Annotated in this window: 44 protein-coding genes, 1 tRNA gene and 1 other RNA gene (2 of these 46 cut by a window edge); 28 read left to right on the forward strand and 18 right to left on the reverse strand. The window is 62.1% G+C overall.

Annotation, left to right across the window (positions count from 1 at the left end; genetic code table 11):
- Nucleotides 1–327 carry the final stretch of a hypothetical protein gene (locus L8V00_RS05445; protein WP_420840037.1) on the forward strand. The gene continues 471 nt to the left of window position 1, outside the view, so the window shows 327 of its 798 coding nt (coding positions 472–798); its start codon lies off the left edge, out of view; its stop codon occupies nt 325–327.
- Between the two features lie 145 nt (nt 328–472).
- Nucleotides 473–1,207 carry a neuraminidase gene (locus L8V00_RS05450; protein WP_269944439.1) on the forward strand — a complete coding sequence of 245 codons (735 nt, stop codon included), beginning with the start codon at nt 473–475 and terminating at the stop codon, nt 1,205–1,207.
- A 444-nt stretch (nt 1,208–1,651) separates the two neighbouring features.
- Here the strand turns inward: L8V00_RS05450 and L8V00_RS05455 are convergent, their stop codons facing one another.
- A complete protein-coding gene (locus L8V00_RS05455; protein ID WP_269944440.1) occupies nt 1,652–1,900 on the reverse strand; it encodes a hypothetical protein in 249 nt (82 codons plus the stop codon).
- A 378-nt stretch (nt 1,901–2,278) separates the two neighbouring features.
- Nucleotides 2,279–3,976, reverse strand: coding sequence for a glucose-6-phosphate isomerase (gene pgi, locus L8V00_RS05460; RefSeq protein ID WP_269944441.1), 1,698 nt, complete (start codon nt 3,974–3,976; stop codon nt 2,279–2,281).
- Between the two features lie 115 nt (nt 3,977–4,091).
- Here pgi and L8V00_RS05465 point away from each other — a divergent pair, with 115 nt between their 5' ends.
- Nucleotides 4,092–5,615, forward strand: coding sequence for an NAD-dependent succinate-semialdehyde dehydrogenase (locus L8V00_RS05465; RefSeq protein WP_269944442.1), 1,524 nt, complete (start codon nt 4,092–4,094; stop codon nt 5,613–5,615).
- 88 nt (nt 5,616–5,703) lie between these two features.
- Here the strand turns inward: L8V00_RS05465 and L8V00_RS05470 are convergent, their stop codons facing one another.
- Both L8V00_RS05470 and L8V00_RS05475 read right to left on the reverse strand, forming a co-directional pair.
- On the reverse strand, nt 5,704–6,597 hold the full coding sequence (locus L8V00_RS05470) for an inositol monophosphatase family protein (RefSeq protein WP_035005050.1): 894 nt from the start codon (nt 6,595–6,597) through the stop codon (nt 5,704–5,706).
- Between the two features lie 89 nt (nt 6,598–6,686).
- Nucleotides 6,687–7,556, reverse strand: coding sequence for an inositol monophosphatase family protein (locus tag L8V00_RS05475; RefSeq protein ID WP_239317885.1), 870 nt, complete (start codon nt 7,554–7,556; stop codon nt 6,687–6,689).
- 30 nt (nt 7,557–7,586) lie between these two features.
- Here L8V00_RS05475 and prfB point away from each other — a divergent pair, with 30 nt between their 5' ends.
- Entirely contained in the window at nt 7,587–8,720 is a 1,134-nt protein-coding gene (gene prfB, locus L8V00_RS05480) for a peptide chain release factor 2 (protein ID WP_035005044.1), read from the forward strand.
- Between the two features lie 91 nt (nt 8,721–8,811).
- Here prfB and L8V00_RS05485 read toward each other — a convergent pair whose 3' ends face one another.
- Complete coding sequence (locus L8V00_RS05485) at nt 8,812–12,288, reverse strand: bifunctional proline dehydrogenase/L-glutamate gamma-semialdehyde dehydrogenase (protein WP_035005041.1); 3,477 nt, start codon at nt 12,286–12,288, stop codon at nt 8,812–8,814.
- A 171-nt stretch (nt 12,289–12,459) separates the two neighbouring features.
- Nucleotides 12,460–14,082, reverse strand: coding sequence for an AbgT family transporter (locus L8V00_RS05490; protein WP_269944443.1), 1,623 nt, complete (start codon nt 14,080–14,082; stop codon nt 12,460–12,462).
- Nucleotides 14,083–14,259: 177 nt separating this feature from the next.
- Between L8V00_RS05490 and ftsE the strand changes: the two genes are divergently transcribed.
- The 5 genes from ftsE to ssrA all read left to right on the forward strand — a co-directional run bounded on the left by ftsE (nt 14,260) and on the right by ssrA (nt 18,018).
- A complete protein-coding gene (gene ftsE / locus L8V00_RS05495; RefSeq protein WP_034964874.1) occupies nt 14,260–14,949 on the forward strand; it encodes a cell division ATP-binding protein FtsE in 690 nt (229 codons plus the stop codon).
- 43 nt (nt 14,950–14,992) lie between these two features.
- Nucleotides 14,993–15,895, forward strand: a complete 903-nt coding sequence (gene ftsX / locus L8V00_RS05500) for a permease-like cell division protein FtsX (protein ID WP_269944444.1) — start codon at nt 14,993–14,995, stop codon at nt 15,893–15,895.
- 86 nt (nt 15,896–15,981) lie between these two features.
- A complete protein-coding gene (smpB, locus tag L8V00_RS05505; RefSeq protein ID WP_269944445.1) occupies nt 15,982–16,545 on the forward strand; it encodes an SsrA-binding protein SmpB in 564 nt (187 codons plus the stop codon).
- A 63-nt stretch (nt 16,546–16,608) separates the two neighbouring features.
- Entirely contained in the window at nt 16,609–17,568 is a 960-nt protein-coding gene (locus tag L8V00_RS05510; protein ID WP_269944446.1) for a hypothetical protein, read from the forward strand.
- A 67-nt stretch (nt 17,569–17,635) separates the two neighbouring features.
- Nucleotides 17,636–18,018, forward strand: a transfer-messenger RNA (tmRNA) gene (gene ssrA / locus L8V00_RS05515).
- A gap of 48 nt (nt 18,019–18,066) precedes the next feature.
- On the opposite strand, the gene L8V00_RS05520 is transcribed toward ssrA, so the two are convergent.
- Entirely contained in the window at nt 18,067–18,525 is a 459-nt protein-coding gene (locus L8V00_RS05520) for a hypothetical protein (RefSeq protein WP_269944447.1), read from the reverse strand.
- A gap of 856 nt (nt 18,526–19,381) precedes the next feature.
- Here L8V00_RS05520 and L8V00_RS05525 point away from each other — a divergent pair.
- Entirely contained in the window at nt 19,382–22,105 is a 2,724-nt protein-coding gene (locus L8V00_RS05525) for a DEAD/DEAH box helicase family protein (RefSeq protein ID WP_269944448.1), read from the forward strand.
- A 23-nt stretch (nt 22,106–22,128) separates the two neighbouring features.
- On the forward strand, nt 22,129–23,484 hold the full coding sequence (locus L8V00_RS05530) for a Na+/H+ antiporter family protein (protein ID WP_269944449.1): 1,356 nt from the start codon (nt 22,129–22,131) through the stop codon (nt 23,482–23,484).
- A gap of 61 nt (nt 23,485–23,545) precedes the next feature.
- Here the strand turns inward: L8V00_RS05530 and L8V00_RS05535 are convergent, their stop codons facing one another.
- On the reverse strand, nt 23,546–25,093 hold the full coding sequence (locus L8V00_RS05535) for a metallophosphoesterase (RefSeq protein WP_269944450.1): 1,548 nt from the start codon (nt 25,091–25,093) through the stop codon (nt 23,546–23,548).
- 99 nt (nt 25,094–25,192) lie between these two features.
- Nucleotides 25,193–26,866, reverse strand: coding sequence for an AMP-binding protein (locus tag L8V00_RS05540; protein ID WP_269944451.1), 1,674 nt, complete (start codon nt 26,864–26,866; stop codon nt 25,193–25,195).
- A gap of 165 nt (nt 26,867–27,031) precedes the next feature.
- On the opposite strand from L8V00_RS05540, the gene L8V00_RS05545 reads away from it, so the two are divergent.
- Nucleotides 27,032–27,586, forward strand: a complete 555-nt coding sequence (locus L8V00_RS05545) for a lipoprotein LpqH (RefSeq protein WP_269944452.1) — start codon at nt 27,032–27,034, stop codon at nt 27,584–27,586.
- Between the two features lie 50 nt (nt 27,587–27,636).
- Here L8V00_RS05545 and L8V00_RS05550 read toward each other — a convergent pair whose 3' ends face one another.
- Complete coding sequence (locus L8V00_RS05550) at nt 27,637–29,082, reverse strand: alanine/glycine:cation symporter family protein (RefSeq protein WP_070487179.1); 1,446 nt, start codon at nt 29,080–29,082, stop codon at nt 27,637–27,639.
- Between the two features lie 229 nt (nt 29,083–29,311).
- On the opposite strand from L8V00_RS05550, the gene pgm reads away from it, so the two are divergent.
- From pgm to L8V00_RS05570, 4 genes are all read left to right on the forward strand, one after another.
- Nucleotides 29,312–30,967, forward strand: coding sequence for a phosphoglucomutase (alpha-D-glucose-1,6-bisphosphate-dependent) (gene pgm, locus L8V00_RS05555; protein ID WP_070487177.1), 1,656 nt, complete (start codon nt 29,312–29,314; stop codon nt 30,965–30,967).
- A gap of 115 nt (nt 30,968–31,082) precedes the next feature.
- On the forward strand, nt 31,083–31,829 hold the full coding sequence (locus L8V00_RS05560; protein WP_269944453.1) for a DsbA family protein: 747 nt from the start codon (nt 31,083–31,085) through the stop codon (nt 31,827–31,829).
- A gap of 90 nt (nt 31,830–31,919) precedes the next feature.
- Nucleotides 31,920–31,992, forward strand: a tRNA-Ala gene (locus L8V00_RS05565).
- A gap of 199 nt (nt 31,993–32,191) precedes the next feature.
- Nucleotides 32,192–32,761 (forward strand): vitamin K epoxide reductase family protein, encoded by a 570-nt coding sequence (locus L8V00_RS05570; RefSeq protein WP_269944454.1) that lies wholly within the window; start codon nt 32,192–32,194, stop codon nt 32,759–32,761.
- Nucleotides 32,762–32,789: 28 nt separating this feature from the next.
- Here L8V00_RS05570 and nadE read toward each other — a convergent pair whose 3' ends face one another.
- Entirely contained in the window at nt 32,790–33,740 is a 951-nt protein-coding gene (gene nadE, locus L8V00_RS05575; RefSeq protein ID WP_080722703.1) for an ammonia-dependent NAD(+) synthetase, read from the reverse strand.
- A gap of 186 nt (nt 33,741–33,926) precedes the next feature.
- Here nadE and ykgO point away from each other — a divergent pair, with 186 nt between their 5' ends.
- From ykgO to nrdE, 4 genes are all read left to right on the forward strand, one after another.
- A complete protein-coding gene (ykgO, locus tag L8V00_RS05580) occupies nt 33,927–34,049 on the forward strand; it encodes a type B 50S ribosomal protein L36 (protein WP_005511141.1) in 123 nt (40 codons plus the stop codon).
- A gap of 388 nt (nt 34,050–34,437) precedes the next feature.
- Nucleotides 34,438–34,668 (forward strand): glutaredoxin-like protein NrdH, encoded by a 231-nt coding sequence (nrdH, locus tag L8V00_RS05585; RefSeq protein WP_011273153.1) that lies wholly within the window; start codon nt 34,438–34,440, stop codon nt 34,666–34,668.
- A 78-nt stretch (nt 34,669–34,746) separates the two neighbouring features.
- On the forward strand, nt 34,747–35,190 hold the full coding sequence (nrdI, locus tag L8V00_RS05590) for a class Ib ribonucleoside-diphosphate reductase assembly flavoprotein NrdI (RefSeq protein WP_035005017.1): 444 nt from the start codon (nt 34,747–34,749) through the stop codon (nt 35,188–35,190).
- Between the two features lie 98 nt (nt 35,191–35,288).
- The gene (gene nrdE, locus L8V00_RS05595; protein ID WP_269944455.1) at nt 35,289–37,451 is read left to right on the forward strand and encodes a class 1b ribonucleoside-diphosphate reductase subunit alpha; all 2,163 of its coding nucleotides are present in this window, start codon (nt 35,289–35,291) and stop codon (nt 37,449–37,451) included.
- A gap of 129 nt (nt 37,452–37,580) precedes the next feature.
- On the opposite strand, the gene L8V00_RS05600 is transcribed toward nrdE, so the two are convergent.
- Complete coding sequence (locus L8V00_RS05600; RefSeq protein ID WP_049049676.1) at nt 37,581–38,069, reverse strand: ferritin; 489 nt, start codon at nt 38,067–38,069, stop codon at nt 37,581–37,583.
- 342 nt (nt 38,070–38,411) lie between these two features.
- Here L8V00_RS05600 and nrdF point away from each other — a divergent pair, with 342 nt between their 5' ends.
- From nrdF to serB, 3 genes are all read left to right on the forward strand, one after another.
- Nucleotides 38,412–39,407: a class 1b ribonucleoside-diphosphate reductase subunit beta gene (gene nrdF, locus L8V00_RS05605; RefSeq protein WP_239318064.1), complete on the forward strand. Its 996-nt coding sequence runs from the start codon at nt 38,412–38,414 to the stop codon at nt 39,405–39,407.
- Between the two features lie 305 nt (nt 39,408–39,712).
- Nucleotides 39,713–41,410 (forward strand): aa3-type cytochrome oxidase subunit I, encoded by a 1,698-nt coding sequence (ctaD, locus tag L8V00_RS05610; RefSeq protein ID WP_035005012.1) that lies wholly within the window; start codon nt 39,713–39,715, stop codon nt 41,408–41,410.
- Between the two features lie 581 nt (nt 41,411–41,991).
- Nucleotides 41,992–43,344 carry a phosphoserine phosphatase SerB gene (gene serB / locus L8V00_RS05615; protein ID WP_269944456.1) on the forward strand — a complete coding sequence of 451 codons (1,353 nt, stop codon included), beginning with the start codon at nt 41,992–41,994 and terminating at the stop codon, nt 43,342–43,344.
- 42 nt (nt 43,345–43,386) lie between these two features.
- Here the strand turns inward: serB and L8V00_RS05620 are convergent, their stop codons facing one another.
- Entirely contained in the window at nt 43,387–44,958 is a 1,572-nt protein-coding gene (locus L8V00_RS05620) for an AMP-binding protein (RefSeq protein ID WP_269944457.1), read from the reverse strand.
- 312 nt (nt 44,959–45,270) lie between these two features.
- Between L8V00_RS05620 and L8V00_RS05625 the strand changes: the two genes are divergently transcribed.
- Complete coding sequence (locus L8V00_RS05625) at nt 45,271–45,831, forward strand: hypothetical protein (RefSeq protein WP_035005177.1); 561 nt, start codon at nt 45,271–45,273, stop codon at nt 45,829–45,831.
- A gap of 15 nt (nt 45,832–45,846) precedes the next feature.
- Entirely contained in the window at nt 45,847–46,422 is a 576-nt protein-coding gene (locus tag L8V00_RS05630) for an RNA polymerase sigma factor (RefSeq protein WP_269944458.1), read from the forward strand.
- Between the two features lie 112 nt (nt 46,423–46,534).
- On the opposite strand, the gene L8V00_RS05635 is transcribed toward L8V00_RS05630, so the two are convergent.
- From L8V00_RS05635 to L8V00_RS05645, 3 genes are all read right to left on the reverse strand, one after another.
- Nucleotides 46,535–48,658 (reverse strand): Hsp70 family protein, encoded by a 2,124-nt coding sequence (locus tag L8V00_RS05635; RefSeq protein WP_269944459.1) that lies wholly within the window; start codon nt 48,656–48,658, stop codon nt 46,535–46,537.
- A gap of 84 nt (nt 48,659–48,742) precedes the next feature.
- Entirely contained in the window at nt 48,743–50,215 is a 1,473-nt protein-coding gene (locus L8V00_RS05640) for a GTPase (RefSeq protein ID WP_070488100.1), read from the reverse strand.
- On the reverse strand, nt 50,216–51,997 hold the full coding sequence (locus tag L8V00_RS05645) for a dynamin family protein (protein ID WP_269944460.1): 1,782 nt from the start codon (nt 51,995–51,997) through the stop codon (nt 50,216–50,218).
- A gap of 403 nt (nt 51,998–52,400) precedes the next feature.
- Between L8V00_RS05645 and L8V00_RS05650 the strand changes: the two genes are divergently transcribed.
- Nucleotides 52,401–53,657, forward strand: a complete 1,257-nt coding sequence (locus tag L8V00_RS05650) for a hypothetical protein (protein ID WP_269944461.1) — start codon at nt 52,401–52,403, stop codon at nt 53,655–53,657.
- Nucleotides 53,658–53,697: 40 nt separating this feature from the next.
- On the opposite strand, the gene L8V00_RS05655 is transcribed toward L8V00_RS05650, so the two are convergent.
- Both L8V00_RS05655 and L8V00_RS05660 read right to left on the reverse strand, forming a co-directional pair.
- A complete protein-coding gene (locus tag L8V00_RS05655) occupies nt 53,698–55,740 on the reverse strand; it encodes an ATP-dependent DNA helicase (protein ID WP_269944462.1) in 2,043 nt (680 codons plus the stop codon).
- Nucleotides 55,741–55,748: 8 nt separating this feature from the next.
- A complete protein-coding gene (locus L8V00_RS05660; RefSeq protein WP_269944463.1) occupies nt 55,749–57,071 on the reverse strand; it encodes a nicotinate phosphoribosyltransferase in 1,323 nt (440 codons plus the stop codon).
- A gap of 63 nt (nt 57,072–57,134) precedes the next feature.
- Between L8V00_RS05660 and clpS the strand changes: the two genes are divergently transcribed.
- Together clpS and L8V00_RS05670 are read left to right on the forward strand one after the other, a co-directional pair.
- Nucleotides 57,135–57,440: an ATP-dependent Clp protease adapter ClpS gene (clpS, locus tag L8V00_RS05665; RefSeq protein WP_034975882.1), complete on the forward strand. Its 306-nt coding sequence runs from the start codon at nt 57,135–57,137 to the stop codon at nt 57,438–57,440.
- Nucleotides 57,441–57,467: 27 nt separating this feature from the next.
- A protein-coding gene (locus tag L8V00_RS05670) for a DUF2017 domain-containing protein (protein WP_049049686.1) crosses the window boundary here: on the forward strand, nt 57,468–57,671 show its beginning. 366 nt of this gene lie beyond the right edge of the window; 204 of the gene's 570 nt are visible here — the first part of the coding sequence; the start codon lies at nt 57,468–57,470; its stop codon lies off the right edge, out of view.

Consider the following 57,671-nt stretch of genomic DNA (forward strand, 5'->3'; position numbering starts at 1 on the left):
TACTCCCTGAGCTGGAACGTTGGCCAGACCGTCGGCCCGTACGACGTCCCGGCAGGCCACACCGGCGAGGCTACCTACGGCTTCCGTACCATCAACATGACCGGCACCCAGCAGTTCTGCAAGGCCAACGGCACCTGGTCCACCCCGACCCCGTGGTCCGCGCTGACCCCGATCAAGAACCAGGTCAACGTGAAGCTGTACGGCAACCCGGCTGACTCCGCTGTCCCGGCCAAGCCGGAGGACGCTAACAAGCCTGCCGAGAAGCCCGCCGAGAAGCCGGCTGACGGTGCAGACAAGCCTGCCGAGAAGCCCGCCGACGAGGCTTAAACCAACTTCGCTGATCCCCGCCCGCAGGCTCGAAGCTCCTCAAAACTCTCTCGCAATGCGTCTCGCAGCGCATCCCTCAACGAGTCTCGCGATGCTTGTCGCAATGCTTCGACCTGCACCTATACAAAGTAAGGAATCCCCTCACATGAAGAAGAACGCAGCTTCCCTGACCCTCGCTGCCGCTATCGGCGTGACCACCGCTTTCGCGGGCGCTGGCAACGCTTTCGCTGAAGATGCTGTCGACCCTGGCTTCAACCAGGACGTTGCCGTCGCTGAGAACGCGGACACCGCTGACGCTTCCGCTGCCGACGCTGACGAGGCTCCGGCTGACGAGGCTGAGAAGCCCGCCAAGGACGACGAGGCCGAGAAGCCCGCCAAGGACGAGGCTGAGCAGTCCGGCGAGAAGTACGACCTGAAGCCGGAGATCCGCGTCGCTGCTGGCAAGGCCGCTGGCTTCGCAGGCCTGGTCTCCATCTCTGCCAAGAACGTTGGCTCCGAGACCTACTACCAGGACTTCCCGGCTATCTCTTTCCGTATCGACGTGCACACCGAGAAGGGGCCGAAGGGCGTTGACCGCCTGATCACCCCGGGCTGGTTCAACGGTGCATACACCCGTGACCTGGGCTTCGACAAGGAAAAGTCTGTTCGTAGCTTCGAGGTCACCCTGTCCAACCCGGTCAACCCGGGTGATTCCCAGCTGCTGGCAAACCTGAACTTCGGCGACGGCAAGACCAAGCTGGGGCGCCTGGAGAACTACATCACCGTTACCCAGACCGGTCGCCTGGAGGAGGACAAGTCCACCTCTAACGACCAGAACGTCGACTCCCGCGAGGTCACCACCACCGACGTTATGCACAAGCCGACCAAGGGCCTGTTCTAGTCTGATCGCTGAACGGATCCCTGCTCTGAACGGCTAACTCCGTTTAAACGGACTAAGGCTCCCCGCATCAGCGGGGAGCCTTAGTTTCGTTATCTAGAACCCGCTGTGCACAGTGGGTTTTGCCCGATGGCTAGACTGCTAAAGTCTTGCGAATCTTCACGAGGAGTATTCCTGTCTGGAGGATGCGTTCAGCCAAAGACAAAATGTCGGAAATATTGCATTTCTTTTTTATCGATGCCACCTGTTCCACCTCTAAAGCCTCCTGACCAGCCCTTATGTGTAGGTGGAAATAGTTTGCAAGAACGTTTTGCAAGTTTTCCGACATTTGCCTTACGGAAGTGCAACGTTTCCGACATTCTAGGGCCGGACGAGCCGGGGCCGGGGCAGGCCGGACGAGCCGGGGCCGGGGCAGGCCGGACGAGCCGGGGATAGAGGCAGTCTGGCCTAACCGAGGCCGGGGTTCAGGCGAACCCAAATCCCGTACAGCGGAACGGCTGGAAGAACTATGGGAGAAGCTAGAAAGACGGGTGCCATCCTCAGGGAGCCTGTAATGGGGTTGTACGGTTCGGGATTGGCAGCCTGCGCCACCTGCGCAGTCTGCGGCGTGGTTGCCTCCGCCTGGGCCGGCGCAGCTACGCCTGCGGAGATCGATGCCGCTGCGATGCCTACTGCCAGGGGCTTGCGAATCTTCATGGGGAGTGTTCCTTTCTGGAGAATTCGTGCAGTCAAAAACCAGCTATGGGGGAAGCGGGTTTCGTAAGTGAAATCGATCACCGGGCCCCAGCGTTAGCCTTCGGGGCGGATTTAGGCGCGATTGGCGCTGGATCGACGCTGCGACAGACAGCTTTCGGTGAAAGTTCGGGCGCAAATGTCGTTAGAACGGGAATACGTCGGGCGGTTTTTAAATCGTAGGGCGCGCGAAACTCTCTGACCAGGCATTATGCATAGATGAAAATGTGTTTAAATAACGTATTCTCGTTCTAGCGACATTTGCTCAGAAACCGGCGCCCGCTCGCCTCGACAGCAGCTAGCCTCGGCGCCCTCCCCAGCGTTAGCTTTCGGCGTGAACCGCTAGCCCCGGTGCTGGCGGTAGTAGGCGATGAGGTCGTCGGTGGAGGAGTCGCCGGCGTCACTACGCTCGGCACCAGTAACCACAGGCAACAGCGCGTTTGCCTGCTTCTTGCCGAGCTCCACACCCCACTGGTCAAAGCTATTGATGCTCCAGATCACGCCTTGAACGAAGACAATGTGCTCGTACAGTGCGATTAGCGCACCTAGCGTCTTCGGGGTCAGCTTGTTGGCCAGGATGGTGGTGGTCGGGCGGTTACCGGGCATCACCTTGTGCGGGATCAGCTCGGGGGCCACGCCCTCCTCCTGCAGCTCCTCGGCGTTCTTGCCGAAGGCCAGCACGCGGGTCTGGGCGAAGAAGTTGGACATCAACATGTCGTGCATGCTGGTGGTCCCGTCGGCGGCAACGGCATCGTCGTGCGGGTTAACGAAGCCGATGAAGTCAGCCGGCACCAGGTGCGTGCCCTGGTGTAGTAGCTGGAAGAAGGCGTGCTGACCGTTGGTGCCAGGCTCGCCCCAGTAGATCTCGCCGGATGGAACTTCCACCGGGCTGCCGTCCAGCTGCACGGACTTGCCGTTGGATTCCATCGTCAGCTGCTGCAGGTAGGCGGGGAAGCGCGCCATATCCTCGGAGTACGGCAGCACCGCGTGCGACTGCGCACCCAGGAAGTCGGTATACCACACGCCCAGCATGCCCATCAGCACCGGAATGTTCATTTCCAGCGGTTCGGTGCGGAAGTGATCGTCTACCTCGTGGAAGCCCTCCAGGAAGCGCATGAAGTCCTGCGGCCCAATGGCGGCCATCAGCGACAGACCAATGGCGGAATCCACGGAGTAGCGGCCGCCCACCCAGTCCCAAAACTCGAACATGTTCTTCGTGTCGATGCCGAAGTCCTGCACCTTCTCTGCGGCGGTGGAGACGGCTACGAAGTGCTTGGCGGTGATGTCACGGATGGCGTCGTCCCCCTCGACGTCCACGCCCTCATCGGCGAGGTTGCGCAGCAGCCAGCGGCGCGCGGCGTGGGCGTTGGCCAGGGTCTCAGAGGTGGTGAAGGTCTTGGAGGCGATGACGAACAGCGTGGATTCAGCATCCAGCCCATCGAGGGTGCCGGCCACGTCCGCCGGGTCGATGTTGGAGATGAAGTGCGGCGTAATGCCGGCCGTCATGTAGGGGCGCAGTGCCTGTGCGGCCATTGCCGGCCCCAGGTCGGAGCCGCCGATGCCGATGTTCACGACGTGCTTGATGGTGTGCCCGGTCACGCCCTGCCAGGAGCCGGAGCGGAGCGCCTTGGCGAAGTCGCGCATGCGACCCAGCACTGCGTGCACGTCGGCGGCCACGTCCTGCGTCTCGTCGGCTCCGACTGGGATGCTGAACTCCCGATCGACCGGAATGCGCAGCGCGGTGTGCAGGACGGCACGGTCCTCGGTGGTGTTGATGTGCTCGCCGTCGAACATGGCGCTGCGGTAGTCCTCCAGGCCGCGGGCACGCGCCAGGTCCAGTAGCAGGCGCAGTCCGCGCTCGTCGATGAGGTTTTTCGACAGGTCTACGTGCAGCGGACCTACGTTGTAGGTCATGTCGCTGGAGCGTCCCGGCTGTTCGGTGAAGAGCTCTCGCAATTGAGTGCCGCGGGTTGCGTCGGCGTATTCGGTGAGCTTCTTCCATTCCCGTGTCTTATGTGCGGTTTCGCGTTGTTGTGGCATAGGCACAGCTGGGCTCCTTTCGTCGCTGCAATTATCACTTTCCACGGTAGTGGAAAAGGTGGAGGCGCGTGGCGGTCTGCAAGCCTGCCTCCGAAAGGCGCGTATATGTGGGTATATGACTTCACTCAACATTCCTTCTGAATTCAGCACCACTCTTCAGGCCGCGGGGCTTTCCTTCGAGGTGCCCACGGGGTTGTTCTTAGGTGGGGCCTGGCGCTCTGGGTCTGCAGGTGAAACTATTTCGGTTATTGACGCCGCCACGGGGAAGCCTTTCGCGGATGTCGCCGCGGCAACAGAGGATGATGCGCGGGAGGCCATGGATAAGGCCGTGGAGATTCAGGCGGACTGGGCCGAATCCACTCCGCGGGAGCGTTCCGAGCTTTTGCGTCGGCTGTTCGATCTGGTGCACGAGCACGCGGATCAGCTGGCGGCTCTGCAGTCCCTGGAGCTGGGGCGCGCGCTGCCGGATTCCAAGGGCGAGGTGACCTACGCCGCCGAGTATCTGCGCTGGTTCAGCGAGCGGGCGGCGGCGATCGCTGGCGAGTATCGCGTGGCTCCGGCTGGTAACGGGCGCATCGTGACTACGCACCGTCCGGTGGGGCCGGTGCTGGCGATCACCCCATGGAACTTCCCGCTGGCGATGGTGACCCGCAAGCTGGCTCCGGCGCTGGCGGCGGGCTGCACCGTGATTGCTAAGCCGGCGCAGCTGACCCCGCTGACGATGCTTTACTTCGCGGAGCTGGGGCGCATCGCCGGCATTCCGGATGGTGTGTTCCAGGTGCTGCCGACGTCCTCGGCGCGCCGCGTGTCCGCCCTGTTGGACGACGACCGTCTGCGTAAGCTGACTTTCACCGGTTCCACGGAGGTCGGCCAGGCGCTGGCCGCCACCGCGGCGCAGAAGACGATCCGCACGTCGCTGGAGCTCGGCGGTAACGCGCCTTTCGTTGTGTTGGAGCACGCGGATGTGGACAAGGCTGTGGAGCAGGCTATTGCGGCGAAGATGCGTGGCGCGGGTCAGGTTTGTGTGGCCGCTAACCGCTTCATCGTTCACGAGTCCCTGGCCGAGGAGTTCGAGGCTGGGCTGGCGCAGAAGATGAGTGAGTTCGTGATGGGGCCGGGCACCGACTCGAAGACCACTATGGGGCCGCTGGTTAGCCAGGAGCAGCGCGATGGAGTGCGTGACATGGTAGCCAAGGCCGTCGAGGAGGGGGCGCACGTTGCCCTCGGCGGTAATGAGGCCTTGGAGAAGCTGGGGGAGACGCACCCCGACCTGGATCCGAATGGTTTCTGGTATCCCGCCACGGTGCTTACGGGTGTGACGTCACAGTTTGAGCTTGCTAACCAGGAGATCTTCGGTCCCGTCGCGGCCGTGCAGCGCGTCTCCAGCGATGAGGAAGCCTTGAAGGTCGCCAACGATACCGTCTTCGGCCTGGCTGGCTATGTGATGGGCGAGGATATGAAGAAGACCCTGCGCTTCGCCGAGCGCATGGAGGCCGGAATGGTCGGCGTGAACCGTGGCGCGCTATCGGATGCGTCTGCTCCGTTCGGCGGAGTGAAGCAGTCCGGCCTGGGGCGCGAGGGTGGTTTCGAGGGCATCGAGGAGTACCTCGACACCGTGTATCTGGCGCTCGACGTATAAAGCTGGGTGCCGCCTTGGGAGGTGCTGGGACAGGATGCGCCTGTCTGGGCTAGTACCGGGTGGGCAGCAGTTCGGCGCTAGGTCGGCGCTAGTCGAGGGCGCTGAGCGTGGCCTCGTGCAGCAGGCCGTTGGTGGCGACGGCGGACCCGCCGTGTGGGCCGTCCTGGCCGTCCAGGGAGGTGAAGCGCCCGCCAGCCTCCGTGATGATCGGCGCCAGCGCTGCCAGATCCCAGAGGCTTACCTCCGGCTCGGCGGCAATATCCACCGCACCCTCGGCGACCAGCATGTAGGACCAGAAGTCGCCGTATCCGCGCAGGCGCCACGCGGAATCTGTCAGGCTAATGAGCTGCTCACGCTTGCCGCAGTCCGCCCAGCCGGAAAGGGAGGAAATTGCAATCGAGGAGTCCGCGACCTGCGCGACCTTCGAAACCTCCAGGCGGCGGGCGCCCACCGACGGCACCCCACCGTTTGCGTTGCCAGCACCGCTAGTGCCGCTGGTGTCGCCGGTACTGTCGGAGCCGCCAGTGCCACCGGTGGCAGCGCTGGCCGGGGTGTTAAACAATCGCCATGCGCCGGAGCCTTCGGCGGCCCACCAGCGGCGCCCCAGCGCGGGCGCGGAGACGACGCCCACCACTGGCTTGCCGTCCACCAGCAGGCTGATCAGTGTGGCCCACACGGGTACGCCGCGGACAAAGTTCTTGGTGCCGTCGATGGGGTCAATGACCCACTGTCGCCCGGCGAAGGTGACGTCGCCGCCGAATTCCTCTCCCAGTAGGGCGTCCTCCGGGTGGTGTGCGGCGATGAGTTCCCGCAGTTCCTTCTCCACGGCGGTGTCCGCGTCGCTCACCGGCGTGAGGTCGGGCTTCGATTCAACGCTCAGGTCGTTCGCCTCGAAGCGCGCCATGGTGATCGCGTCGGCCGCGTCGGCCAGCGACAGCGCCAGGGTCAGGTCATCTGCATATGGGGAAACCGAGTCCGTCATGACACACATGATAACCCCGTGGCACATATAAAGCCACGGGAAGAATGTGACTAATGTGACTAGTGTGGCAAGGGGGGGTAGCCTTCTCGCTAGGCTTCGCGCAGCGCCTTAACGGATTGCTCTACCGCGTCTGGCGCCCCGGCAATGAACCAGGTGGTGCCGTCTTTTTCTTCCTTCTTAGCGACGCCCCCAGCGCCCTCCACCAAAGCACGCCCAGGCAACCAGTCCCAGCTGGCTACGCTGTGCTGCATCCAGCAGCCGAGCTCGCCACCGGCCACGCACGCGAGGTCGATGGACGCAGACCCCAGCATGCGCAGCGTGGCAAACTGCGTGCTTACGGCCTTCCAGGTTTTCAGCCGGGTGGCGTCCGCAATGTCGGTGGGGTGTAGGTAGCCGCCCAGGCAGGTCAGGTCCGCGGTGGTGTTCGGCAGGCTGATCTCGGTGGCGTCACGAGTAGTAGGAATATCCGGGCCACCAAACCACGTGTAGCCCATCGCCGGGCGGTGAACGGCGCCGAACAACAGGGCGTCCGGATCATCGGGGGACCCCTCGACCAGTGCCAGGGCAGAGCACCAATAGTCCGAACCCGTAGTGAAGTTGTAGGTGCCATCTACAGGGTCGATTACCCAGGTGCGGCCGGACTTCGACTCCACGGCGGTGCCCTCCTCGCCCAGCAAGCCATCGTCGGGGCGGATGGCACGCAGTGCGTCGGCGATGAACTTCTCGGCCGCGCGATCCGCAGCGGTCACGACATCGCTGACGGACGTCTTCTGCTCCGTATCCAAGCCCGTCTGGCGCATACGCCACGCCAGGCGGCCTGCGTTATAGACCAGCGCCTGAGCCAGGTGGTGGTCGGAATCATCGACATGCGCCACGATGAACGTCTTGATGATCGCATTCAGCATGTCCTCTGGGATCGGGGAAGAAGAATCAGAACCGTTAGTAGCCATACATTCCATTGTGCATGTCGCCGGGTAGACTTGCGCATTATGCAACCGGAAGTTTCTGCAGACCTAAGCGACCTGGACGGCACCCTGACCACCATCGAGAAGGTGCTGGACCTCGACGAGCTGGGCGACCGCGCCCGCGAGCTGGAGGAAAAGTCCGCCGACCCCTCGCTGTGGGACGATCCGGACCACGCGCAGCAGGTGACTTCCGAGCTTTCCCGTGTGCAGGCGAAGCTGAAGAAGGTCACGGGGCTGCGCCAACGCCTGGATGACCTGCCGGTGCTCTACGACATGGCTGAGGAGGAAGCCGGGGACGACCCGGACGCCGCCCAGGAAGCGGTGCAGTTGGCCGATGCGGAGCGCGAGGAGCTGCGCCAGGAGATTGAATCGCTCGAGGTCACGACGATGCTGTCGGGGGAGTACGACGAGCGCGAAGCCGTGCTGAACATCCGCAGCGCCGCCGGTGGCGTGGATGCCGCCGACTGGGCAGAGATGCTGCTGCGCATGTACACCCGCTGGGCCGAAAAGGCCGGGCACAAGGTGGAGGTCTACGACATCTCCTATGCCGAGGAAGCCGGCATTAAGTCCGCGACCATCGTCATCCACGGGGAATACATGTATGGCACCCTCTCCGTGGAGCAAGGAACCCACCGCCTGGTGCGCATTTCTCCCTTCGACAACCAGGGCCGCCGCCAGACCTCGTTCGCCGAGGTGGAGGTGCTGCCAGTGGTGGAGCAGACCGACCACATCGATATTGATGAGAACGACGTGCGCGTGGACGTCTACCGCTCCTCTGGCCCCGGCGGGCAGTCGGTGAACACCACCGACTCGGCGGTGCGCCTGACCCACGTGCCCACAGGCATTGTGGTGACGTGCCAGAACGAGAAATCGCAGATTCAGAACAAGGCATCCGCCATGCGGGTGCTACAGGCGAAGTTGCTGGAGCGTAAGCGTCAAGAAGAACAGGCCGAAATGGACGCGCTGAAGGGCGACGGCTCTAACTCCTGGGGTAACCAGATGCGCAACTACGTACTGCACCCGTACCAGATGGTGAAGGATCTGCGCACGAACGTCGAGGTCAACGACCCCAGCAAGGTGCTGGATGGTGACCTCGACGGCTTCCTGGAGGCCGGCATTCGCTGGCGCATGGCGCAGCAGCAGGAAGCGCAGGCCTAGCGCGCCGGGCTGTACGCGAGCGTGCGCCGGGCTGCGTGCCCGGCGGTGGCTGAGCCAGGGCTGCGCGCCCGGTCAGGCTCAGCGCTGCTCCTTAAGGGGTGAGGCCGTGGATGTAGCCGAAGCGGTGCTCCGTCGTGGAGATCGCCTGCTCGAGCAACAGCGGCAGTAGCTCGCGGCGGCCATCGGGTAACACATCCTGATCCAGGATCACGGAGCCGGACTTCGCAGCGGCCTCGTAGAACTCATCCGGGGCTTCGCCCAGCGCGCGGACGCGCACGGACTGGGCGATGGCAATTTCCTCGGCAAAGTCGCGGTCGGAGGAAGTACGCATCTGCTCGCCGAGCTCGCCCCACTCGCGGGCAACCTCCGGGTTGGCGGAAATATCCAGCTCCGTGCCCGTGGCGGCGGAGGCCAGCTTCAGGCGCAGCAGGTCGCGCGGGTTGGCGCCCTCGGAAACGCGGACGCGCAGCGGCTCGAGCAACGGCTTGTAACGGAACACGTTGGACTCCACGACCAGGGCCGTCTTGTCGTGCTCCACGCCGAACTCGGTGGACATCGCGTAGGCATCCGACTCCGCGGCGCGGCGCAGCCACACGTGATCGTCCTTGGACAGGGCAGGGGAGCCCAGGCCGCGGATCTCGCGCAGCAGCTGCGTGATGTGCGTCGGCAGGGTGCCTGCGGCCAGCTCGCTCAGGTCGCCCTCGGTCCACACGCCCTGCTGGGCGACGTAGTTCGGGCCACCGGCCTTCGCACCGCTGCCCAGGGCGGAGTTCTTCCAGCCACCGAAGGACTGACGCTGCACGATAGCGCCTGTGATGCCGCGCTCCACGTAGGCGTTGCCGACCTCCACGCGCTCGCGCCAGTATGCGGTTTCTTCCACGTCGATGGTGTGGATACCGCCAGTCAGACCGAAGCCCGTGGAGTTCTGCCACTCGATGGCCTCGTCCAGGGTCTCTGCGTGCATGATGCCCGCCACTGGGCCGAAGCACTCGTGGGTGTGGAACCAGCTGCCCGGCTTCACGTTGTCGCGCAGGCCAGGGGACCACAGGGTGCCCTCGTCGTTGAGCTTACGGGGCTTGACCAGCCACTTCTCGCCCTTCTCCAGTTCGGTCAGGCCGCGGAGCAGCTTGTCGCCTGGCTCCTCGATCACACCGTTCATAAAGGTGGAAATGTCGGAGCCCGGGCCGACCTTCATGGAACGCACCGCATCGACCAGCTGGTTGATGAAGCGCTTGGACTTGCCGATCGAGCCGACGGTGATGATCAGCGAGGCGGCGGAGCACTTCTGACCCGCGTGGCCATACGCAGACTTGAAGATGTCCGCCACCGCCAGGTCCGGATCCGCCGCCGGGGTAACGATGATCGCGTTCTTGCCGGAGGTCTCCGCGTTAATGACCATGCGCGGCTTCCAGCCACGGAACAGCTTCGCGGTCTCGGAGGCGCCGGTGAGGATCACGGACTCGACATCCGGGTGGCTCACCAGGCGCTTGCCGGCCTCGGCTTCGTCGGCGTTGACTAGCTGCACCAGATCCTCGGAGATGCCGGCCTCGCGCAGAATGCCCATGAAGACCTCCGCGATGCGCAGCACCTGCGGAGCGGGCTTGATGATCGCGCAGGAACCGGCAGCCAGCGCGGCGAAAACGCCGCCCAGCGGGATGGCGATAGGGAAGTTCCACGGCGGGGTGATCACCACGGACTTGTACGGGGTAAACACCGAGCCGCGCACGTGGTCCAGCTGGCGGGCACTCTCCGCGTAGTAGCGGGCGAAGTCGATGGCCTCGGAAACCTCGGGGTCGGTCTCGGCGACGGTCTTACCCGCCTCGAATACTGCAGCCGAGATCAGCTTCGAACGGTTGTTGGCCAGGGCATCTGCGGCCTGGTCCAACAGCTCTGCACGCTCCGCGCCGGTCTTCTGCGACCACTTCTCGGAAGCCTCGCGGCAACGGGCGACGGCGGCGTCAATAACCGCAGGGTCAGTTACCTCCGGGGTCTGAGCGGGGCCAGGATCGCTCGACGGATCGACGATCTGCAGCGCCCACTCGCGGTTGGCGGGCAGCGTTGGGTCGGTGTCGGGCTCGTTGACGAAGTTGCCGGGCAGGCCGTCGGACTGGCAGCCCTTCTTCTCGGCCTCTTCCTCCAGGCGGTTCTGGGTGCGACGCGAACCGGCGAAGGTCTCCCAACGGTCGCGCACGGAGTTGCGGAAGCGCAGCTCCTGGCCTTGCATCGGAGTCATACCGGTGACGTCGGTCTCGTCATCCTCTGGGGTGAACAGCGCGTAGAGGAAGTTCTGCTTCGCACCGTTTTCCTCCAGGCGGCGCACCAGGTAGCTGATGGCTACGTCGAAGTCTTCCTTCTTGACCACCGGGGTGTACAGAATCATGTTGCCGGCGACGTCGCGCACGGCCTCGGACTGTGCGGGGGACATGCCCTGCAGCATCTCCACGTCCAGCTGGTGCTCGACATTGCGGGCAACGGAGAGCTCGTGGGCGAGTGCCAGGTGGTACAGGTTGTGCGAAGCCACGCCGATGCGCAGGTTATCCGCGTGCTCGGGCTGCAGCACCCAATCCAGCAGGCGGATGTAGTTGGCATCCACCTCCGCCTTCGTCAGGTAGGGAGCCTGCGGCCAGTCGTGAACCTCGGAATCCACGCGCTCCATGGAAAGGTTGGCGCCCTTCACCAGGCGCACCTTGATCTTGGCACCGCCTTTGGCACGGCGCTGCGCGGCGAACTCCGCCAGCTCCTGCAGCGCGTCGAAGGTGTCGGGCAGGTAGGCCTGCAGCACGATGCCGGCCTCCAGGCTCTGGAACTCTTCCTCGTCCAGCAGCTCGGTGAACAGCTTAAGGGTCAGGTGGAGGTCCTTGTACTCCTCCATGTCCAGGTTGATGAAGGGGTGCGGGTCGCGCTTCATGGCCTGGCGGTACAGCGGGCGCAGGCGATCCTTCAGGCGTTCGATGGAGCCCTCGAAGTCCCAGTGGTTCAGCTGGCTGACCACGGAGGAAGCCTTGACGGAAACGTAGTCCACCCGCGGGTTCTTCAGCAGGTCGAGGGTGTTATCCAGGCGTCGCTGTGCCTCGGCCTCGCCGAGCACGGCCTCGCCCAGCAGGTTCAGGTTCAGCTGGAAGCCCTTGTCGCGGTAGTCGTCCAGCATGCGATCCAGCGCCTTGGATTCCGCATCCAGCACCAGGTGGCCGACGGTGGCGCGCAGGTAGGAGCGCGCGATCGGCATGACGATGTTCGGCAGCAGTGGCGCTGCGATGGAACCGGCGGTAACCAGGATGGAATCGACCAGGCTCATGAACCCCGGCACTGGCTCGGTGCGCTTAAACGGGTTGGCGATCTTGGCAAACTCCTTGGCCGAAACGTGGTTGTCCTCGGGGCGGGCCACGCGGTCGACGAAGGCGAAGGTGAACTCCACGCCGTCGGGATCGTGCACCATGTCTGCCAACTGCTTCGTGGAAGCGGAAGTCTCTTCGACCTCCAGCCACTGCTCGGCGCGGTGAATGGCCTTGGTGACCACCGCTTCGACATCGGAGCTATTGGGTAAAGGAGTATTAGCCTGGCTGTTCAACGCCGACCTCAATTCTTAGATCGTTGGCCAAGGCGCAATGTGGAACCCTGGCCAAGCGGTGTGCAGGGGTACATTTTCCACACTAACGATAAGGCTTGGGCAGGGCTACCACGGGGGCTGAACCTGTGCTGTGCGCCAGCGCAGTGCAGAGCCAGCGCTGGGGCTAGGGAGCTACGGCGCCGGGTAGTCCATCGGCGTGCCAGGGCCGAGCGGCAGGCCGACCATCCACCAGAGGGCGAAGAACAGGAACCAGCCCACCAGCATGGCGATGGAGTACGGCAACGTCAGCGACATCAGCGTTCCGATGCCCGCCTTCTTGTAGTAGCGCTGCAGGAAGGTCAGGGCCAGGGCGAAGTACGGGCTCATCGGGGTGATGATGTTCGACGGCGAGTCGCCGATACGGAACAGCATCTGGGTGACCTCGGGGGAGAAGCCGACGTACATGAACATCGGCACGACGATCGGTGCCATCAGCGCCCATTGGGCGGAACCAGAAGTAATGAAGAGGTTCACCAGTGCCACCAGGATCACGAAGGCGCCGAAGAGCAGCAGCGGCGGCAGGTCGGCCTTCTGCAGCAGCTCCGAGCCCTTAATGGCGGTCCAGGAACCCAGGTTGGAAGCCGTGAACCAGGCGAGGAACTGCGATACGGCGAAGAACAGCACCATCATCGGCAGCAGGGTCTTCAGGCCGCGCGCCATGAACTCCGGAACGTCGCTGGCCTTCGTGATGGACTTGATGCCCAGGCCGTAGACCAGGCCGAGGATCAGGAAGGATGCGCCGATAGGCACGGCCACTGCGGTGATCAGCGGGCTGGACATCACTTCGCCGCCTTCGCCCTGTAGCGGCGACCCCGGAACGAACAGCAGCGCGAAGTAGATGGCCGTCATGATGACGGCGACGATGGCGGTGTTCTGCAGTGCACGCCATTCATCGGTATCGAGTTTCAGAGCAGCGGTGATCTTTTCCTGCGGTACGTCTCCGGCGAGCTCGTCATCGCCGTCGCGGCCGGTGTTGAAGGTGACCTCCGAGTAGTCGATCTCGTCGTGGTCGACAAGGTCCAGGGCGCGCTTTTTCATGTACAGCTCCGTCACCGCCGTGATGATCAGCGCCAACACGATCGCGCTGGCAGCTACGAAGAAGTAGTTGGCCAGCGGGGAGACGAAGTATTCGTCGTCCACGATGTGAGCTGCCGAGGTGGAAATGCCACCCAGCAGCACATCGGTGATGTTCAGCACCAGTGAGGAGTTGAACCCGGCGGAGGAGGCGGCGAAGGCCACCATCGCGCCGACGATCGGGGAGCGCCCCACTGCGCGGAAGGCCACTGCACCCAGCGGAATGAGGATCACGTACACGGCGTCCGAGGCCACGGAGCCCGTCACGCCCGCAAGCGCCACGACGAATGTCAGAGTTTTCGGCCCGACCCTAGAGACGGTTGCGCGTACCACCGCGCTAATCAGACCGGAGTGCTCTGCCACGGCCACGCCCAGCATGACCGTAATAATCAGACCCAGCGGTGGGAAGGTTACGTAGTTGTCCACCACGCCTGAAAGGATTTCTTGGAGTCCTTCGGAGCTCAGCAGGTTGACGATCTCTACCTTCTCGCCGTCTTCTGGGTTCGTGGCGCTGAGGCCTAGCTTGTTGAAGGCGAAACTAGAGACGAGCACCAGCCCGCCGAGTATGACGAATAGCCAAAACGGGTCGGGGAGTTTGTTGCCAACTTTCTCGATGAATCCGAGGAAGCCCCCGGGCTGATTGCTTTTTGTAGTTTCTTTTTTAGTCTTCGTGTCGCTCATGGGCTCTTTTCTCTTCTTGACGCCTAGCTCTTCAACCGGGTTGGGTTGCGACTTTACATTCTGGGGTGCGTCGAGACAGCAGAAGTCCAGAATCAACCAAGCCACATGAAGCTACAGAAGTAACAACAGTCACTCTGGACTATCTTTGCCCCACTAGTTTCGCTACACTGTGTGCTCGTGATCACCTTCGAGAATGTAACCAAGAGCTATCTGTCTTCCGGGCGGCCGGCCCTGGACAACATCACCCTGGACATCGAAAAGGGTGAGTTCGTCTTCCTTATCGGCCCCTCCGGCTCCGGTAAGTCCACGTTCCTGCAGCTCATCCTGCGCGAGGAAAAGCTGGATTCCGGAGACCTGCACGTCGCCGGCTACCACGTGAACAAGATCAAGGGGCGGGATGTGCCGAAGCTGCGCCAGCGCATCGGCTATGTCTTCCAGGACTTCCGCCTGCTGCCGAAGAAGACTGTCTTCGACAACGTTGCCTTCGCCCTCGAGGTCATTGGCAAGAAGCGCGCAGAAATTCAGCACTTGGTGCCTGCCGCGTTGAAGACCGTTGGCCTCGACGGAAAGGAAAACCGCTTCCCGCACGAGCTGTCGGGTGGCGAACAGCAGCGCGTGGCGATCGCGCGGGCGTCAGTAAATAAGCCTTTGGTCCTGCTGGCGGACGAGCCGACAGGCAACCTGGACCCCGATACTTCATCAGAGATCATGATGCTGCTCAACCGCATTAACCAGAACGGTACGACCGTGGTGATGTCCACCCACGACGATGTGGCGGTGGACTCCATGCGTAAGCGCGTGATCGAGCTGTCGAAGGGCAAGCTCGTGCGCGATGACGAGCTCGGTATGTACGGCGTGGGCCACTAATACGGAACTGTACGGATCAGTAGGGAACAGTAGGGAAACATTAATGAAGACCAACTTTGTGTTCCGCGAGGCGTTTTCGGGCCTGCGCCGCAACATGACGATGACGATCGCGATGATCATCACCACCTCCATCGCGCTGGCGCTGCTGGCCACCGGCTTTTTGCTGAGTGCGATGACGGAGCGGACGAAGGACATCTACTTCGACCGCATCGAAGTGATGGTGCAGCTCGACGACGAGATTTCGAGCTCCGACCCAACGTGTGCTTCCCCGGAGTGCTCCGAGATTAAGCAGCAGTTGGAGGGCGACGAAGCGGTTAAGTCCGTGACCTTCCGTAATAAGGAGCAGTCCTACGAGCGTTTCGTGGAGCTGTTCGGCGACTCCGACCCGCAGCTGGTGGAGCAGACGGAGAAGGATGCGCTGCCCGCCGCCTTCCACGTGCGCCTGGCCGATCCGGAGAACTCCGCGCCCATCGACGCGCTGCGCGACAACCCGGTGGTGACGAACATCGTGGACCAGGGCGACAACCTGGAGGCTGCGATGCGCAACCTGGACTCCATCCGCAACGCTTCCTTCATCGTGGCCGCGGTTCAGGCCATCGCCGCAATCTTCCTGATCATGAACATGGTGCAGATCACCGCCTACTCGCGCCGCAGTGAGATCAGCATTATGCGCATGGTTGGTGCCTCACGCTGGTATACCCAGGCTCCGTTCGTCCTGGAGGCCATGATGGCCGCCCTGATCGGTGCGGTGCTGGCGGTTGGTGGCATGTTCGCCGCGAAGATCCTGGTGGTCGATCGCGCCTTGAAGGCCGTATACGACCAGCAGCTCGTGGCGCGCGTGACGAACAGCGACTTGTGGTTGGCTGCGCCGTTTGTGGTGCTGGTCGGCGTGGTCGTCGCGGCTATCACCGCGCAGGTTACTTTGCGCTGGTATGTGAAGAACTAGCGCTGCGCTTGCGCTAAGCCAGCACTGCATTAGCGCTCTCAAGCATTTTCGCTCGAAGGGGCGCCCGGTGGTAGTGTGTGGCTGTCATGGCAGCAAAAAAGAGCACTCCCACCGATTCGGGGAAATCGAAGGGGAAAAAGGGTAAGCCCCAGAAGGGGCAAAAAGGTACAGGTCAGAAGGGGACTGGCCAGTTCGTCGTTGCCACTAACCACAAGGCACGCCACGATTACCACATCATCGATACCTACGAGTGCGGTGTCGTACTGGTGGGCACGGAAGTTAAATCTTTGCGGGAGGGCAAGGCTTCTCTTGTTGACGCCTACGCCACCATTGATGAAGGCGAGGTCTGGCTGCGCGGACTTCATATCCCGGAGTACTCCATGGGGCACTGGACGAACCATAGCCCCCGCCGTACCCGCAAGCTGCTACTGCACCGCCGGGAAATCGACTCGCTTATGGGCAAGGTTCGCGACGGAAACAACACTTTGGTTCCGCTGCAGCTGTACTTCGTCGCCGGCAAGCTGAAGGTGGAGCTGGCGCTGGCGCGCGGTAAGCAGGAATACGACAAGCGCCAGGACATCAAGCGCCGTACGGAAGAGCGTGAGATCACGCGCGAAATGGGCCGGCGAATCAAGGGGATCAAGGGCTAGGTAGCGGTAGCGCATAGGGAGCGCCTATTGAACGGGTCTTCGCGTTTTGATACTTTCGGGCCTGTGAAAAATGACGACGTGGAGCACTGGTCCCTGAAGCACCCGGAATTCGGGCTGCTTGAGCTGTTTATCGGCGAACCAGATGCACTGCGGGAAATCGATCCCGACTTCCCCGCGTCCGATAAGAAAACCGACGCGGAAAACAGCACCGAGCCGGAGGCAGAAGAGGTAGCTGAGGGTGATGCGGGGGACGAGAGGGCGTCCACAAAAGAAGACAGCGAGAAGTTCTACAAGAGGCTGGAAGAGAAACTAGACGACCTCGATAAGGACCGTCAGCTGCTCGTGCGTCGCGACGGGGTAACGATCGCAAGGTACAAGAGCCTCGAGAATCAAAAGATTGACCTAGGCAAGACCGAGGCGACCGTTAAGGCTGGGAAGTACGGCGGTGAGATGACGCTCAGCGCGCCTTACCTGGGGTGGACGTCGAACTTCCTCGATAGCTGGATGATCGAGGTTAAGGTGAAGGACGACGAGGGGGTGGTGGTCTTCGACCCGCCTGAAGGTTCGCGGGCGGCTAAGCGTTGGGAGGCGATGGAGGAGTCGCCGTTCAAGCGCTGGTTCTTTCCCCTGATTACCGGGCTGGGGAAGGGCGGTTGGGCGCTGGCCGTGATCGTGCTGGGGCCGTTAGTTTCGCGATTGATCTCGTGGCTATTGAGCTTCGTGCCGGACTGGGATATCGATATCCCGTGGCCGGACATTAATCTTCCGTCGATCCCGTGGCCGGACATTAACCTGCCTTCCATTCCGTGGCCGGAGATCAACCTTCCCTCGATTCCTTGGCCGGACTGGCACATGCCCGAATGGATGGAACCGATTCTGCGCGTGGTGGAATTCATGGCGGACTACAGCAAGGTATGGGTGCCTGTGGTGATAGGCATTGCGGTCGGGCTAATGGCGGTGAAGAACAACAAGAAGTCCAAGGAGCGCAAGGCGAAATGGCAAGAGGAGCAGACGGATTCTTGAATCAGTGCCACACGCGGGTGTAAGGTTAGATTTCCTGTTGTACAAGCGTTTCCGCAGCAGGAATCACGGGGTCGACTTGGTTTCGACTTTGTGCATTGAGCCAGGGGAAGCGTGCCGGTGAAGGCAGACGACCACCGATTTTAAGCGTCGCTGCGATTTTATAAGCGCCGAGAACACTCAGCGCGACTACGCCCTCGCTGCCTAATTACAGCGACCGCGTGTCTGTCAGCCCGGGTATGTCCCTGACCCGGTAGCTGGCATCGACTTAAGGGACTTGCCGCACGGCTTTGTTGCTTGGGCCGTGTGGGACTCTTTTCGAGCAACTGGGCCCATCATCCAGGCTGGTTCGTGAGCGCTGGAGGGTCGAGCAGAGGTCACGTGCGAACTGCGCACGGAGAAGCCCTGGCGAGGTCGCAAAGGACCCGGGTTCAATTCCCGGCGGCTCCACAGAACGCATTACCCCAGTTCGGAGATGAGCTGGGGTTTTGTTGTGCTCAATTAACAAGCTGGAATTGGAATGCCATCCGCTTTCAGATATTTAGGGAGAAAGCCATAATGTGCTTCCCAAACATGGTGCTGGTTTAGTTTAGTGTGCAGGGGGTTACCAGTTGCGACCTTCCGATCTAGGGCAACCGCGCATCGTTCAGCGGCTAGCTTAGAAGTGAACGCCGCCACTAGTTCTGGGTCAAAATCGTCTGCTCTTCTTTCTTCCTCCTGGGCAGGTCCAGATCGGAAAACCAGAAAGATTACATCGGAAGGAAGTTTTCTGAGTAGCGTCCTATACCAGTCGTTAATGGTTACTTCTTCAATCCAGCAGCTGTACATTTTTGATTCTACATATTCGGCCATTGCGTCTGCTTGTTTTCGATTACGTGCAACACCGACGAAGTCTTCTTGAAGAGTTTCTTTTTGGTGAGAGAAGAGTGCGAGCACGCTCGGGTATGCAGCTTTAAGCATGGAGCCTCCTCAGGCTCTACAGGAGGTGCGAAATGTATCAGTATTAATGACGGCATGATAGGTTACCCCGTTGGCGACTACTCTGCCTACCGTATTGCCGATGAAAGAAGTGTTGACTAGACCTTTACATTGGAATTCAATATTTTTTTGTTCTAGTCGCGCTGCGCCTCTGTTTGTCGAACGGGTGGGGACTCCGTGCTTAAGGCTAGCGTCTTTCCACCACAAATAGTATTTATACTTTAGTCTACTTTCGTGCCGAATGGATTGAACCTTTTGGTTGCAGATGGTAACTGGTTTAAATCCAATTACTCGAGCATCCCCATTGTTGGTCCTTGTTCTCACGTGTATATTTCTCGGAATTAGTGTACAAGGGCCTAGTCTTTGAGAAAGGGCGTAAGGTTGTGTTATTTTATCCTCCTGGTTTATTATTCTTATTGCTTCGGAGGGGGTATCTGACTGAATGTACTCTATCGATTTTTCCAGTTCAGGAAGAGGGGTCTTGTTTTCGGATGTTATTGGAGTCGGAGGGCTGGGTATCGGACCGCTGCCCATTGCTATCGATATGGCGCTCACGATGGATAAGAATGGGTGAAAGTGTGACATATTATCCCTGGTAGTCTGTTTTGTGTGGAATGTACTGGAGTCGGCTTTGATTGGGTGCCAAGTTTGCTTGTCTCGGTGAATTGAGCTTCAACGCTCGAGGTGAAAGACGCTGTCAATAGTATACTGCGCTTCTGAAGAGCTTGAAGGTCTTAGTGGGCAGTGTCTGGAAGAGGAGAGGTAGGAACGCATTTAGGCGGAGGTTTTCGCTGACTACAAGGAGGGCATGTGTGCCTGATCGGTTAGACTTGCCCGCATGGCAGCGCCCGATCCACAACCGCAACCCAGCTGGCGCTTTGCCGGGACTTTCCGGCCGTATCAGCAGCGCATCCTCGAACGCTTCGGTGACCTGAAGCAGGATCACCGCATCCACATTGTCGCCGCTCCCGGTTCGGGCAAAACGATTCTCGGACTGGAACTCATCTGCCGCCTCGGCCAACCAGCCCTGATCCTGGCTCCCACCATCACCATCCGCGACCAGTGGATCGACCGTTTCACGGCGCACTTTCAACACAACGGCACATCGAACCCGCGGGAATGGTGTTCCACCTCGCTACACAACCCAGCCTTCCTCACGGTTATCACCTACCAGGCGCTGTACTCCGCATATACTCAGGCGCTCGACGAGGAAACGGGAGAGGACTTCGCGGACCTCGACATTCTCGAAGCGGTTCGCGACATCGGAACGGTGTGCCTCGACGAAGCGCACCATCTGCGCTCCCAGTGGCACCGCGCCCTGACAGCCTTCATGAACCAGCTGGGCCGCCGAAAAGCAGTGCTCAACACCATCGCGCTCACGGCCACTCCGCCTTATGATTCCACCCCCAGCGAATGGCAGCGCTACGAGCAGCTATGCGGCCCTATCGACGAGGAGATCTTCGCCCCGGAACTCGTGGCCGCCGGTAACCTGTGCCCGCATCAGGACTACGTCTACGTTACGAAGCCCAGTCGGGAAGAAGAACAGGAAATCGCCGAGCTGCGTCGGCGTGGCAACGAAGTGCTAATGGACCTGCAACGGCAGGGCATCTTGGCGCAACTGGCAGAGGACCTCGGCCAACTCACGGACGAACAGCTGCAGATTGCCCTCGACGACGAGGAGAATTTCTACGCCCTTAAAATCCTTCTTGCCGCTGCTGGGCACCCGATAGCACCGCATATCCAGGCGATACTCAGCGAAAAGCGCCCGGAACTCTCCGGCGAGCTGGGGCTTCAGTTCGTCATCGACCATCCCGACTTCTTCCGCGCCAGCCCGACGGTGGCCTCTTCTCTGCGGGCGAATAACCTGCTGAACAAGGGGAAGATTTCCGTTACCGGAGAGAAGAAGGTCAACCGGATCCTCACCCACTCCGCGGGCAAGGTCCGCGCCGTCAGTGATATTGCCGAAGAAGAAGTCTCCGCGATGTCCGAAAATCTGCGCATGGTGATCCTCGCGGATTACGTTCAGCGGGATTACCTGTCCAGCGTGGGCAGTGACGATGCCCTGGTCCACGTGGGCGTCATCCCCATCTTCGAAGCGCTGCGACGGCGCGTAGGCGGCACCACAAAAATCGCCGCCATCAGCGGCTCAGTGATCGTCATCCCGCGCTCGGCGCTGGACGAGGTGAAGCGTTTCGCGGCGCACCTCGACGGGGAAGTCACCGCCGCCAAGGACCTCAATGACGAGTATGTGGAGGTGCGCTTTTCCGGCGGCACGAGGGTGTCTGTGCCCGCCATTACCCGCGCCTTTCAGGAAGGATTGTTCACGATCCTGGTGGGCACCGCCGCCTTGCTGGGGGAGGGGTGGGATTCGCCCTGCGCCAATGCGCTAATCATCGCCAGCTCCGTGCGCGCGTTTATGCTGACGAACCAGATGCGCGGCCGGGTGATCCGGGTGGATCCCACCGTTCCTGATAAGACCGCGAATATCTGGCACATCGCAACGTGCGAACCGAGCCAAGGTTCCGGGCGCGGGATGTGGCTCGACCAGGTGGCACAGAGCGGGGCGCAGGCGCTGAACGTCGGTACGGGGGAGTCACTGGACGTGCTGGGCTCACACGACGTGCGCTCGCTGCAGAAGCGCTTCGAGGCTTTCGTCGCGCCGCGCGCCGATGCGCCGGTGATCGAGAACGGTTTCGACCGCTGCTTCACCGAGCCACCCCTGCGGGCCTATCGCAGCATCGATGCCGCCAACGAACAGATGCTGGCACGGGCCTTCCGTCGGGACCTAATGCGCAACCAGTGGCTAGAAGCCCTAGACATGGGGAATGTGCCGGATGGCCAGCCCTACGAGATGCAGTTCCACATCGACGTTGAAAAGCCCGCATCGGCCGGGGTGGTGCCTTACCTGGACGTTATTTTGGGCTACATCTTCATCCTCGCGGTCATGTTCGGGCTGGCGGTGGGGCGAGCCCTTCCGCACCTCCCGGTCGGGGGACAGTGGCTGGCTTTCGGGGTGCTCGCACTGCTCGGCGGTGCGGCGGCCTTGCTACGCACGCGGAAGGTCCAGCAGCTGACGGATACCACCAAGCGCCTGAAAGCCGAGGCCACGGCCCTGGCGCGCACCCTCAGCGCCCTCGGCTTGATCGAAACTCGCAATCTCATGGCCATCGTCGACGAAGGCGCCATCGGCGCGAATGTACGCCTGTCCGGCGGAACCTTCGCCGAAAGGAAGCTTTTTGCGGACGCCATGACTCAGCTGTCTGGGGAGGTCCGCAACGCGCGCTACCTCATTGCGCCCGCGCATCAGGTTCGCATCCGTGGAATCTTCTGCGCCCAGTCGGTGCCCGACGTGCTCGGCACGCGCCGGGAGAACGTGGATGAGTTCTTGCGCCAACTCCAGCGCGTAGGCCTGCCGATGCGTGCGGTGTACACCCGCAGCCAGGAGGGCCGGGAGTTCCTCTTGCAGGCGCGCAAGCTCAGCGGAACCAACATTGCAGCTCGCTTGGCTAGCCAGACGCGGCGCTACGAGAAGCAGTCACCGTTGGAATTTCCTATTGTCTGACCTCTCACACTATTCTAAGGTGCATGAACGCAGTCCTAGTTGCCGTCGTCGTCATGCTGGTCCTCGCCCTGCTTCGGGTGCATGTGGTTCTGGCGCTTTTCATCGGAGCCATCGTCGGTGGTCTCCTCAGCGGCCTTGGCCTTGATGCCACGATGGTGGCCTTCCAGGAAGGCCTCTCCGGCGGCGCGAAAATCGCGCTGAGCTATGCCCTGCTCGGTGCCTTTGCGATGGCCGTCGCCAGCGCGGGACTGCCCAAGCTTCTGGCGGACTCTCTGCTGGGGAAACTGGGCGTCACTAACGAAGAAACAAAGAGCCGCGCCGCTGCTGTAACGAAATGGCTGATGCTGGCCGGCATCCTCGCGATGGCCGTGATGAGCCAGAACCTCATCCCCGTGCACATCGCGTTCATTCCGCTGATCATCCCGCCGCTGCTGAGCGTTTTCAACAAGCTGCAGCTGGACCGCCGTCTGGTCACCTGTATCCTGACGTTCGGCCTGATCACCACGTACATGTGGATCCCGCTGGGCTTCGGCTCGATCTTCCTGAACGACATCCTGCTGGGCAATATCAACAACGCGGGCATGAGCACCGATGGCATCAACGTGATGAAGGCCATGGGCATCCCGGCGCTGGGCATGCTCGCGGGTCTACTGATCGCGGTCTTTATCACCTACCGCAAGCCGCGCGAGTACGAGGAGCGCCCGATTGTGGAGGTCGAGACCGACCCGGCCGGGGAGGTCTCCCGCTACAAAATCATCGTCTCCGTCGTTGCGATCATCGCCACCTTCGCCGTGCAGGTCGTTATGCAGGCTATGGATATGGAGGCCGATTCGCTGTTGGTCGGTGCCCTGGTTGGTCTGACGATTTTCATGGGCACCGGCGCGGTCGATTGGAAGAAGGCCGACGATGTCTTCACCGCCGGTATGCGCATGATGGCTCTGATCGGCTTCATCATGATCACCGCCCAGGGTTTCGCCGCGGTCATGCAGGCCACCGGTGAGGTCGAAAGCCTGGTCAACACCTCCGCCGACCTGTTCGCGGGTAACAAGGCCGCCGCCGCCCTGGTGATGCTGCTGGTCGGCCTGGTGGTCACCATGGGCATCGGCTCGAGCTTCTCCACCCTGCCGATTGTCGCAACGATCTACGTGCCTTTGTGCGCATCGATGGGCTTCTCGCCGCTCGCCACCGTGGCGATTGTGGGTACTGCGGGTGCTCTTGGTGACGCCGGCTCCCCGGCCTCCGACTCGACCCTAGGCCCCACGTCGGGTCTGAACGCGGATGGCCAGCACGACCACATCCGGGATTCCGTGATCCCGACGTTCCTGCACTTTAATATTCCGCTGCTGATCGCCGGCTGGATCGCGGCGATGGTTCTGTAGCTGCTAGAACTCACCAGCAGGTAGGGCGCTGGTATATAGGGGGCATCAAAGGGGAGGGGCGCTAATAGCGCACCACCAGGTTGCGTGCGTCCGTCGGCCCCAGCAGGATCTCCGGCGCCAGGCCGAAGTTGGTCCAGCGGGTACGGCTGGCCCAGTCCAGGGCTTCCTCTCCCATGTTGTGGCGGAAGTTCACGGCAATACCATCGGAGTAGAAGCGTAGCTGGGTGGCTCCGGTGGGCCAGTTTTTCGCCGCGGGGGTTTCCAGGAATACCGCGTGGGTATCAACGTCCGGCTTATCTCGATGCGCGCGGTGAGTGTGGCCGGCCAACACCAGCTTTACGCCCGGCGCCGCCTGAATCATCTTCTGCAGTCTGATCAGATCCGGGTCACGCAGAATAAAAGCAGGTCCGGCAGCGTTCGACCAGCCGGCCTCGCGCGTCATGGGGTGGTGCAGCATCAGCACGGTTGGCTTATTTGGGTCGCGGCGCAAGAAGCCTTCGATCTGGCGGAATTGCTGTGGCTCGATCCGCCCGCCAGACTTGTCCAGTTCCGTGGAATCAATGCCGATCACGCGCACGCCCGCGGGCTCTAGATCCATCATCCAGGCCTGTTGTCGCGGCTCGAAGACGTCACCGAAGGGGTCGAAGTGCTCCTTGCCGTAAGGAGAAGCGGTTTCGTAACCGGAGGAGTCGTCGGCTTTGTGAGGCCGGTCGTGGTTGCCACGGGTTACACGCCAGGTGCCGGAGAACGTATCCAGCATCTCCTTGGCACGTCGCACCTCGGCCGGGCGGGCTTCACTCGTGACATCGCCATTGACAAACAGGTGTGTAGCGCCGCAATCCTCGGCGGTCTTAATGACCGCATCCAGGCACACCTCCGGGTAGGGTGCGGATTTCGGATTGGGCACCGCCGGTGGTGGAAAGCCATCGAACCACAGGCCATCCTGGGCCTCACCCATGTGCACATCGTTCGCCACGACCACGGTCTGCAGTACCTCGCCGGACAATCTAGGCAAGGTTGTGAACTCTTTCTTCTTTTCCTGGAAGTAGTTGTGAGTCGCGTTGGCTTCGATGCCATGGGAGGAGGCGCTGAAGCGATACTTTGTCTCCGGTTTTAGGCCTTCGATAGTCATGATGTGGAAGAAGGTGTTCTTCTCCGAGCGCACGACCTTCGTATCTTGGGGGTTATCTTCCGGCCATACGAGCAGCGTGCCTTCGGTCGGCATACCCACGGGGCGCTCGGCGATGCTCACCTTTGCGTCCCACGTCAGCCAGCTAATCGTCACTGAATCCTCCGTGACAGTGACTACCTGCAGGTCACCGGCAAGGAAAGCGCCGTTGGGGCCGGTGCCCTTGTGCCCCATAACCCAGCCGGTCTCGGAGCTGCCGATGTTGCTTGGGGTGAAGCTCGCCGACCCCGCCAAGCTTGGAGTATTAGCGGATCCCAGGGCTGAACTCCCGGCTAACCCACTGCCCGACAGGCTGGAACCGCCTGTGCCTGGTGCCGCACCGGCCTTCGCAAGCGGCCCTACCACGAAGGCTGCAGAACCGGCGCTGAAGCCTAGTGCTTTGAAGAATCGGCGTCGAGAGAAAATACCTTTATTACCCATAAAGACAAAGGGTAAAAGGTGCGCGTGACCAGCAACCAGCCTAAAAGCAGCGGGTAAGGAAAGGTCGGGCGAATAGTGGGTTAACGGCCAACACCGTACCTAGTTAATCTTCTGCTCGTGGCCCGCCCACGCTTCCTCGCGCAGTTCATTCTTGCGGACCTTACCCGTGGAGGTGCGAGGCAGCTCGTCGAGAATGCGCACGTCTCGCGGCACCTTGTAGCCGGCGATGTGCGCGCGGCAGTAGGCGATCACGGCCTCTTCCAAAGCGGATTCGTCTCCGCCGCGGGCCTCCGGGCGCAGGGTCACGTATGCGCGCGGACGCTCGCCCCACTTCTCATCTGGTACGCCGATGACTGCACAGTCGGAGATATCCGGGTGGCTGATAACGGCCTGCTCGACCTCGATGGTGGAGATGTTTTCGCCGCCGGAAACTACCACATCCTTGGCACGATCCATCAGCTGGATATAGCCGTTGGGGTGCATTACTCCGAGGTCACCAGTGTGGAACCAGCCGCCACGGAAGGCGTGGGCGGTGGCTTCCTCGTCCTTAAAATATCCGGCCATGATGCCATTGCCGGTCAGGATGATCTCGCCCAGCGTCGCACCGTCGGCGGGCACGTCCACCAGCGCTTCGTCTAGGGTTTCGGTCGGCTGGATTACGCGGACGTCTTCGTTGGTGATGGACGCCACGCCCTGGCGCGCCTTCAGAACCGCGCGGCGGCGAACCGTCATGTCCGCCCATTCGGGCTGCGCCTCGCAGACGGTGAACGGCCCGTAGCTCTCGGTCAGGCCGTACACGTGGGTAACCTCCACGCCGATGTTCTCGCAGCGGGTGATGGTCGTCGGGCTCGGCGGCGCGCCCGCGGTGGTGACACGCAGATTCGTCACACGGCGCTTGTTTTCGTCATCTACCAGGGTGTTCAGCACTGCCGGGGCGCCGCACATGGCAGTCACACCTTCGGTGCGGATCAGCTCCCACATCTCCGGGCCACGCACCGCGCGCAGCGCCACCTGGGTTGCGCTGACGGCCATTGCCGCCCAGCCTGTGCACCAGCCGGAGCAGTGGAACATCGGCAGCGTCCACAGGTACACGGTGTCGTGACTGAAGTGCTGCGTGTGCGCCTGCCCTAGCGCGTTCAGGTATGCGCCGCGGTGGGTGTAGATCACTCCCTTCGGCTTGCCGGTGGTGCCGGAGGTGTAGTTGATCGCGATGGTCTCGTTCTCATCGTGTACGCGGTAGGGCAGTGGCTCTTCGTCGCGGTGCCCGGCCAGGTAGTCGCTAAATGTTGTTACTAGTGACGCCCCCTGCGCGTCAGTTGCCCCGTTTTCAACCGGGGGCTCTACGCCTTCCTTGTCGGCGATGTACACGGCTCGGCGGAGGTCTCGTTCACCGCTGGCGAGGATGGGGTCGATCAGTTCCTTCTCACCGACGAGGACGTCGATGGAGGAGTGGTCGAGGATGTAGTTAACTTCCTTGGGTGCGAGGCGGGTGTTGATCGGCACCGTCACCGCATTAGCCAGCGGCACGGCGAACTGAGCGAGCAGAGCCTCGTAGCTATTAGCAGCGAGAATGCCCACGCGGTCGCCCTCGGCCACCTGGTCGGCGATCAGCGCGTGGGCGAAGGCTTGTGCGTCTTCGTTGAACTCTTGGAAAGTGATGCGCCGTGGTCCGTCGACCGCGGCGATCTTATTGGGGTGAACCTGCGCGGAGCGTTGGAGGAAGCGCAGGGGTGTCAGAGGGGCATTGAGGCCGTGCTGCGATGCGAAAGTCATGTCCGCGACTGTAATCCAGATCACTAATCTCTGTGCGAGGTTTGCGGAAAATGAATTTTGCTACGGTGGGGTGCGATGAGGTATTTAAGATTCGCTAAGAAAACCGCAAGTTCGCAAATCGCTCGTCCCACTTCGCGCATCGCTCGCCGCAGCGCCGCAGTAGTAGTGGCGGCTTCACTGGGTATCTCAGCTGCTGCCTGCGCGTCTGATGATTCCGGCGACGACGCTGCAGAGAAGGAGACCGTGACCACCACGGTGCAGGAAAGCGCTGAGGCTTCCGAAGCTACTGATTCTTCTGATTCTTCTGATTCTCCTGGGGAGTCGGAGCAGTCCCGCGATACTCAGGAAGCCCCCGCCGAGGGAAGCTCGGGCAGCAAACTCCACAGGATCACCGTCGATGGGAAGCCCGTTGATACCAAACTGTTCTCCCCGGTGCGTTGCGAATTGGATGAGGACGACGGACGCGAAGTGCTAGAGGTCGACTTCGGCAAGGATGATGATGACCGCAATGAGCTGGACATCGACATTTACACCGACCAGCCCGCTCTAGAGTCCCTGGACTTCGAATACAAGGACGTGGAATACGAGATCGACGACGACCACGCCGGCTCGGCCACGGTGAAGCGCCAGGGCGACAACTATGTTGTCGAAGGCACCCCGGTGGAGGACGATTCGAACCGTACGATCGCCCTCACCGTGGAGTTCACCTGCGCCAACTAAAGGCCGCCTTATGGCCAGCTGGCTATAAGGCGCTGGCTATAGCGCGCTGCTTACAGTGCGCTGCGCCAGGGGTTCTTGGTATCCACCAGGAACTTCTCCACATCCTCCGGGCGCGCCCGCAGGGTCGGGTCGAAGTCCAGGTAGGCCTTGGTCTCCCGGGCGATGAGTCCGGAGAGGATCAGCATGCCCACCAGGTTCGGCAGTGCCATCAAGCCGTTGGCGATGTCCGCGAAGGTCCAGGCCAGGCCGATTTCCGTGGTAGCACCGACGAAAACCACGCAGGTAAACAGCATGCGGTAGGGCAGGGAAGCCCAGGAGCCGAAAGCGCGCTCCGCGTTGCGCTCGCCGTAGTAGGACCATCCCAGGATCGTGGAGAAGGCGAAGAACACGACGGAGAGGGAGACGATGGTGCCGCCCCACTCCGAGCCAATGCCCTTGCTGAAGGCCTGGGCCGTCATGTTTGCCGCATTTTCCTCGCCCGTATCCCATACGCCGGTGGTGACGATCACCAGGCCGGTCATGGTCACCACGATGATCGTGTCGATAAACGTCTGAGTCATAGAGACCAGGCCCTGACGCACTGGGTGGGTGGTCTTCGCCGCAGCCGCTGCAATTGCCGCCGAGCCCATGCCGGACTCGTTGGAGAAAATGCCGCGGGCCACACCCATCTGCATAGCCAGCATGATGCCCGAGCCTACGAATCCACCGGTGGCAGAGGTTCCCGTGAAGGCGTCATTAAAGATAAGCCCCAGAGCATTCGGGATGTCGCCTGCGTGCAAAGCCAGCACCACAATGCCGCCGCCAATGTAGATAAGAATCATCAGTGGAACGAAGGCCGAGGTCACCTTGCCGATCGAGCTAATGCCACCGAGGAGAACCGCGCCGACTAGCACGAACATCACCGCACCGGTGACGGTAGGGCTGACGTCGAAGGTGTCTTCCAGGCCCGCAGCAACGGCGTTACCCTGCGTCAGGTTGCCGATGCCGAAGGAGGCGATGATGGCCGCGATGGTGAAGAACCACGCCAGGAACGTGCCCAGGCCACCCGGGATGCCCCGCGAAAGGTAGCGCTGCGGACCACCGGAGACATTGCCCTTGGAATCGGCCACGCGGAAGCGCACGCCCAGGAAAGCCTCCGAGTACTTAGAGGCCATACCCACCAGGCCGGTGATCCACATCCAGAACAGCGCGCCAGGCCCGCCGATGGAGATGGCGGTGGCCACACCCACAATGTTGCCCACGCCGACAGTTGCGGCCAGCGCAGTGGTGAGCGCCTGGTACTGGGTGATGTCACCTTCGCCGCCCTCATCGTTCCTGTCGATAAGCCCGTGGCGCAGGGCGACGAACAGTTTGCGGAACTGCACGCCACCCAGGCGGATAGTCAGCCACAGGCCCGTGAGCAGCAGTAAGGGGATCAGGAGCCACTGGCTCCAGATGAACTGGTCGATCTTGTCCAGAGTGTTCTGGAGGGATTCGGCGAAGGAAACGTCTTGCATGGACTACAGAGGTTACGCCTGTAAAGAAGTGAGGAAGAAGAGTTTAGACAAATTCGTTGAGGCTGTTTGCAATTGCCGGGTAACGGCAGTGGTTGTGGCAAGGAGTAGCGACAGGGGCGAGGGCGGGGTGGAAGGGCGCGGCGACAGCGCTGAAAAACCCGCCGGAATCGGGCACGATAAATGGTGAGTAGCAAGAAAATGCTTTCAGGCACCGACCGAAGGAAACATCATGCACCCACGTGCTGGCCAGCCCGCCACCCCCGACGACCTCACCGACATTCCCGCCCTGCTGGAGGCTTACTCCGCCACGGTTCCGAACCTGGCTGACCCGGGCCAGCGCGTGAGCTTCGGCACGTCCGGCCACCGCGGCAGCGCCTTCGACGGTGCCTTCAACGAGCCGCACATCCTGGCGACCACCCAGGCCATCGTTGATTACCGCCGCGAGCAGGGGATCAACGGCCCGGTTTTCATTGGCCGCGACCCCCACGCCCTGTCCGAGCCCGCCGAGGCCACCGCGCTGGAGGTTCTGGCCGGCAACCAGGTGACCGTGAAGGTCGACCAGGAGCGTGGCTTCGTGCCCACCCCGTCGGTCAGCTTCGCCATCCTGGAATACAACAAGCAGCTGCCCGGCGGCCCGGAGGGCAGCGACGCTGGCCGCGCCGACGGTATCGTCGTCACCCCCTCCCACAACCCGCCGCGCGATGGTGGCTTTAAGTACAACCCTCCGACCGGCGGTCCGGCGGATACCGATGCCACTAGCTGGATCGCCCGCCGCGCCAACGAGTACCTGGATGCGGATCTGTCCGGCGTGCAGCGCTCCACCTCCACCGAGCTGGTGGAAAGCCACAACTACCTGGGCAACTACGTTGCCGCCCTGCCGGAGGTTATCGACATTGAGGCCATCCGCAACGCGGGCGTGCGCATCGGCGCCGACCCGATGGGTGGCGCCTCCGTTGCCTACTGGGAGCGCATCGCCGACGTGCACGGCCTGGACCTTACGGTCGTTAACCCCACCATCGACCCGGCCTTCGGGTTCATGACCTTGGACTCCGACGGCAAGATCCGCATGGATTGCTCCTCGCCGTCCGCGATGGCCTCTCTGGTCGATGCGGTCGCGGGCGCCGGTTCTACTTCCTATGGCATCGCTACTGGTAATGACGCCGATTCCGACCGCCATGGAATCGTCACCCCAGACGCAGGCCTGATGAATCCGAACCACTACCTCGCCGTCGCTATCGAGTACCTCTTTAGCCACCGCGAGAACTGGCCGCAGGATGCCGCCGTGGGTAAGACCCTGGTCAGCTCCTCCATGATCGACCGCGTGGTGGCGCGCATGGGCCGCAAGCTGATGGAAGTGCCGGTCGGGTTCAAGTGGTTCGTGCCGGGCCTGGTCAACGGATCCGTGGGCTTTGGTGGAGAAGAATCGGCAGGTGCTTCCTTCCTCCGCCGCGACGGGCAGGTCTGGTCCACCGATAAGGACGGTATTATCGCTGACCTGTTGGCGTCCGAAATCAAGGCAACGACCGGCAAGAGCCCGTCCGAGCGCTACAAGGAACTAGCTGAGGAGCTGGGCGCGCCGCAGTACAAGCGCATCGACGCTCCGGCGAACCGCGAGCAAAAGGAACGCCTGAAGAAGCTCAGCGCCAGTGACGTGGAGGCCACCGAACTGGCGGGCGAGAAGATCGAGGCGATCCTGACCGAGGCGCCGGGCAACGGCGCGGCCATCGGTGGTGTGAAGGTGACCACCGAAAATGCTTGGTTCGCCGCCCGCCCAAGTGGCACGGAGGACAAGTACAAGATTTACGCGGAGTCCTTCAACGGCGCCGAGCACCTGGACAAGGTGCTGGAGGAAGCGCAGGTCGTCGTCGACGGCGTGCTGGGATAACTTCGCGGTTCCCTGCAGGTATGCGTAAAATCACGGGGTCGATTCAGGGTATTGCCAGAAAACTGCGATACCCTCATGCCCAGTAGACACGTCATCATCTCGAAAGGAACGCTCAGTGAGCCAGAAGATCAAGGCCCCTAACGCTTCTAAAGGGGGCAATGGCTTCCTGTGGGGAATCATTGCGATCCTCGTTATCGCAGCCGTAGCCATCGGCTTTATTGTGTACAACAACCAGCAGCACAAGGTCGATAACATCACCCTGCCGGATGACAAGGTGGATGTGAAGATGACCACCGACGAGAGCACCGTCACGCTGGAGTCTGAGAACGCCGGCGACGACGTGCCGACCATCGAGGTCTTCGAGGACTTCAGCTGCCACTACTGTGCACAGCTGGAATCCGCATCCAGCGAGGATCTGAAGAGTGCGCTGGAAGAGGGCAAGCTGAAGGTGAAGTTCAACTTTCTGAACTTCCTGGACCGTGGTGATGAGACCGGTCCTTCCACCCGTGGTGCGTCCGTTGCCTGGGCCGTGGCTAAGGCCGGCGACGTGAATGCCTTCTGGAACATCCACCGCCTGATTATGGAGGAGCAATCCACCGTTGCCCGTCAGTGGAGCTGGGAAGACCTGGCTAACGCGGCCGACAAGATCGGCGTGAATGGCGATGTGGTCGAAAAGATCCGCAACGAGTCCGTGAAGGAAGACGGCGTGAAGGTCGCCCAGAAGAACGGCAAGGAAGTCGAGAAGCGCGAGGGTGACGTTTCCTCGCCACTGCTGTACAAGGACGGCAAGCGCTTCGATCCGCCGTCCAACCCGGACCAGACCCTGAGCTCCTGGGTTCCGGTCGCGCTGGAAGGTAAGTAGCGCCCGCGCGTTACCCCATTGCCACCAGGCGATTTGGAGAACTCAATTCTAGTGTTGTAGCTTTAGACCCGTTCGCTTGCAAAGAGCAACGGGGCTATGGCGCAGCTGGTAGCGCACCACACTGGCAGTGTGGGGGTCACGGGTTCGAATCCCGTTAGCTCCACAGAACACAAACCCCAGTTCAGAAATGAGCTGGGGTTTTGTTGTCTTTGCTGGGGGATCCACCGTGCTAATCTAACCTCGTTGGAAATCGCCCAGTTCCTCGATGGACGGCGACCCCAAACCGGTTCACTCCGCGCCTGAAAGCGCCGATGTGAGCGCAGTGGGACGTGAGGGCGTCAGTAAATAAAGAGAGCGAGCACATGAACGGTTTAGGTGCTACGAAACGCTTCGGCTACACCTTCCTGGTGCTATCCACGATCGGGCTGGTTTTCTCCACGCTGATCATGCACGACAAGCTGCAGATGGCGCTGGATCCTAACTTCGAGCCGGCGTGTACTTTCAACGAGGTCATCTCGTGTACGGATGTGATGGCCTCGGATCAGGCGGCTACGTTTGGATTCGCAAACCCATTTATCGGAATGATCGGTTTCCCGGTGATGATGACCCTCGCCGTGATACTGATCGTCGGCGCGAAACTTCCTCGCTGGATGTGGTACTGCACGCTTGCCGGGCTGGGGCTGGGCGTGGTGTTTGTGCACTGGCTGGCCTACTCCGCGATCTACTCCATCGGAGCGCTGTGCCCTTACTGCATGGCCGTGTGGGCGGCGACCCTACCGATGTTTGTGATGACGTTGGTGCACATCCAGCGCGAGAAGCGGCGCGAGGCGGGGGAGGATGTTCCGCACTCCGCGCTGGGTATGCCGCTGGTGGTGGTTATCGCCTGGTTCTTGGCGTTTACCGCGCTGATTCTGGATCAGTTCGTTTTCTAGCTGCGCCACGGCTCAGCGGTGTGGGGGCCTAGCTGCGCCACCATTCGTCGTGCGGGGTGACTGGCAAGTGCCGCTTGTGGCGCGAGCGGAACCATAGCTTCTCGATGTGCTCGGCGACCTGCGGGTCGATGTCGGCAGCGCCGTTGGTGCTCTCCAGGTAGTCGTCGAGCTGCGTGTACGTCACGCCCAGCGCCTCCTCGTCGGGGAGCGCGGGGCGGTCTTCCTCCAGATCCGCGGTGGGTACCTTCTGCCACGTGCTGTCCGGGGCGCCGAGGTGCTGCAGCAGCGCCGCGCCTTGCCGCTTCGTGAGCCCCGCCAACGGCACCAGGTCCGCCGCACCGTCGCCATGCTTGGTGTAGAAGCCGGTGACTGCCTCTGCCGCGTGATCCGTGCCAACCACCAGCGCGCCGAGTTCGCCTGCCAGCGCGTACTGCGCGATCATGCGTTCGCGCGCCTTGATATTGCCCTTGTTGAAGTCGCTAACCTGCGCGATGCCGAGGGCCTCGCTCGCCGCGCGCGCCGATTCGTCGGTTGCGCCCTTGATATTTACTGTGACGCCCATACTCGGCGCGATAAACTTCAGCGCCACCTGTGCGTCTTCCTCGTCCGCCTGGGTTCCGTAGGGCAGCCGCACGGCGCAGAAGCGGTAGGGCTGGGGAGTATCTGCTTGCTCTGTCTGCTGGGCTTGTGTGCCTTCCTGGTTGAGGCGCTCGACCGCCAGCTGGCACAGCCTTCCCGCCAGGGTGGAATCCTGGCCGCCGGAGATTCCTAGCACAAGGGCGTGAACTCCCGTGGCCTGCATGTAGTCGGCGATGAACTGCACGCGACGCTCTACCTCTTTGGCGGGGTCGATGGTGGGGCGCACTCCCAACTCTGCGATGATCTGCGCGTGTAGCGGGCGCGCGCCCGGGCGCTCGGCGCTGCTAGTGCTGCCGGGGTTGTCGGGGGTGTGGTTCGGCTGGTTTGCGGAAGGGCTCATGGGTTAGATGCTAGTCCGCAGGGGAGTGCGGGGTGCTCGGGTAGTCTATTTGCACTTATTTGGTTTTGGAGTCGGCGATGGGTAAACTCATCGTTTGTGTTTGTGCCGGGCGGCATAAGCGGGCTTTAGCCTGTTAGCCTGTACTGCCTGGCGATGTAAGAAAGTCGATGAGGAAAGGAGCGCCCGATGAAGGTCCGCAAGTCCCTTCGGTCGCTGAAGAACAAGCCGGGCGCTCAGGTCGTTCGTCGCCGCGGCAAGGTCTACGTGATCAACAAGAAGGAACCCCGCTTCAAGGCTCGCCAGGGCTAAGAACCACAAGGTTCCACTTCCCCCCGTCTTCCGCTGAGAGTGCTTAAAGCACCGCGGAGGCGGGGGATTTTTTGTCTCAAATCCCGGCTTTGAAATTACAAACATGTTTTTTATGTGGCTAGATGTAGTGGTGGGATTTTTCCCCACCTGCGAATACTCAAGATGTAACTACTAGATATTGTGTTTCAGTTTTAAGGAAGCCCCAAAATGTTGTGTTTTAGCGGTTGTCTTACACGCATGTGATGTGTAGTCTTAAGCAAGTCGATGAGGGGCGATGAAGGCACAGTACGCCTGACTATCGCCCGCCGAGGTCGTTGCTACGGCCAGCGTAAAGACTGACAAAGACCAACACTGATAGCGCCCACGAACCAGGAGAATGACAGCCACCATGATCACCGTCTACACCAAGCCCGCATGTGTTCAGTGCAACGCCACCAAGAAGGCCCTCGATAAGGCCGGTCTGGAGTACGAGCTCGTTGACATCAGCCTCGACGATGAGGCTCGTGACTACGTAATGGCGCTGGGTCACCTGCAGGCTCCCGTGGTTGTCGCCGGTGAAGATCACTGGTCCGGCTTCCGCCCGGATCGCATTCGTTCCCTGACCGCCAAGGCTGCTTAACCCCCGCGCGTCGCTTCGCCTTCACCGTCTATCAGGTGGGGACTATTTTTGCGCGCGCCACTGTCTGAATGAGGCTCAATGCTAATCACGTATTTTTCCTCCACGACGGAGAACACTCACCGCTTCGTGCGCAAGCTCGGGTTGCCTTCCTCCCGCATCCCTCTAAAGCGTAATGACGCCCCACTGCTCGTCGACCAACCGCATGTCTTGGTCGTGCCGACATACGGCGGGGGAGCGGGAATGACAGGCGACTACGCCCGACCAGTTCCAAAGCAGGTAATCAAGTTCCTCAACGTGGAGCAAAACCGCAAGTGGCTGCGCGGGGTGATCGCCGCGGGGAACATTAACTTCGGGTCGGACTTTGCCAAGGCCGGCGAGGTGATCTCCGCTAAGTGCCAGGTGCCGTACCTGTACCGCTTTGAGCTGATGGGAACGGAGGAGGACGTCCACCGAGTGCGTGAGGGATTGGCGGAGTTTGAGGCCTCCCTGCGGCACGAGGGCCGGTGGGATCTGGCGAGCTGACCCGCCCCGCACATGTCCGGGGCACTGATTAGAATCGAAACGAACACACGAGCGCGAGGCATTTTTCTTAGCGCGAGTTTTTGAGGAGACGCATACACATGACTGGCACCGAGCTTGGCAAGACCGTCCAGGAGCCCGTTGACCAGCGGGAGCAGCTGGATTATCACGCTCTGAACGCGATGTTGAACCTGTACAACGATGCAGGGGAGATCCAATTCGACAAGGATCGCGAGGCTGCAAACCAGTACTTCCTGCAGCACGTTAACCAGAACACCGTTTACTTCCACGACCTGGAAGAAAAGGTTAAGTACCTGGTGGACAACGAGTACTACGACCCCGAGGTGCTGGATCAGTACGAGTTCAGCTTCGTGAAGTCCCTGTTTAAGCAGGCCTACGCGAAGAAGTTCCGCTTCCAGTCTTTCCTGGGTGCGTACAAGTACTACACTTCCTACACACTGAAGACCTTCGACGGCCGCCGTTACCTGGAGCGTTTCGAAGATCGCGTGTGCATGGTTGCGCTGGGCCTGGCGGCGGGGGATACCGAGTTGGCGTCCAACCTCGTCGACGAGATCATGGATGGCCGCTTCCAGCCTGCAACGCCGACCTTCCTCAACATCGGCAAGAAGCAGCGCGGCGAGCCGGTTTCGTGCTTCCTGCTGCGCATCGAGGACAACATGGAGTCCATCGGCCGTTCCATCAACTCCGCGCTGCAGCTGTCCAAGCGCGGCGGTGGTGTGGCTCTGCTGCTGTCGAACGTGCGTGAAGCCGGCGCGCCGATTAAGCACATCGAGAACCAGTCCTCCGGCGTGATCCCCGTGATGAAGCTGCTGGAAGATGCCTTCAGCTACGCCAACCAGCTGGGCGCCCGCCAGGGTGCCGGTGCGGTCTACCTGAGCGCGCACCACCCGGACATCCTGCGCTTCCTGGATACTAAGCGCGAGAACGCGGACGAGAAGATCCGCATTAAGACCCTCTCGTTGGGCGTGGTGATCCCGGACATCACCTTCGAGCTGGCCAAGCGCAACGACGACATGTACCTGTTCAGCCCGTACGACGTCGAGCGCGTGTACGGCAAGCCGTTCGCCGACGTCTCCATCACCGAGCACTACGAGGAGATGGTGGAGGATCCGCGCATCCGCAAGTCCAAGATCAACGCGCGTGCGTTCTTCCAGACCCTGGCGGAGATCCAGTTCGAGTCCGGATACCCGTACATCATGTTCGAGGACACGGTTAATAAGGCCAACCCGATCGAAGGCCGCATTACTCACTCGAACCTGTGCTCCGAGATTCTGCAGGTCTCCACCCCGTCGGAATTCAACGCTGACCTGACGTACAAGAAGATCGGCGACGATATTTCCTGCAACCTGGGCTCCATGAATATTGCGAAGGCGATGGATTCGGAAGACTTCTCCAAGACCATCGAGACCGCCATCCGTGGCCTGACCGCCGTGGCGGACCAGACTTCCATCGACTCCGTGCCGTCGGTGCGCCAGGGCAACGACAACTCCCATGCCATCGGTTTGGGTCAGATGAACCTGCACGGCTTCCTGGGGCGCGAGCACATTCACTACGGTTCTGAGGAGGCGCTGGACTTCACCAACGCCTACTTCGCGACCGTGATGTACGAGGCGCTGAAGGCCTCCAACAAGATCGCCCAGGAGCGCGGCGAGAAGTTCCACAACTTCGAAAACTCCCAGTACGCGACCGGCGAGTTCTTCGACCGCTACGACCCGGCCGACTTCGCCCCGAAGACGGAGCGCGTGCGCCAGATCTTCGGTAACTCCAGCATCCACGTGCCCACCGCGCAGGACTGGCAGCAGCTGAAGGACGATGTGCAGACCCACGGCCTGTACAACCGCAACCTGCAGGCCATCCCGCCGACAGGTTCGATCTCCTACATCAACAACTCCACGTCCTCGATCCACCCGATCGCCTCCAAGATTGAGATCCGCAAGGAGGGCAAGATCGGCCGTGTGTACTACCCGGCTCCGTACATGACGAACGAGAACCTGGAGTACTACGAGGACGCCTACGAGATCGGCTACGAGAAGATCATCGACACCTACGCTGTGGCCACGAAGTACGTGGACCAGGGACTGTCGCTGACCCTGTTCTTCAAGGACACCGCCACCACGCGCGACATCAACCGCGCGCAGATCTACGCGTGGCGCAAGGGGATCAAGACGATCTACTACATCCGCCTCCGCCAGACGGCCCTGACCGGTACGGAGGTTGAGGGCTGCGTCAGCTGCATGCTCTAAGTGGGGGAGCGGCCTGCTCTAAGTGGACGGCAGCCTGCACTGAACACGAAAAAGCCGACTGGGAGGAATCCCAGTCGGCTTTTTTGTTGACCTTGAGCGGCCGTTCCTATTGGTTGTTAGCGTCGGTTGTTAGCGGTTACCCAGCTCGGCGTCGATGCGCAGCAGGCCGGAACCATCGTTGCCCACCAGCTTGATGCGGTCGATGATGGCGCTGACGGTGGCCTCCTCCTCGATCTGCTCCTCCAGGAAGAAGTTCAGCAGGTTGCGGGAGTCGATGTCGCCAACCTCGTCGGCGGTCTTCACCAGATCGCGGATCAGTGCGGAGACCTTACGCTCGTGCTCGAGGGATGCCTCGAAGGCATCCAGCGGGGTGGAGATCTTCAGGGAAGGCATCTCAACCGTCTCGATGTCCACGCGCGCGTCGCGGTCCAGCAGGTGCTGCGCGAACTTCTGAGCGTGCTCGCGCTCCTCATCAGCCTGTGCCTGCATCCAGCTGCTCATGCCGTCGAAGGAGAGGCGGTCCAGCTCATAAGCCAGCTGCGTGTAAACCAGCGCAGCCTGGTGCTCGGCGGTGACCTGTTCGTTCAATTGCTTTTGAAATTTCTCGTTGATTTCCATGCAGCTCAACGTACTCAGGGTTTATCCAATCGGCTAGCAAACGCAGGCTACCCTTATTTTATCAATGCAGGTCAGAGCCTGTTGTTTAGTCGGTGAGGCTGTCTTTACTTAGGCTGCCCTGTAAACCAATCCTGACGTGCTCTTTAGGTAGTGACGCCCCCAGCTCCGGGCTGAAATCGACTCCAGTGCGCGCTGAGGGCGTCATTAAGAAAGACCCCCAAAATGGGTGTAGTGGCCGAGGGGTAGGCGCGTCGAGGAAACGGGGTATGATGGGGCGAAGTGCACAAGCTGAGGGTCAGCGAGAAAATCAGCACGTTTTGTGAAGAAGGAGACACGCAAGCGATGAGTGCGCACGCACCCCACACTCCCGTACACCGCGTCGACGGCGATCCGGTATCCGCCATCAACTGGAATAGCATTCCGGACGAGAAGGACCTGGAGGTGTGGGATCGCCTCACCGCCAACTTCTGGCTGCCTGAGAAGGTGCCGCTGTCCAACGACGTGCCCAGCTGGTCCACGCTGAACGACATGGAGAAGCAGGCGACCATGCGCGTGTTCACAGGCCTGACCATGCTGGACACCATCCAGGGCACCGTCGGTGCGGTGAAGCTGATCGAGGATGCGGCCACCCCGCACGAGGAAGCAGTGATGACGAACATCTCCTTCATGGAGAGCGTCCACGCGAAGTCTTACTCCTCTATCTTCATGACGCTGGCCTCCACGCCGGAGATCAACGATGCTTTCCGTTGGTCCGAGGAGAACGACAAGCTGCAGAACAAGGCGAATATCATCCTCGACTTCTACGAGGGTGAAGATCCGATGAAGAAGAAGATCGCCTCCGTTCTGCTGGAGAGCTTCCTTTTCTACTCCGGTTTCTACCTGCCCATGTACTGGTCCTCGCACGCGAAGCTGACCAACACCGCGGACATTATTCGTCTGATCATCCGCGATGAGTCCGTGCACGGCTACTACATCGGCTACAAGTACCAGCGCGCACTGGAAAACGAGACTCCGGAGCGCCAGGAGGAGCTGAAGGAGCACACCTTCGACCTGCTGCTGGAGCTGTACGACAACGAGGCGCAGTACACCGAGGATCTGTACGACGAGCTCGGCTGGACCGAGGACGTGAAGCGCTTCCTGCGCTACAACGCCAACAAGGCGCTGAACAACCTGGGATATGAGGGGCTGTTCCCGGCTGACGAGACTCGCGTCTCCCCGGCGATCCTCTCCGCCTTGAACCCGGGTGGCGACGAGAACCACGACTTCTTCTCCGGCTCCGGCTCTTCCTATGTAATTGGTAAGGCTGAGAACACCGTCGACGACGACTGGGACTTCTAGTAGGCGACTCATATGCGGCGACTTCTAGGTGGCGACTTCGAAGCCGCCGCATAGCTATCACCCCGGTTAGCACCCCCGAAAACGTGGGATCTGTTAGCTGAGCACCGTCCACGGCTATTGAAATGCGCGTTGACGGGATACTATGTAAGCATTCTGCGTCTGTTCGGGTCGGTTGTTGACGAAGCCGACCCAGCGGGAACAGGGTAGAGGAAACATTCTTTTGGGTGACCGGCTCAAAGAATCCTGTGAGTTGCTTAAGGCTCGCAAGAGGAAAAGGGCAGGTCACGCGTAGTCAGGAGGAACTAATGACCGCAGTAGCGCCTAGGGAAAGCCATGAGGTTTCCCCGGCTCGGCCTGCGCCTTTCGGTGAGGCACCGCGTGGCAGCCTCGCATGGAAGATGCTGACCACGACCGACCACAAGCTTCTGGGCATCATGTACCTAATCATGTCCTTCACCTTCTTCATGATTGGTGGCTTGATGGCCCTGCTGATCCGTATCGAGCTTTTCTCTCCGGGTCAGCAATTCCTGTCCAATGAGCAGTTCAACCAGCTGTTCACGATGCACGGCACGATCATGCTGCTGCTGTACGGCTCCCCGATGGTGTTCGGTTTCGCGAACTACATCCTGCCGCTGCAGATCGGCGCGCCTGACGTGGCATTCCCCCGCCTGAACGCCTTCGGCTTCTGGATGACCACCGCCGGTGGTGTCGTTATGCTGCTCGGCTTCCTGACCCCGGGTGGTGCTGCTGACTTCGGTTGGACCATGTACATGCCGCTGGCAGACGCTACGCACTCTCCGGGTGTGGGCTCTGAGCTGTGGATCCTGGGTGTCGGCGTTGGTGGTATCGGTACCATCGCTTCCGCTGTGAACATGATCACCACCATCCTGTGCCTGCGCGCACCGGGTATGACCATGTTCCGCATGCCGATCTTCACCTGGAACATCCTGGTTACCTCTCTGCTGGTTCTGCTGATCTTCCCGCTGCTGACCGCTGCAGCCCTGGGTGTCTTCTACGACCGCAAGCTGGGTGGCCACATCTACGACGCCGGTAACGGCGGCGCTATCCTGTGGCAGCACCTGTTCTGGTTCTTCGGCCACCCTGAGGTTTACGTCCTGGCACTGCCGTTCTTCGGCATCGTGTCCGAGGTCTTCCCGGTGTTCTCCCGCAAGCCGATGTTCGGCTACGTCGGCCTGGTGTTCGCAACCCTGTCGATTGCTGCACTGTCCATGGCCGTGTGGGCGCACCACATGTTCGTGACCGGCGCCGTGATGCTGCCGTTCTTCTCCTTCATGACGTTCCTGATCGCCGTGCCGACCGGTATGAAGTTCTTCAACTGGCTGGGCACGATGTGGAAGGGCCGCCTGACCTTCGAGACCCCGATGATCTTCGCGGTCGGCTTCTTCGCCACCTTCCTCTTCGGTGGTCTGACCGGTGTCATGCTGGCTTCCCCGGCTCTGGACTTCCACGTCTCGGATACCTACTTCGTGGTTGCTCACTTCCACTACACCCTGTTTGGTACCGTGACCTACGCTTCCTTCGCTGGTATCTACTTCTGGTTCCCGAAGATGACCGGTCGCATGCTGGACGAGAAGCTGGGCAAGATCCACTTCTGGCTGGTTACCATCGGCTTCCACACCACCTTCCTGGTGCAGCACTGGCTGGGCAACATGGGTATGCCGCGTCGTTACGCTGACTACCTGCCGACGGATGGTTTCACCACCCTGAACCAGATCTCCACGGTTGGTGCCTGCATCCTGGCGATCTCCATGATTCCGTTCCTGTGGAACGTCTTTAAGTCCTACCGCTACGGCGAGGTCGTCACCGTTGATGACCCGTGGGGCTACGGCAACTCCCTGGAGTGGGCAACCTCTTGCCCGCCGCCGCGCCACAACTTCAACTCCATGCCTCGCATCCGCTCCGAGCGCCCGGCGTTCGAGCTGCACCACCCGCACATGGTCAAGCGCATGCGCGACGAGGCTCACGTTGGTCGCCACTTCTAAGCGCACTTTCTAGTGACGCCCCCTCACCCGGCCACTGCCCAGCGCAGTCGCTAGGTGCCTGGCGGCTGGCCAGGCTTTAAATCCACACCTCAACTACGCGGGGTGTGGATTTTCGCATTCCCGGGGTCTGGGGGCGGGGCTGGGCTGAGAGCCTGGCGGGGGCTTGCATGCCGGCCGTCAGCCTGCTGCGCCGACAGCCTGCCCGCTGCGTCGGCAGCCGTCTGGTGGCTTGCATGCCTGCCCGCTGACTTGCATTCCTGTCCACCGCGCCGGCTGGTGGGGCCCGGAATTGCCCAGAATGTCGCTAGATCGGGAATCTGTTTAATGGGAGTAGTTTGCAATAGATAAAAGTACTGGTCAGGGGCTCGGGGGAAATGCGGGGTCTGATTTTGCTCTCACAGAATCCCGATTCAGCGACATTTGGTCGGTTGAGAGCAGCACAGAGCGGCTGGGTACCGGGAAAAGTGTGGCAGGTGGGGTGAAAGGGATAAGTGGGGCAGCTTGGCAACGCGGGGGAACTGAAATGGGGGCTATGCAGTTTCGGTTATCACTTCTTGCGGGGAAGTGGGACAATATAGCCCGTGACTACCTCTGATAACGCCAGCAACCTCAACACTTCCACCGACCAGCCCGCTGCTGCCCAGCCCGCAGCTGGCCTGGTCAACGACCCGCACTTCGAGACCGCACTCGAGGACACGCTGCAGGAAGGCCTCGCCCCCAGCGTGATTACCGTTACCGGACCCGACCGCCCCGGCGTATCCGCGGCATTCTTCCGCGTGCTGTCCTCCTACGGAGTGCAACTCCTCGACATTGAGCAGTCAGTCTTTCGTGGGAAGCTGTCACTGGCGGCGCTAGTGGGCGTCGGACAAGAAGACCTAGAGCCGCTCGGCGAGGGACTTAAAGAAACTCTGGCTTCCTACGGCATGCGCGTCAGCGTCGAGGCTGACGACAATCTTTCCAGTACCCGTCCGCACTCCACGCACGTGATGGTGGTGCTGGGCCGCCCGCTGACGGCCACGCACATCTCCCGCATCGGCCAGACCCTGGCGGACTACGGTGCGAATATCGACACGATCACCGGCATCGCGGACTACCCGGTCACCGGCCTGGAGCTTAACCTGACCGTCGCGAACCCGGCACCCGGTGGCGGCGTGCCGCTGCGCAAGGCGCTGGCGACCCTCACCTCGGAAGTGGGCGTGGACATCGCCATTGAGCGTGCGGGCCTGGCCCGCCGGGCGAAGCGCCTCATCTGCTTCGACGTGGACTCCACCCTCATCCAGCACGAGGTCATCGAAATGCTGGCAGCCTACGCAGGCCGCGAAGAAGAGGTTGCCGCCGTCACCGAGCGTGCTATGCGCGGCGAGCTCGACTTCGCCGAATCCCTGCACGAGCGCGTGAAGGCCCTCGCCGGCCTGGACGCTGCGGTGGTGGAGAAGGTAGCCCACGACATCCAGCTGACCCCTGGCGCTCGCACCACCATTCGGACGCTGAAGCGCCTGGGCTACAAGGCTGGCGTGGTTTCCGGCGGATTCATCCAGGTCATCGAGCCACTAGCCCGCGATCTGGACCTTGACTTCGCCCGCGCGAACACCCTGGAGATCGTCGACGGCAAGCTCACCGGCCGCGTGATCGGCCCGGTCATCGACCGCCAGGCGAAGGCAGAAAGCCTCAAGGAGTTCGCCTGGTCCAACGGCATCCAGCTGAACCAGACTGTCGCGGTTGGCGACGGCGCGAACGACATCGATATGCTCTCCACGGCCGGCCTGGGCATCGCCTTCAACGCGAAGCCCGCCCTCAAGGAGATCGCCGATGCTTCTGTGAACTACCCCTTCCTGGATCAGGTGCTGTTCATTCTTGGCATTTCTCGCCACGAGATTGAGGACGCCGACCTCCGCGACGGCACGTACCGCCGAGTGCCGATCGTCGAAAACTAACTGGCGCCCCCGGCGGCCACGCTCTAATCCGCGAATGCGGTTCTAAACCGCGCGCTCGCGCAGCTCGCGGCGCAGGATCTTACCCGTGGAGGACTTCGGAATGCCCTGCACGAACTCAACGATGCGGATCTTCTTGTAGGGCGCCACTCGCTCGGCCACGAAGTCCATCACCTGCTGCTCGTTGAGGGCAGAACCCCGCTGAGCCACAACAAAGGCCTTCGGCAGTTCCTCGCCATCGGAAGCGCGGTGCACGCCGATCACGGCGGCGTCTGCGATCTCCGGGTGGCTCAGCAGTACGGATTCCAGCTCTGCGGGCGGAACCTGGTAGCCCTTGTACTTGATCAGCTCCTTCAGGCGATCCACGATGTGGACGTTGCCCTCCGGGTCGCAGTTCGCCAGGTCGCCGGTGCGCAGCCAGCCGTCGCCCGGCAGCGCCTCGGCGGTCTGCTCCGGCTTGTTCAGGTAACCGGCCATAATCTGCGGCCCGCGGACCCACAGCTCGCCCACCTCGGATACGCCCTCGCTGGGCAGCGGGATCTCCTCCAGAGTCTCCGGATCCACCAGCTTGCTCTCAGTGTTGGCACAGGGCTTGCCGATGGAGCCGCGGTTGATGTCCTTGGAGACGTTGGCGTGCGCCAGCGGCGAAGTCTCGGTCATGCCATAGCCCTGCTGCACGTGGATGCCCAGGCGCTTCTCCAGCGCCAGGGCCAGGTCCTCATCCAGCGTGGCCGCACCGCTGAACACTCCGCGCATACGCGACAGGTCGTAGTTATCCACCATCGGGTGCTTTGCCAGCTGCACGGCGATCGGCGGGGCGATCAGCGTGAAGTTCACCTCGAACTTCTGGTGGTGCTCCAGGAAGCTCTGCAGCTCGAAGCGCGGCACCACAACCAGCTTGGCACGCTGCGCCAGCGCCAGGTTCACAAGCGCGGTCAGGCCATAGATGTGGAAGAACGGCAGGACCGCGTACACCGTGTCGTCCCGGCGCAGCAGGTCGATGTCCTGGCCCTGCTGCACGTTGGCCACCAGCTGGCGGTGCATCAGACGCACGCCCTTCGGCAGGCCGGTGGTGCCGGAGGAGTAGGGGAGTACCGCCAGATCCTCGTCCGGGTTGATCTCCACCTCGGGGGCCGTGCGGCGCTCCGCCATGATCTGCTGCATGCCCTTGGAGGTATCCAGGTGGATGATGTTTTCTTCTGCGATGCCGGCATCCTTCGCTCCCTGAGACGAGGCGTCACCAAGCGCGGCAACAGTAAGCAGCATCTTCGCGCCAGAGTCCTTAACCTGTGCGGTCACGGTCTCCGGCGTGGAAAGCAGCGACAGCGGCGATACGACAGCGCCGATGCGCCACAGGCCGTAGGCGGCGACGATGAAGTTCAGGGAGTTGGGCAGGTGCAGCGCCACCACGTCGCCCTTTTTGATGCCCTTGCTGACCAGCCAGCCTGCGGTGGACTCGATGTAGTTCTGCAGCTGCGCGAAGGTCGTTTCGGAGCCATCGGCGATGTCGATGACGGCGACGCGGTCTTCTTCTTCCGTGGTGAGGTTGCCGAAGACGTAGTCGTAGAGACCTAGCGGGCTGAGTGCGATGTCCGGGCGGTCACTTTTAATGGGCATTGCGTCGGGCTCCTATCCGTTCGCGGTTATTCTTCGCCTCCACTGTAGTCGGCATGCGCTTTAGCCGACATCACTTTTTATGTTTCGCCCCGCTAACTTTCCAATGGTGCGAATCGGTATTGAACTTCGTGCCCGTCCTATTGAACTGCGTGCGAGATCGGGCGTAATCTCTTAAGGTAATTCTTTTATTACTCGCGGGAACTTTCGCCGCCTTGCACGCATTACACAATCGTCCTGAAGCAGGTTTGAGTGGTTCATCTGCTTCAGCGCGTTCTTTGTTGTTCTGCGGATGCTGGTGGAAGGAGGTGAACGATGAGCACGAAGAGTGATTCGATCGAAAACGGAGGACACATGGCTGGCCCATCCGCTGATACCGAGGCAGACGCACCAATTCTTCCCCCGCTGGAGGAACTGTTCGGCAACGAAGCGCAGGATCTCGACGACTTGTTCAACTCGATGTTGGACGTCGCCGTTGATCCGAACACCGAGATGCCCGAGGGGGATCTGATTCCCGACCTGGATTCCTTCCCGGAGGAAGGTGCGGAAGACCCTTCGGCAGATGAGGCTTCGCACGAGGTTGATCTTGCGGATCTCGACGATTCTGGTTCTTTGGTTGATGACGCCACCTCGGCGGAGGACCTCCCCAGTGATGCTTCGGGCGACGACGTGGATACCGGCGCAGCAGAGCACGAGGATCTGGACGATCTGGGTGGTTCTGACGATCTGAGCGACCTCGCTGATCCGGTGACCGATTCCGCTGTGGACCCCGCTGTGGATCCCGCCGCCGACGTCACTGATTACGGCGAGGATGATTATGGCCACGACTACGGCGATGATCTCCCGGACGATCTGACCGACCTCAGCGGAATGTAGGGGGGGGAGCCAGAAATGTCTAACGGATCTAGTGCCGCACGGAAAGAACCCACCCGCGAAGAGGAACGCGACCTGCTGGCCAAAGCCCATGAGGGCGACCAGCAGGCTTTCGCGCGTTTAGCGCGCCAGGCATGGGGCAGGATGTTCTCTGTCTGCCTGTCCATCACCGGCAACCGCGCCGACGCGGAGGATGCGCTGCAGAACGCATTGACCTCCGCGTGGAAGAACATTGAGAAGTTCGACGGGCGCGCCAGGTTCTCCACTTGGGCCTACCGCATTGCCTCCAACGCAGCGCTGCAGATCGTGCGCTCCCGCCGGGACGTCCCGGAGGAAGACGCGGGCGTGGACGAGGTCGCGCAGACCCCGGAGGTCGGCTCGCAGGTTACCTCGGCAATGGTCGTGCGCCAGGCGCTGGCACAGCTGCCGGATGACTTCCGCGAAGTCATCGTCCTGCGCGAATACACGGGCATGAGCTACCAGGACATCGCCGCCCACCAAGGGATTCCCATTCAAACGGTTAAGTCACGCATCAATCGCGCGCGTGCGAAGCTGAAGGCGGCACTGGTGGAGGCTGGCGTCACCAGCGCATAAACAGTCAGGCACTGCCCTTCCGCAAACAAGCACAGCAAAGAGCCCCACAACATCGAGCAGTTCAAGCTTTGCTCGGTGGGTGGGGCTCTAACTTGTGCCGATCGCTGAGGGGCTAGTCCTGCGGCATCAGGTTGTAGAACTTCAGCATCTCGATGAAGCTTTCCTTGGTGTCATCAGACTTGCCGTTGGACAGCACGACCAGCTTCTCCTCGGGGTACCACACCGTAACGTTCGGGCTGGAGTAGTTGGCGCTGGGGTAGAAGATAATCTCCGGCCAACCATTGCCGGCCTCCTGGAGGACCTGCCCCTTCACGGCAGAGTTCTTTCCGTGGTCGTAGACCTTCTGCGCATCGTCGCCAGTCTGTGTGTACCGGAAGTTGTTGTAGAGGAACTCATCCTTGTGATCCTCGAGGGAATCGCGGCTCGGTATGCAGGAGTACATCTTGGTATCCATGCCGTCGTAGGCCGCGCCAGCGAAACTTGCCTTATCCTGCCTGGTGCTGCAGCTATCGATGCGGTTGTAGAAGTTCGTCGGAGTGTAGTCCTTGACCTCCGGGAGCAGGGAGGCCAAGGGCTTGTACATATCCGACTCGTACGGCTCCCGCGCTGGGGTGTAGGGGTTGGCCTCGGTGAACGGCGGGTTACCACCATCGCTGTTGCTGCCGCCTCCGCCGCTGCCGCCGCCACCGTTGTCATCGCCGCCGTTCAGTGCGACGAAGCCGATGGCTATCACGACCGCCAGGATGGCTACGCACGCCGTGATGATCACCGGGGTGTTGGACTTCTTCGGCTTCGAGGAGCTCGTTGCGTGAGCGCTGGCGAAGTTGCTGGCGCCGTATGCGTTCGCCGAGCTGGGCACGAAGGCAGCGGTCTGCGGGGAAGTGTTGTAGGACTGCGATCCCTGGTTCTGCCCCTGACCCGCACGCGGCATTCCGGGCGGAGTTGCCGGGCCGGACTGGCCGGGTTGGCTTGACTGGCCGGAACGGCTTGCAGCTGAGGCAGCACCGGCGCCCAGCCCAGCGCCAGCGGCGCCAGCTAGTCCGGCAGCACCGGCGGCACCTGCGCCAGTGCTGCCGACACCGGCGCCACCGGGGCGAGAACCTGCCCCCTGAGCTCCGTTTACGCCACCGGTGAACCCGCGCAGGGTTGCGGCCAGCGCACCGCGGCTCACCACGGTCTTCGGGTCGTCGAGCGTCATGACGGTGCCGACTTCACCCAGACGGTCCTGCACAAACGGAATGCGCGACGATCCGCCGGTCATGTAGATCGGGGTCCTTGTGGAATCGACGCCCGCCTGCGTCAGCGCCGCACGAGTCAGCTCAACTCCGCGCATGATCGACTGCTCGATAACGTTGTTGAACTCGTCGCGGGTGATCAGCAGGTCGGTTTCCCCGTGGGGAGTGGAGACGCTGATGGTGGCCGAGGAGGTGTCCGACAGGATCTCCTTGGCCTCTCGAATGCTGGACTCCAGCGCGTGCACCGTGGTGATGGGCGCGGAGCGAACGAAGTCTGCCAGGTCGGGGTCGTCGTGCTCCAGCTGGTCCAGAACCCAGCGGTAGAGCAGGTTATCGATGGTGCGCCCGCCCAGGCTGTTATCGCCCTTGGCGGCCACGACCTCGAAGTTGCCATCCCCCTTGGCGCGCAGCACGGCAATATCCAGGGTGCCGCCACCGAAGTCGAACACTGCCACGTGGGAACCGGACTGCACGGACTGCTGGGAGGCATAGTGGATCGCAGCTGCGCGCGGCTCGGACAGCACGCGCAGGTTCTGCTCCGGCACGCCTGCGGCGACGGCGCTGCGCTTCAGCTGCTCCACGGAGTGCGCCGACCACGCTTCGGGGTGGGTCAGCGTAACGGTCTCGGGATCCTGGTTGGCGTGCTGCGCCTTGCCAGAGCGCAGGACGGTGGCAATCACGGAGCCGACGACCTTCGTCAGCGGCAGGCTACGGCCAGCCAGCTGAACTTCATCGTGGTCGATGTAGCGCTTGGGGCTGAGCAGCAGCCGGGAAGGGTCGCGGCGGCCACGGGCGAGGGCGGAATCCCCGTTGAGCAGCGTGGGCTCCTCGTCGGCGGCGGCGTGCGCACCGTGCGGGGCATCCAGGAACACGGCCGACGGCATGATGTTGGAGCGGTGTGTCAACGCAAGGGCGGAGATCTCCCTACCCATGGGGCTCTGGTGAGCGGCAGCCGTATTCGAGGTACCGAAGTCGACCGCCAGATGCCATGCGTTAGTCATTTAAAGTACAGCTCCTGACAAAACTTAAGGGTTTAAAAGCGTTTAAGGCATAAGTAGCTTACACTTTAGCGCCTCGGTTGGCCTTTAGTGCGTCGCTTGTAGAGCTGATTGGAAAGAGCCCAGGAGGCGCTCGCGGGCCTCATCCTCCGCCGCGGACAGCGGGGACATGGACATTTGCTGCATCTCGGAGATCTTCTCCTCCAGCGCCTGGCGAACCTGTTCCACCGGCGTATCGCGTGGCAGGTTCACGGTCTCTGCCGGGTGCCCGGCCGTCACGGCGGACCGCAGCAGCGGCAGTAGGCGCGAATCCGGGGTGGAGGCGTAAGTATTGCGGTAGCTGCGGTACAGCATCACAAAGTGCATGCCCGGCTGCGCCAGCGTCACCGACTGCACCCAGCGCACGTGCTGCAGGTCCGGGTGGTTGGAGGCCAGGTCGTCCAGCACGTCCAGCATTCGGGCGGCGCGCTGTAGCACGGCGAAGTAGGTGATGTCGCCAGTCAGCAGGTGCACCAGCTCCGAGACCCCGGAGGTCTCCACCATCCACTTGACCAGCGCTGGCGCCCCGCCCTCGGCGGCGATGCGGCGCCCGGCGAACACCCCGTACTCGCCCATAACGTCCAGCAGGTCGTCGCGGATGTTGGCGCTGCACTCCGGCACGATCTCCCGCGGATCCTCTGCCTCCAGCAGGTCCAGCAGGCCTTCGCGGTCCAGGTGCGCCAGTGCGCTTAGGTTGCGAGCCACATCGCCGGTGACCTTGCCCGTCAGGGCGGATTCCGCCATCAGGCCAGAGAGCGGAATGGTGCGCTGCACAGTGCTCATCAGTCGCTTCTGAATGCTGTCGGCGTGCTGGCGGGCGTGCTGCAACGGATCGATGGGGCCGAAGGCACCGGAACCGAAAGAGTCCGCTCTGGAAAGGATGCCGACGGTATTTAGGGGCGTCATTCCCAATTGGGAGAGGAACCGCTTCTCGTCCTCGCGCGGGGCAGAGTCCGACAGGAAGACGAGGCAGTCGGCCCAACCGCTGGCGCGGCGCGTGTCTTTTTGCCCGTCGACGAGTACGCGGCGGGTGCGCTCCTCGTTCTCGACGGTCAGGGTGGCGGTGCCGGGGGTGTCGATCAGAGTGAGCTCCTGCAGGCGCCGGTTGGGCAGGAACTGGTCCACAAAGTCCACCTGATTCACCGGCACGGTGAGGTTATTCAGCGGGCCGTTGTTCAGCGGCACGCGGATGACCTGCCCGTCGACAGTGTGGATCTCGGCGCGGGCGGGCGCACCGTTGTGGTACATGCTCACCGCCATGGTGCACTCCAGGGCGCCGGTGGCGGCAATGAGGTTCTCCGTGAGAGCGTTGACCAGCGTGGACTTTCCGGATTTCAGGCGGCCAACCACAGCCACGCGCGGCGGACGGGTGACCATCAGGCGCAGCTGTTCGGCGTGCCGCGCCAGGTCCGGCGAGCCGCCGGCCAAAGCGTCGACAGCCTGGGTGAGCAGCAGCGTTAGGTCAGAGACGCGCTGGCTCAAATGCGCAGAGGCCGACTGGATCTGATTTCCCTGCTCCATTTACATCCCCGCCTTCGCGTGTTCTGCCATGCTCGCCGCCCCGCGCCGGGTGCGTTTCAGCGCCGCCAGGTGCTCATCTAGCTCTTCGATGGTCTGCTTCACGATCTCCAGGTTTTTCTTCAGCCTGCTGATGGTCTGCTTGCGCTGGGCCTCGGATTCGCGGGCGATCTTCTGTGCGGATTCGATCTTGGACTGCAGGTTGCGCTGCTCCTGACGGATTGCGGAGCGGTGGCGCAGCAGGATTTCCGTCCTACCGGTGGTAATCGCAATGTCGATCATGCGATTGATGGAGGTGCGGGTGGTCGCAATAGTCTCGCGGAGCCAGATAAGTAGGTGTTGCTTGCCGTTGCGCATTGCTCGGTAGCCCATGTTCACGCCGATCCAGGCGGCTGCAGCCACGGGGGCGAAGGGGATGACTACTGTCAGGGCGCCTGCGCCGACAATGCCCATCGTGAGCATCGACGGATCCACCAGGCCGGTGGTTTTCTTCTCCACATCGTGGCTGAGGGAGCTCGGCGGGGCCAGTGCGGCGAAGATCTGTTGCTGCACCTGGTCCACCATGTCCTGGCGCCCCTGGAACAGCTGCGCGGCACGGGCTGTCACTTCGCTGACCATTGCCATCACCATCTGCTCCATGATCTGCCGCAGTTCAATCTCGATCTGGCTGGTGAATACCTGCGGCTTGCTGCGCAGCACGCGCATGCCTTCGGCGTTGACGCGGTTGGTCCAGCGCGTCTTTACGTCCGTCAGCGCCTCGTCCATTGCCGCGGAGACCTTGTTGCGGCTCAGCTGGATGTCGCGCATGAACAGCTGTTCCCACTCGCTGGTGGCATCGCGGAACGCCTCGAGCTTGCGCTTTTCTGCTTCGAGTTCGCCGACTGCATCGCTGGTTTTGTCGTAGAGCTTGATGTCGCGCTCGATGTCGGTGGTGATGGTGTGCATCGTCGACTTGGTGATCTCGAGCGCGGTCACCGTGCCGAGGTTGCCCGGCGAGTTCACGTGGTCGATGATCTGTTGGCGCAGCTCGGCGACGCCACATCGTTGCTCGATCTGTGCTCTTTTTTCTGGTGACGCCGATTCCGCCGCGTCCAAAGCCCGCAACGAGGACACTCCAATGACCGGGATGTCCAGGCCTAGGTGCTCTGCGATGAGGCGCTGGTCGTCGGCAACGATGGAGCGCCAGCGGCGCACATTCTTATCGGTCTTGGTGACGGCCACGATCACGCTGCCGACCTGCTCGCGGGCGCGGCGGAGAATATCCATCTCCGGGGCGGTGATGGGGGTGGAGGCGTCGCAGACCATGAGCAGCACGCCGGCATTTCGGGCCTCCGCCAAGGAGGCCGCCACCGCATGCTCGTCCAGGCCGCCCACGCCCGGAGTGTCGATGATGGTCACCTTGCCCATGCCAGAGTAGGGAACCAGCAGCTCGGCGGCGCTGGGTAGGGAGGCTACTTCCTTACTATCTTTCGGCGCGCGGTTGATGGCATCCACGGCCTCCTGGGTGACCCAGTTCTTTAGATCCTCGGGCTCGATCGGGTCGTACTCCGTGCCCCGCACCAGGCGCGCCAGCACTGGCTGGTCCGGATCCTGGTCGGGCTCGGTGTGGATACGGATTGGGGCGCTGGTGGCGGTGATGACGTCCACCGGCAGCAGATCGCGCCGACCGACCAGAGCGTTGACGAGGGAGGACTTTCCGCGCTTGACCTCGCCGATGATGACCACGGCGGAGGTGCGGTATTTCGCATTCACGAGGTTCTGCACACGATCCGCGGCATCGTGCATCTTGTATTTCCTGGCGATAGTGGCCCCGCGTTCGACGCTTGCCTGGGGGGATCGGCCCGCAGCGTTTGGGATGGGGGTCACGGTGTATATCGCCTTTCTTTGTAGTGTCCGGTTAGCGCGCTGCAAGTGCACGGTAGTGCGAGAATGCCATTCTAGTATGCCGATAAAAAGACTCTCCGGAAGTTTAGCTTAAGCACTATGCATGCTTTCACCCCCGGAACTGCTTTCAGGATTCAGGTGGCGGAAATGTCTTTTACTAGGGATTTCGTGGTTTCTGGGGCGAGGGGGCGTCCATAATAAATACCCCCAAGGAACAACTTGTAGGGGAGGGGCATTCAATAACTGACAGGCAGCCAGGAAGAGCCTGAAGGATACTAGGAAGAACACTGAAAAGGAGCACACAATGTCCAACGAGAACCTGAACAACGGAAACAACGCTAACAACAACGGCCTCACCACCAACGACAACGCGGGCGCCCCGGATCACTCCCTGGGCCGCTGGGATGTACTGGACGCAGACGGCAACATGGTCCAGGGCAACATCGTCGGCGCGCAGGACACCAACGGCGACGGCAAGGCGGACGCCTTCCAGGTGGACATCACCGGCGACGGACGCCCGGACGGCACGGTCTACGACAAGGATGGCGACGGCGTGACCGACCGCGCGGAGATGGACTACGACCAGGACGGCATCGTCGACACGGTCTACGAAGACATCGACGGTGACGGCGTGATCGACAACATGGCGGTAGACACCACCAACGACGGCAAGCTGGACACCAAGGCCACCGACTACGACGGCGACGGTGTGACCGACAACGTGAAGATCGACTCCAACGGCGACGGAAACTACGACGTGACCGCCTACGACTTCGATGGCGACGGCAAGGTAGACAGCGTTGCCTATGACACCGATGGCGATGGAATCTCCGACTACTCCGAGTTCGACCACGACGGCAACGGTATCGTGGACGGCACCAGCGGCGAGGTTCCGCCGTCCGCGGCGCAGCAGGCGGTAGGCGAGGGCATCTGGGGCTCCCAGAGCCAGACCGCAGCACCGCAGGATGCAGCCCCGCAGAACGCAGCCCCGCAGGCTGAGGCTCCGGCGGCTGAGGCTCCGGCAGAGGACAAGCCCGCTGAGGACAAGCCCGAGGCGCGCACCGAGGACGCCAAGGACAACGAGGACAATGCAGAGGCGCCGGCAGAAGACGCAGCCCCGCAGGGTGGCGCAGACACTGACCTGCAGTCCGCCGGTGCAGACAGCGCAGCCCCGAACGGCGGCGAGTACGTGGATCTGGATGGTGACGGCCTGGCAGACGGTGTTGCATACGACACCAACAACGACGGCCAGATCGACGCACTCGAGATCGACACCACCGGCGACAACCAGACGGACACCGTGTTCGTGGACACCGACGGTGACGGCCAGGTGGACGAGCGCCACGTGGACACCGACGGCGACGGTTTCACCGACGAGGCTCTGCTGGATACCGACTTCGACGGCATCGGCGACACCAAGGTGTACGACCACGACGGCGACGGCGTGTACGAGTCCGCCGAGGAAACCTACACCGAGGACATCGCCCCGACCTTCGACGACCTGCTGGGCGGCGCTGGCGACAGCGCAGCCGCTGGCAACGACGGCGCGGATCTGGCCTAAGGGGTCAGCCTAAGGGGCCAGCCCCTAAGGCCTTAGCCGACTAAGCTTCAACCAGGCGACGCAGTGCACCCCGCACTGTGTCGCCATTTTCCGTGTACCAGAAGTCCGGCATCGAGCGGCGGATGTAGCTGCCGTAACGCTTCGTGGCCAGCCGCTGATCCAGCACCGCCACCACGCCCCGGTCGTCCACGGAACGCAGCAGGCGCCCCGCGCCCTGCGCCATCAGCAGCGCCGCGTGGTTCGCCGCCACCTCCATGAACCCGCTGCCGCCGCGCTGGTCGGCGGCCTCCTGCCGGGCTTGCTGCAGCGGATCGTCGGGGCGCGGGAAGGGGATGCGGTCGATGATCACCAGCGAAAGCGACTTGCCGGGTACGTCCACGCCCTGCCACAGCCCGAGGGTGCCGAAGAGGCAGGCGGACTGGTTCTTGCGGAACTTTTCCACCAGCGTGGACATGGAGTCTTCGCCCTGCAGCAGAATCTCGTAGGGCACCACCGTGCGTAGCTGCTCGGCCATGTCCTCGGCCGCGCGCCGGGAGCTGAAAAGCCCCAGGGTGCGCCCGCCGGCGGCGTTGATCAGCCGCGCGGTTTCGTCCACGGAGGCGTCGCTAGCGCGGTCCCGCCCGGGCGGGGGCAGGTGCCGGGCGACGTAGAGAATGCCGTGGGTGCGGGCGTCGAAGGGCGTGCCGGCATCCAGCGTGGGGGTGCTCTTCGGCAGCCCCCAGCGGCTGAGCATAGCGGTGAATTTGCCGCCCAGCGCCAGCGTCGCCGAGGTCAGGATCACCGTGTTCCGGCCGAAAAGGCGCTGGCGCAACAGGTCGGCAACGCTCAAGGGGGCGACCCGTACGACGTGCTTCGGTGCGCGCGGACCGGAGTCTGCGGTGTACCAGATGACGTCCTCGCCGAGCAGATCCTCGTCATCCGCGCTGTTGCCTTCGCCCACGCGCGAGGCGTTGAGGATGCGCACGCACGTATCGTTGAGCTCCTCGGTGGCCACGATCACCGCCAGGCGTTCGGCGGCCTTCTTTGAATCATTCGCAAACTCGGAGGCGGGTATGCCGCTGACCTGCCGGTTCGTCTTCCACGCCGCGTCCCTTAGCGCCGCGAGCGGCACCTGCAGTGCCTCGGGCACGCCGGTCCAGCGCCCCTCGATGCCGGTGCCGAAGCGGTCGTTGTTTTTGGACGCCGCCGCCTCCGCCTTTAACGCCTCCGTCCACCTGTCGCCTGCTTCGGCCAGCTCGTCCCCGGCAGCGTCTGCGCCGGAGACGGCCAGCTTCGCGGCGCGTTTGGCCAGCACGGCGATGGCGGTGGGGGATAGTTCGGCGGTGGCGACGGAGGTAATGCGATCCTCCAGCTCGTGGGCCTCGTCTACGATCACTGTGTCGTGCTCCGGCAAGACTGGGGCGTCCACAAGAGCATCGATGGCAAGCAGGGCATGGTTGGTGACGACAACGTCGGCGTCCGCGGCGTGGGCGCGGGCGCGCTCGGCGAAGCACTGCTCGCCGAAGGGGCAGCGGGTGGCACCGAGGCACTCGCGGGAGGACACGCTGACCTGGCGCCACGCGCGATCGCTGACGCCCTGGGGGAGATTATCGCGGTCGCCATCCTCGGTTTCGCCAGCCCATTCGTGCAGGCGGGCGACTTGGGCGCCGGTGGCGGAAAGCTGGGAGGGATCCAGGAGGGACTCTTCGGCCTCTTCCACGCCGCTGTCGGTCTGCGCGTTATTCACCTTGTTCAGGCAGACGTAGTTACCGCGACCTTTTTGGATGGCGAACTCAAGCGGGCGGGGCAGCTCCGGTTCGAGGGCTTTGGCCAGGCGTGGCAGGTCGCGCTCCACCAGCTGGCGCTGCAGGGCGATCGTCGCGGTGGAGACGATGACGGGGTAGTCGGAATCCATGGCCGCGGCGATGCTGGGGATCAAGTAGGCCAGGGACTTACCCGTGCCGGTGCCGGCCTGGACGGCCAGGTGGTGTTCCTTGTCGATGGCCTCGGCCACGGCCTTGGCCATCTTCTGCTGGCCCGGACGCGGGGCACCGCCGAGGTCGGTGACTGCGAGGCTGAGGAGGTCGAGGACGTTGGAGCTCATACGGGTTGTTAGGCCTTGATGTGGCGAACTTGCAGGGCGGGCTCGTCGCGGGTGAGAGCCAGGCCTTCCCAGGGAAGGCAAACTAGCTGCTTGGCGCAGTGCTCGCGAGATTCCTCGAGGGTGGGCAGGCCGTCCACGAGCTCGCCGTCGCGCACCATGGGGATGGTCAGCTGAGTGCTGTTCAGCCCCTCGGCCTGGGGCAGTTCCGCACCCAAGGGGAAGGTGACTTCCTCGACGGCCGTGCCGGAGGGGCGGCTAAAGCGGGCGGCATCCTTCGTCCCGCCGAGACTGGCCTTGCCGCGGGAGCGCTTGGCGACGGGCACACCGTCTACCTCCACGAGCTTGTAGACCAGCCCGGCGGTGGGTGCCCCGGAGCCTGTGACGACGGAAGTGCCCACGCCGAAGGAATCCACCGGCTCGCTGCGCAGGGCGGCGATGGAGAACTCGTCCATGTCGGAAGAGACCACGATCTTGGTGTTCTTTGCCCCCAGGGAATCTAGCTGGTCGCGCACACGGCGGGTCAGCACGCCCAAATCGCCGGAGTCGATGCGCACGGCCCCCAGTTCCGTGCCGCCGGCGGCAACGGCGTTTTCCACGCCCTGCGTGATGTCGTAGGTATCCACCAGCAGGGTGGTTCCTGTACCCAGGGCGGCGATCTGTGCCTTGAAGGCTGCGAGCTCGTCGGGGGTGCCATCCGGGCGGGTGTGCAGCAAGGTCCAGGCGTGGGCTGCGGTGCCGGAGGCCGGGATGCCGTAGCGCTGCGCGGCCTCCATGTTGGAGGTGGCGACGAACCCAGCCAGGTAGGCGGCGCGGGCGGAGGTCACGGCGGCGTATTCGTGGGTGCGGCGCGCGCCCATGTCGATGATGGGGCGGTCGCCGGCGGCGGTGACCATGCGAGCGGCGGCGCTGGCCACGGCGGAATCCATGTTCAGGATGGAGAGGATCACCGTCTCCAGGATCACACACTCGCCGAAGGTGCCCCGGACTGTCAGGACGGGGGAGTGGGGGAAGTACAGCTCGCCCTCGCGGTAGCCGTCGATCTGCCCGGAGAAGCGGAAGTTGCGCAGGTATTCCAGGGTTTCGTCCCGCAGGAAGTCGATGCGGTCCAGCTGCTGGTCGGTGAACACGAAATCGCGTACGGCCTGCAGTACGCGGGCGGTGCCGGCGATCACGCCGTAGCGGCGCTCGTTGGGCAGGCGGCGGGTGAACACCTCGAAGGTACAGGCGCGGTCGACAGTGCCGTCGAGGATCGCGGCCTCGAGCATGGTGAGTTCGTATTTGTCCGTAAGAAGTGCGGAGGAGCGGGTGCTGTATTCGTTCACCCGCTCCATGCTAGTCCACGCCCCACCACGGACCCGGCAGCGAAGATGGCCGATGTGGGTATTCTGGAAAGCATGACTTCCCCAGCCGCTCCCTCTGCCACCCCTGTGGCGGACAAACTGCCAGAAACACTGACGGAGCCCAACCTGCCGTGGATGTGCATCTGTTGGGACGATCCGGTGAACCTGATGAGCTACGTGACGTATGTCTTCCAGACCGTACTGGGTTACTCGCGCAAGCGCGCCACGGAGCTGATGATGCAGGTCCATACCGAGGGTAAGGCCGTGGTGAGCTCGGGCGAGCGCGACAAGGTTGAAGGGGACGTGAAGAAGCTGCAGACCGCCGGGCTATGGGCGACGATGCAGCGGGCGGACGGGTAGGCGTCAATAAAGAAAGAAGGAACGAACATGCAGCCGTGGACGAAGAAGAACAGCCTGCTGCGCGGGACTCGCTTTAATACGCAGCTGGAGCCGCTCGAGCGCGAGATGCTGGGGGATTCGGCGGTGGCCGTCTCCGATAAGCTGATGGAGCGCGCGCGGACCGCCCCGAAGGACGAGCTGGCCGAGATGACGGGCATGGCCAGCGGGCATGCCGATGCGCCGAAGGATCCG

It is taken from the genome of Corynebacterium evansiae (assembly GCF_027570065.1).
Lineage (GTDB): Bacteria > Actinomycetota > Actinomycetes > Mycobacteriales > Mycobacteriaceae > Corynebacterium > Corynebacterium evansiae.

What these genes read in the sequence shown, in the direction of transcription:
- L8V00_RS05450 (WP_269944439.1), top strand. Translation starts at nt 473, where the DNA reads ATGAAGAAGAACGCAGCTTCCCTGACCCTCGCTGCCGCTATCGGCGTG.
- L8V00_RS05455 (WP_269944440.1), bottom strand. Translation starts at nt 1,900, where the DNA reads ATGAAGATTCGCAAGCCCCTGGCAGTAGGCATCGCAGCGGCATCGATC.
- pgi (WP_269944441.1), bottom strand. Translation starts at nt 3,976, where the DNA reads ATGCCACAACAACGCGAAACCGCACATAAGACACGGGAATGGAAGAAG.
- L8V00_RS05465 (WP_269944442.1), top strand. Translation starts at nt 4,092, where the DNA reads ATGACTTCACTCAACATTCCTTCTGAATTCAGCACCACTCTTCAGGCC.
- L8V00_RS05470 (WP_035005050.1), bottom strand. Translation starts at nt 6,597, where the DNA reads ATGACGGACTCGGTTTCCCCATATGCAGATGACCTGACCCTGGCGCTG.
- L8V00_RS05475 (WP_239317885.1), bottom strand. Translation starts at nt 7,556, where the DNA reads ATGGAATGTATGGCTACTAACGGTTCTGATTCTTCTTCCCCGATCCCA.
- prfB (WP_035005044.1), top strand. Translation starts at nt 7,587, where the DNA reads ATGCAACCGGAAGTTTCTGCAGACCTAAGCGACCTGGACGGCACCCTG.
- L8V00_RS05490 (WP_269944443.1), bottom strand. Translation starts at nt 14,082, where the DNA reads ATGAGCGACACGAAGACTAAAAAAGAAACTACAAAAAGCAATCAGCCC.
- ftsX (WP_269944444.1), top strand. Translation starts at nt 14,993, where the DNA reads ATGAAGACCAACTTTGTGTTCCGCGAGGCGTTTTCGGGCCTGCGCCGC.
- smpB (WP_269944445.1), top strand. Translation starts at nt 15,982, where the DNA reads ATGGCAGCAAAAAAGAGCACTCCCACCGATTCGGGGAAATCGAAGGGG.
- L8V00_RS05520 (WP_269944447.1), bottom strand. Translation starts at nt 18,525, where the DNA reads ATGCTTAAAGCTGCATACCCGAGCGTGCTCGCACTCTTCTCTCACCAA.
- L8V00_RS05525 (WP_269944448.1), top strand. Translation starts at nt 19,382, where the DNA reads ATGGCAGCGCCCGATCCACAACCGCAACCCAGCTGGCGCTTTGCCGGG.
- L8V00_RS05530 (WP_269944449.1), top strand. Translation starts at nt 22,129, where the DNA reads ATGAACGCAGTCCTAGTTGCCGTCGTCGTCATGCTGGTCCTCGCCCTG.
- L8V00_RS05535 (WP_269944450.1), bottom strand. Translation starts at nt 25,093, where the DNA reads ATGGGTAATAAAGGTATTTTCTCTCGACGCCGATTCTTCAAAGCACTA.
- L8V00_RS05540 (WP_269944451.1), bottom strand. Translation starts at nt 26,866, where the DNA reads ATGACTTTCGCATCGCAGCACGGCCTCAATGCCCCTCTGACACCCCTG.
- L8V00_RS05550 (WP_070487179.1), bottom strand. Translation starts at nt 29,082, where the DNA reads ATGCAAGACGTTTCCTTCGCCGAATCCCTCCAGAACACTCTGGACAAG.
- pgm (WP_070487177.1), top strand. Translation starts at nt 29,312, where the DNA reads ATGCACCCACGTGCTGGCCAGCCCGCCACCCCCGACGACCTCACCGAC.
- L8V00_RS05570 (WP_269944454.1), top strand. Translation starts at nt 32,192, where the DNA reads ATGAACGGTTTAGGTGCTACGAAACGCTTCGGCTACACCTTCCTGGTG.
- nadE (WP_080722703.1), bottom strand. Translation starts at nt 33,740, where the DNA reads ATGAGCCCTTCCGCAAACCAGCCGAACCACACCCCCGACAACCCCGGC.
- ykgO (WP_005511141.1), top strand. Translation starts at nt 33,927, where the DNA reads ATGAAGGTCCGCAAGTCCCTTCGGTCGCTGAAGAACAAGCCGGGCGCT.
- nrdH (WP_011273153.1), top strand. Translation starts at nt 34,438, where the DNA reads ATGATCACCGTCTACACCAAGCCCGCATGTGTTCAGTGCAACGCCACC.
- nrdI (WP_035005017.1), top strand. Translation starts at nt 34,747, where the DNA reads ATGCTAATCACGTATTTTTCCTCCACGACGGAGAACACTCACCGCTTC.
- nrdE (WP_269944455.1), top strand. Translation starts at nt 35,289, where the DNA reads ATGACTGGCACCGAGCTTGGCAAGACCGTCCAGGAGCCCGTTGACCAG.
- L8V00_RS05600 (WP_049049676.1), bottom strand. Translation starts at nt 38,069, where the DNA reads ATGGAAATCAACGAGAAATTTCAAAAGCAATTGAACGAACAGGTCACC.
- nrdF (WP_239318064.1), top strand. Translation starts at nt 38,412, where the DNA reads ATGAGTGCGCACGCACCCCACACTCCCGTACACCGCGTCGACGGCGAT.
- ctaD (WP_035005012.1), top strand. Translation starts at nt 39,713, where the DNA reads ATGACCGCAGTAGCGCCTAGGGAAAGCCATGAGGTTTCCCCGGCTCGG.
- L8V00_RS05620 (WP_269944457.1), bottom strand. Translation starts at nt 44,958, where the DNA reads ATGCCCATTAAAAGTGACCGCCCGGACATCGCACTCAGCCCGCTAGGT.
- L8V00_RS05625 (WP_035005177.1), top strand. Translation starts at nt 45,271, where the DNA reads ATGAGCACGAAGAGTGATTCGATCGAAAACGGAGGACACATGGCTGGC.
- L8V00_RS05630 (WP_269944458.1), top strand. Translation starts at nt 45,847, where the DNA reads ATGTCTAACGGATCTAGTGCCGCACGGAAAGAACCCACCCGCGAAGAG.
- L8V00_RS05635 (WP_269944459.1), bottom strand. Translation starts at nt 48,658, where the DNA reads ATGACTAACGCATGGCATCTGGCGGTCGACTTCGGTACCTCGAATACG.
- L8V00_RS05640 (WP_070488100.1), bottom strand. Translation starts at nt 50,215, where the DNA reads ATGGAGCAGGGAAATCAGATCCAGTCGGCCTCTGCGCATTTGAGCCAG.
- L8V00_RS05645 (WP_269944460.1), bottom strand. Translation starts at nt 51,997, where the DNA reads ATGCACGATGCCGCGGATCGTGTGCAGAACCTCGTGAATGCGAAATAC.
- L8V00_RS05650 (WP_269944461.1), top strand. Translation starts at nt 52,401, where the DNA reads ATGTCCAACGAGAACCTGAACAACGGAAACAACGCTAACAACAACGGC.
- L8V00_RS05655 (WP_269944462.1), bottom strand. Translation starts at nt 55,740, where the DNA reads ATGAGCTCCAACGTCCTCGACCTCCTCAGCCTCGCAGTCACCGACCTC.
- L8V00_RS05660 (WP_269944463.1), bottom strand. Translation starts at nt 57,071, where the DNA reads ATGGAGCGGGTGAACGAATACAGCACCCGCTCCTCCGCACTTCTTACG.
- clpS (WP_034975882.1), top strand. Translation starts at nt 57,135, where the DNA reads ATGACTTCCCCAGCCGCTCCCTCTGCCACCCCTGTGGCGGACAAACTG.